General features: G+C 61.5%; 43 protein-coding genes, 2 tRNA genes and 1 pseudogene (2 of these 46 only partly in view). 21 read left to right on the forward strand and 25 right to left on the reverse strand.

Annotation, left to right across the window (positions count from 1 at the left end; translation table 11 throughout):
* The 6 genes in view from NTD80_RS28310 to rfbB are tightly spaced (at most 36 nt apart) and all read right to left on the reverse strand, a layout consistent with a single transcriptional unit that may run on beyond the window.
* A protein-coding gene (locus NTD80_RS28310) for a sigma-54-dependent transcriptional regulator (protein ID WP_065899621.1) crosses the window boundary here: on the reverse strand, positions 1-1,370 show its 5' portion. Its footprint begins 16 nt before the window's first position; 1,370 of the gene's 1,386 nt are visible here — the first part of the coding sequence; it begins with the start codon at positions 1,368-1,370; the stop codon falls past the left edge of the window.
* Positions 1,367-3,175 carry an ATP-binding protein gene (locus NTD80_RS28315; RefSeq protein WP_262135653.1) on the reverse strand — a complete coding sequence of 603 codons (1,809 nt, stop codon included), beginning with the start codon at positions 3,173-3,175 and terminating at the stop codon, positions 1,367-1,369. Before NTD80_RS28315 ends, NTD80_RS28310 begins: the two co-directional genes overlap by 4 nt.
* Before the next feature lie 36 nt (positions 3,176-3,211).
* Complete coding sequence (gene rfbD, locus NTD80_RS28320; RefSeq protein WP_262135654.1) at positions 3,212-4,093, reverse strand: dTDP-4-dehydrorhamnose reductase; 882 nt, start codon at positions 4,091-4,093, stop codon at positions 3,212-3,214.
* Positions 4,090-4,635, reverse strand: a complete 546-nt coding sequence (rfbC, locus tag NTD80_RS28325; protein WP_201143340.1) for a dTDP-4-dehydrorhamnose 3,5-epimerase — start codon at positions 4,633-4,635, stop codon at positions 4,090-4,092. The genes rfbD and rfbC overlap by 4 nt, the downstream gene beginning before the upstream one ends.
* A complete protein-coding gene (gene rfbA, locus NTD80_RS28330; protein ID WP_201143341.1) occupies positions 4,616-5,509 on the reverse strand; it encodes a glucose-1-phosphate thymidylyltransferase RfbA in 894 nt (297 codons plus the stop codon). The genes rfbC and rfbA overlap by 20 nt, the downstream gene beginning before the upstream one ends.
* Positions 5,506-6,588, reverse strand: coding sequence for a dTDP-glucose 4,6-dehydratase (gene rfbB, locus NTD80_RS28335; RefSeq protein WP_262135655.1), 1,083 nt, complete (start codon positions 6,586-6,588; stop codon positions 5,506-5,508). Before rfbB ends, rfbA begins: the two co-directional genes overlap by 4 nt.
* Before the next feature lie 152 nt (positions 6,589-6,740).
* Here rfbB and NTD80_RS28340 point away from each other — a divergent pair, with 152 nt between their 5' ends.
* From NTD80_RS28340 to NTD80_RS28350, 3 genes are all read left to right on the forward strand, one after another.
* Complete coding sequence (locus NTD80_RS28340; RefSeq protein WP_262135656.1) at positions 6,741-9,650, forward strand: aminotransferase; 2,910 nt, start codon at positions 6,741-6,743, stop codon at positions 9,648-9,650.
* A 121-nt stretch (positions 9,651-9,771) separates the two neighbouring features.
* The gene (gene aguA / locus NTD80_RS28345; RefSeq protein ID WP_262135657.1) at positions 9,772-10,908 is read left to right on the forward strand and encodes an agmatine deiminase; all 1,137 of its coding nucleotides are present in this window, start codon (positions 9,772-9,774) and stop codon (positions 10,906-10,908) included.
* A gap of 205 nt (positions 10,909-11,113) precedes the next feature.
* A complete protein-coding gene (locus tag NTD80_RS28350) occupies positions 11,114-11,332 on the forward strand; it encodes a hypothetical protein (protein WP_065899629.1) in 219 nt (72 codons plus the stop codon).
* 92 nt (positions 11,333-11,424) lie between these two features.
* On the opposite strand, the gene NTD80_RS28355 is transcribed toward NTD80_RS28350, so the two are convergent.
* Positions 11,425-13,512 carry a TonB-dependent receptor gene (locus NTD80_RS28355; RefSeq protein ID WP_262135658.1) on the reverse strand — a complete coding sequence of 696 codons (2,088 nt, stop codon included), beginning with the start codon at positions 13,510-13,512 and terminating at the stop codon, positions 11,425-11,427.
* Positions 13,513-13,920: 408 nt separating this feature from the next.
* Between NTD80_RS28355 and NTD80_RS28360 the strand changes: the two genes are divergently transcribed.
* Positions 13,921-15,237 (forward strand): OprD family porin, encoded by a 1,317-nt coding sequence (locus tag NTD80_RS28360; RefSeq protein ID WP_065899631.1) that lies wholly within the window; start codon positions 13,921-13,923, stop codon positions 15,235-15,237.
* Positions 15,238-15,296: 59 nt separating this feature from the next.
* On the opposite strand, the gene NTD80_RS28365 is transcribed toward NTD80_RS28360, so the two are convergent.
* Positions 15,297-17,438: a M48 family metallopeptidase gene (locus tag NTD80_RS28365; protein ID WP_262135659.1), complete on the reverse strand. Its 2,142-nt coding sequence runs from the start codon at positions 17,436-17,438 to the stop codon at positions 15,297-15,299.
* Between the two features lie 199 nt (positions 17,439-17,637).
* Between NTD80_RS28365 and NTD80_RS28370 the strand changes: the two genes are divergently transcribed.
* Positions 17,638-17,853 (forward strand): tautomerase family protein, encoded by a 216-nt coding sequence (locus tag NTD80_RS28370; protein ID WP_065899633.1) that lies wholly within the window; start codon positions 17,638-17,640, stop codon positions 17,851-17,853.
* The gene (locus NTD80_RS28375) at positions 17,850-18,551 is read left to right on the forward strand and encodes an SDR family NAD(P)-dependent oxidoreductase (RefSeq protein ID WP_262135660.1); all 702 of its coding nucleotides are present in this window, start codon (positions 17,850-17,852) and stop codon (positions 18,549-18,551) included. The genes NTD80_RS28370 and NTD80_RS28375 overlap by 4 nt, the downstream gene beginning before the upstream one ends.
* Before the next feature lie 124 nt (positions 18,552-18,675).
* Here NTD80_RS28375 and NTD80_RS28380 read toward each other — a convergent pair whose 3' ends face one another.
* Both NTD80_RS28380 and NTD80_RS28385 read right to left on the reverse strand, forming a co-directional pair.
* Positions 18,676-19,623 (reverse strand): FecR domain-containing protein, encoded by a 948-nt coding sequence (locus NTD80_RS28380; protein WP_262135661.1) that lies wholly within the window; start codon positions 19,621-19,623, stop codon positions 18,676-18,678.
* A complete protein-coding gene (locus tag NTD80_RS28385; protein ID WP_065899638.1) occupies positions 19,623-20,123 on the reverse strand; it encodes a sigma-70 family RNA polymerase sigma factor in 501 nt (166 codons plus the stop codon). Before NTD80_RS28385 ends, NTD80_RS28380 begins: the two co-directional genes overlap by 1 nt.
* Before the next feature lie 493 nt (positions 20,124-20,616).
* Here NTD80_RS28385 and NTD80_RS28390 point away from each other — a divergent pair, with 493 nt between their 5' ends.
* The 8 genes from NTD80_RS28390 to pelG all read left to right on the forward strand — a co-directional run bounded on the left by NTD80_RS28390 (position 20,617) and on the right by pelG (position 33,778).
* Positions 20,617-21,549, forward strand: coding sequence for an NAD-dependent epimerase/dehydratase family protein (locus NTD80_RS28390; RefSeq protein ID WP_262135662.1), 933 nt, complete (start codon positions 20,617-20,619; stop codon positions 21,547-21,549).
* A gap of 63 nt (positions 21,550-21,612) precedes the next feature.
* Complete coding sequence (locus NTD80_RS28395) at positions 21,613-24,426, forward strand: bifunctional glycoside hydrolase 114/ polysaccharide deacetylase family protein (RefSeq protein ID WP_262135663.1); 2,814 nt, start codon at positions 21,613-21,615, stop codon at positions 24,424-24,426.
* On the forward strand, positions 24,404-28,012 hold the full coding sequence (locus NTD80_RS28400) for a tetratricopeptide repeat protein (protein WP_262135664.1): 3,609 nt from the start codon (positions 24,404-24,406) through the stop codon (positions 28,010-28,012). The genes NTD80_RS28395 and NTD80_RS28400 overlap by 23 nt, the downstream gene beginning before the upstream one ends.
* A gap of 26 nt (positions 28,013-28,038) precedes the next feature.
* On the forward strand, positions 28,039-28,557 hold the full coding sequence (locus tag NTD80_RS28405; RefSeq protein ID WP_065899648.1) for a penicillin-binding protein activator LpoB: 519 nt from the start codon (positions 28,039-28,041) through the stop codon (positions 28,555-28,557).
* A 5-nt stretch (positions 28,558-28,562) separates the two neighbouring features.
* Positions 28,563-29,930, forward strand: coding sequence for a PelD GGDEF domain-containing protein (locus NTD80_RS28410; protein WP_065899653.1), 1,368 nt, complete (start codon positions 28,563-28,565; stop codon positions 29,928-29,930).
* On the forward strand, positions 29,908-30,903 hold the full coding sequence (locus tag NTD80_RS28415) for a HEAT repeat domain-containing protein (protein WP_065899654.1): 996 nt from the start codon (positions 29,908-29,910) through the stop codon (positions 30,901-30,903). Before NTD80_RS28410 ends, NTD80_RS28415 begins: the two co-directional genes overlap by 23 nt.
* On the forward strand, positions 30,893-32,407 hold the full coding sequence (pelF, locus tag NTD80_RS28420) for a GT4 family glycosyltransferase PelF (protein WP_065899655.1): 1,515 nt from the start codon (positions 30,893-30,895) through the stop codon (positions 32,405-32,407). The genes NTD80_RS28415 and pelF overlap by 11 nt, the downstream gene beginning before the upstream one ends.
* Positions 32,408-33,778, forward strand: coding sequence for an exopolysaccharide Pel transporter PelG (pelG, locus tag NTD80_RS28425; protein ID WP_065899656.1), 1,371 nt, complete (start codon positions 32,408-32,410; stop codon positions 33,776-33,778). It abuts the gene before it with no gap.
* Between the two features lie 162 nt (positions 33,779-33,940).
* Here the strand turns inward: pelG and NTD80_RS28430 are convergent, their stop codons facing one another.
* The 3 genes and pseudogenes from NTD80_RS28430 to NTD80_RS28440 form a co-directional block, all read right to left on the reverse strand.
* Positions 33,941-36,250, reverse strand: coding sequence for a TonB-dependent siderophore receptor (locus tag NTD80_RS28430; RefSeq protein WP_262135665.1), 2,310 nt, complete (start codon positions 36,248-36,250; stop codon positions 33,941-33,943).
* Between the two features lie 211 nt (positions 36,251-36,461).
* Positions 36,462-36,654 (reverse strand): annotated as a pseudogene (locus NTD80_RS28435) (iron dicitrate transport regulator FecR); the annotation flags it as partial.
* Positions 36,655-36,914: 260 nt separating this feature from the next.
* A tRNA-Thr gene (locus NTD80_RS28440) sits at positions 36,915-36,990 on the reverse strand.
* 418 nt (positions 36,991-37,408) lie between these two features.
* On the opposite strand from NTD80_RS28440, the gene bcsQ reads away from it, so the two are divergent.
* Entirely contained in the window at positions 37,409-38,344 is a 936-nt protein-coding gene (gene bcsQ / locus NTD80_RS28445; RefSeq protein WP_262135666.1) for a cellulose biosynthesis protein BcsQ, read from the forward strand.
* A gap of 241 nt (positions 38,345-38,585) precedes the next feature.
* Here the strand turns inward: bcsQ and NTD80_RS28450 are convergent, their stop codons facing one another.
* The 5 genes from NTD80_RS28450 to NTD80_RS28470 form a co-directional block, all read right to left on the reverse strand.
* On the reverse strand, positions 38,586-39,773 hold the full coding sequence (locus tag NTD80_RS28450) for an SAM-dependent methyltransferase (protein WP_262135667.1): 1,188 nt from the start codon (positions 39,771-39,773) through the stop codon (positions 38,586-38,588).
* Positions 39,754-40,443, reverse strand: a complete 690-nt coding sequence (locus tag NTD80_RS28455; protein ID WP_058422651.1) for an ABC transporter permease — start codon at positions 40,441-40,443, stop codon at positions 39,754-39,756. Before NTD80_RS28455 ends, NTD80_RS28450 begins: the two co-directional genes overlap by 20 nt.
* Positions 40,444-40,481: 38 nt before the next feature.
* Positions 40,482-41,177, reverse strand: a complete 696-nt coding sequence (locus tag NTD80_RS28460) for an ABC transporter permease (RefSeq protein WP_053253867.1) — start codon at positions 41,175-41,177, stop codon at positions 40,482-40,484.
* Between the two features lie 74 nt (positions 41,178-41,251).
* Positions 41,252-42,004: an ABC transporter substrate-binding protein gene (locus NTD80_RS28465; RefSeq protein WP_065899767.1), complete on the reverse strand. Its 753-nt coding sequence runs from the start codon at positions 42,002-42,004 to the stop codon at positions 41,252-41,254.
* Positions 42,005-42,017: 13 nt separating this feature from the next.
* Entirely contained in the window at positions 42,018-42,791 is a 774-nt protein-coding gene (locus tag NTD80_RS28470) for an ABC transporter ATP-binding protein (protein ID WP_017138656.1), read from the reverse strand.
* A gap of 554 nt (positions 42,792-43,345) precedes the next feature.
* Between NTD80_RS28470 and gabP the strand changes: the two genes are divergently transcribed.
* Positions 43,346-44,737 (forward strand): GABA permease, encoded by a 1,392-nt coding sequence (gabP, locus tag NTD80_RS28475; protein ID WP_065899768.1) that lies wholly within the window; start codon positions 43,346-43,348, stop codon positions 44,735-44,737.
* Positions 44,738-44,819: 82 nt separating this feature from the next.
* Here gabP and NTD80_RS28480 read toward each other — a convergent pair whose 3' ends face one another.
* Together NTD80_RS28480 and NTD80_RS28485 are read right to left on the reverse strand one after the other, a co-directional pair.
* A complete protein-coding gene (locus NTD80_RS28480; protein WP_065899769.1) occupies positions 44,820-45,227 on the reverse strand; it encodes a hypothetical protein in 408 nt (135 codons plus the stop codon).
* Positions 45,228-45,231: 4 nt separating this feature from the next.
* On the reverse strand, positions 45,232-46,179 hold the full coding sequence (locus NTD80_RS28485) for an alpha/beta fold hydrolase (protein ID WP_262135668.1): 948 nt from the start codon (positions 46,177-46,179) through the stop codon (positions 45,232-45,234).
* A 170-nt stretch (positions 46,180-46,349) separates the two neighbouring features.
* Here NTD80_RS28485 and NTD80_RS28490 point away from each other — a divergent pair, with 170 nt between their 5' ends.
* Both NTD80_RS28490 and NTD80_RS28495 read left to right on the forward strand, forming a co-directional pair.
* On the forward strand, positions 46,350-47,315 hold the full coding sequence (locus tag NTD80_RS28490) for an arsenic resistance protein (RefSeq protein WP_262135669.1): 966 nt from the start codon (positions 46,350-46,352) through the stop codon (positions 47,313-47,315).
* Between the two features lie 87 nt (positions 47,316-47,402).
* Entirely contained in the window at positions 47,403-49,007 is a 1,605-nt protein-coding gene (locus NTD80_RS28495) for an ArnT family glycosyltransferase (protein ID WP_262135670.1), read from the forward strand.
* A gap of 138 nt (positions 49,008-49,145) precedes the next feature.
* Here the strand turns inward: NTD80_RS28495 and NTD80_RS28500 are convergent, their stop codons facing one another.
* The 5 genes from NTD80_RS28500 to NTD80_RS28520 all read right to left on the reverse strand — a co-directional run bounded on the left by NTD80_RS28500 (position 49,146) and on the right by NTD80_RS28520 (position 54,515).
* A complete protein-coding gene (locus NTD80_RS28500; protein ID WP_262135671.1) occupies positions 49,146-50,306 on the reverse strand; it encodes a Fic family protein in 1,161 nt (386 codons plus the stop codon).
* Positions 50,307-50,792: 486 nt separating this feature from the next.
* A tRNA-Phe gene (locus NTD80_RS28505) sits at positions 50,793-50,868 on the reverse strand.
* A 103-nt stretch (positions 50,869-50,971) separates the two neighbouring features.
* Positions 50,972-51,244 (reverse strand): oxidative damage protection protein, encoded by a 273-nt coding sequence (locus NTD80_RS28510; protein WP_065899778.1) that lies wholly within the window; start codon positions 51,242-51,244, stop codon positions 50,972-50,974.
* On the reverse strand, positions 51,241-52,308 hold the full coding sequence (mutY, locus tag NTD80_RS28515; protein WP_262135672.1) for an A/G-specific adenine glycosylase: 1,068 nt from the start codon (positions 52,306-52,308) through the stop codon (positions 51,241-51,243). The genes NTD80_RS28510 and mutY overlap by 4 nt, the downstream gene beginning before the upstream one ends.
* Complete coding sequence (locus NTD80_RS28520; RefSeq protein ID WP_262135673.1) at positions 52,305-54,515, reverse strand: AsmA family protein; 2,211 nt, start codon at positions 54,513-54,515, stop codon at positions 52,305-52,307. The genes mutY and NTD80_RS28520 overlap by 4 nt, the downstream gene beginning before the upstream one ends.
* A 326-nt stretch (positions 54,516-54,841) precedes the next feature.
* Here NTD80_RS28520 and NTD80_RS28525 point away from each other — a divergent pair, with 326 nt between their 5' ends.
* The 3 genes from NTD80_RS28525 to hisH form a co-directional block, all read left to right on the forward strand.
* Positions 54,842-56,503: an OFA family MFS transporter gene (locus NTD80_RS28525; RefSeq protein WP_065899784.1), complete on the forward strand. Its 1,662-nt coding sequence runs from the start codon at positions 54,842-54,844 to the stop codon at positions 56,501-56,503.
* Between the two features lie 251 nt (positions 56,504-56,754).
* Positions 56,755-57,348 (forward strand): imidazoleglycerol-phosphate dehydratase HisB, encoded by a 594-nt coding sequence (hisB, locus tag NTD80_RS28530; RefSeq protein WP_017849940.1) that lies wholly within the window; start codon positions 56,755-56,757, stop codon positions 57,346-57,348.
* Positions 57,348-57,671: the 5' portion of an imidazole glycerol phosphate synthase subunit HisH gene (gene hisH, locus NTD80_RS28535; protein ID WP_145159878.1), read on the forward strand. It continues 315 nt past the right edge of the window; only the first 324 of its 639 coding nucleotides appear in the window; the start codon lies at positions 57,348-57,350; the stop codon falls past the right edge of the window. Before hisB ends, hisH begins: the two co-directional genes overlap by 1 nt.

A 57,671-nucleotide genomic window follows, 5' to 3' on the forward strand; every position in this document is an offset into this window, starting at 1 on the left:
CTGTGGTTGCCGCTGTCGGCGAAGTTCAGGCCGTGTTTACGCAGCTTGTCGTGCAGGGTCTTGCGCGGTACACCCAGGGCTTCGGCGAGGCTGCGCAGGGAGCTGTGGGGGCGTGTGAGTTCGGCTGCGATCAGGCTCTTCTCGAACTGTTCGACTTGTTCGCTCAAGCCTCCCGGAGTGGAGGTCAGTACGCCGGCCGCCGGATTGTCCGGCGTGTTGTCCAGCGCCAGCTCCAGGCCCAGGGCAAAGCGCTCGGCAGCGTTCTGCAGTTCGCGGACATTGCCCGGCCAGCTGTGGCGCAGCAGCAGCGCGCGTTGGCCCGGTTGCAGCTCGTGCAGCGGCAGGCCGTGGCGGCTGCTGGCTTCGTCGGCAAAGTGCTGGAACAGCATCAGCGCATCTTCGCCGCGCTCGCGCAGCGGCGGGATGCGCAACGGCGCGACGTTGAGGCGGTAGTACAAGTCGGCTCGGAAGCGGCCCTGGTCGGCGGACTGGCGCAGGTCTTCCTTGGTGGCGGCGATGATGCGGATATCCAGTGGAATCAGCTGATTGCCGCCCAGGCGCTCGACCACACGCTCCTGCAACAGGCGCAGCAGCTTGACCTGTACATCCAGGCTCATGCTTTCGATTTCGTCGAGGAACAGCGTGCCGCCGTTGGCGAATTCGAACTTGCCGATACGCCGCTTCTGCGCGCCGGTAAAGGCGCCCGGTTCATGGCCGAACAGCTCGCTTTCGACCACCGACTCAGCCAGGGCGCCGGCGTTGATCGCCACAAACGGCCCGCTGCGTCGGCTCGACAAGTCATGCAAGGCGCGCGCGACCACTTCCTTGCCGGCGCCGGTTTCACCGAGGATCAGCACATCGGCCTTGGTCGCCGCCAATGCGCCGATCTGCTCGCGCAGGCGCAGCATTTGCGGGGAGTGGCCGACCAGCCGCGTGCTCAGTTGCTGGCGATCACTCAGGGCCAGGCGCAGGCTGCGGTTGTCCAGTACCAGGCGGCGCAGCGCCAGGGCGCGGCGCACGCTGTCGAGCAGGGCGTCGCTGGCGAAGGGTTTTTCCAGGAAGTCATAGGCGCCGGCGCGCATGGCCTGCACCGCCAGCGGCACATCGCCGTGGCCGGTGATCAGCAATACCGGCAGCTCCGCGTCCTGGCCGTGCAGTTCGGCCAGCAGCTCCAGGCCATCCATGCCGGGCATGCGGATGTCGCTGACCACCACGCCCGGCCAATCGCGGGACAGGCGTGCGGTAAGGCCGGTGGCTTCGCCCAGCGTCAGGACTTTCAGCCCGGCCAGGTCCAGGGTCTGGCACAGGGCCTGACGCAAGTGTGGATCGTCGTCGATCAACACCACCTGAATCTGGTTATCGATACTCATACACTGCGGTCCTCGGACGGTTGCAGACTGACGCCCGGCGAGCCGGCACGCAATTTCAAGGTTAACAGCGCGCCGCCTTCCTTGTGGTTGGCGAACAACAGCTCGCCGCCAAAGGCACGCATCAGGGTGTCACAGATTGCCAGCCCCAGCCCCAGGCCTTGAGTGCGCGTCTTGGTGGTGTAGAACGGCTCGCTGGCGCGGCCCAAGGCTTCCATGCAAAAGCCCGGGCCGTTGTCGCGAATGTACAGGTTGACGCCCTGTTCGGTGGTTTGGGCACTCAGCCAGAGCTTGCGCGGCGGGCCTTTTTCGGTGAGGGCGTCGAGGGCATTGGCCAGCAGGTTGCCCAGTACCTGGCGCAAGCGGGTTTCGCCGGCCTGTACCCACAGGGTCGCTTCCGGCAAATCGCGGATCAACTCGACTTCCATCGACCGCCGCCGCTTGGCCAGCAAGGCCAGCGCGTCGTCCAGTGCCGGCTGCAGCGCCACGCTTTCCGGCGCATGGCGGTCGCGGCGGGCAAAGGCGCGCAGGTGCGCGATGATCGAGGCCATGCGCCCGGTCAGCTCGCTGATCAGCTTGAGGTTGCCCCGCGCATCACTGGTGCGCTCGTGGTCGAGCAGGATCTCGGCGTTTTCCGCGTAGCTGCGGATCGCCGCCAGGGGCTGATTGAGTTCGTGGCTGATGCTCGCCGACATGGTGCCCAAAGCCGACAGTTTGCCGGCCTGCACCAGGTCATCCTGGGCGCGCACCAGTTCCTGCTGGGCGTGTTCGCGTTCGAGCACTTCCTGCTTCAAGCGGCGGTTGAGGCCTTCGAGGTCGCTGGTCCGCTCGACCACGCGCATTTCCAGCTCACGACGGGCCTTGGCTTCGAAGGCAATGCGGTCCAGATAGTGGCGGCGGCGCTGCATCATCAGGCCGAGCAGCAGCATCAACACCAGCAGCGTGGCGCCCCCCACCGCAACCACTGTGCGCACCGGGCGGTTGATCAGCGAGCGCGGCGCCAGGATCTCCACGTTCCAGCCGGTCTCGGCGATGGCTGTGGATTGGCGCAGCCACGCCGTGGAACTCAGTGCCAATGGCTGCGGGTCGCGGGTCGGGTAGGGCTGGATGGCGATGATGGCCTGGCGTTCTTCGGGGGTCAGTGGCCGAGTGGCACGGAAGCGCCATTGCGGGCGCGAGGTCAGGATCACCACGCCATTGTGGTCGGTGACCAGCAGTTGTTCCGGGGTGTTGCCCCACAGGCTCTCGGTGTGGTCCAGGTCGACCTTGACCACCAGCACGCCGATGATGGTGGCGCCATCGCGCACGGCGGCGGCGAAAAAGTAACCGCGTTTGGCCGAGGTGGTGCCCAGCCCGAAGAAGCGCCCCAGGCGCCCGGCCATGGCTTCGCTGAAGTAGGGGCGGAAGGAGAAATTGCGGCCGACGAAACTGTCTTGTTTGTCCCAGTTGGACGCGGCGAGGGTCTTGCCGGTGGTGTCCATCAGGTACATCACTTCCACCCCGGCCTGGGCCGCGACGTCCTTGAGCAGCAGGTTGGCGTTGACCAGGTTGGTGCTCACCTGCGGCGCATCCAGGGCCGTGCGCAGGGCCGGCAAGTCACCGAGAATCTGCGGCAGCACTTCATAGCGATGCAGCGTGCCGAGCAGGTTGGCCACGTACAGGTCGAGGGTCTGGCGGTTCTGCCCGGCCAGTTCACTGCGGTAATAGCGCTCGGCCAAGTGCTCCAGCGGCCACAGCAGCGGCGCCAGGCACAACGCCAACAGGGCGAGGCTGCGCCAGCGGGGTCTTCGCGGAAGGGGTGGGTTCATGGGAGTCGTGCGCCTGTGGGTACAGGCGCATTATGCCTAGTGCTGCCTTGCAAGACACTCGCGCAATGCGTCTTGCCACTGTGGCTGGCTGACCTGCCATTGTTGCTGCAGGCGACTGCAATCCAGGCGTGAGTTGAGCGGGCGCTTGGCGGGCGTCGGGTAGGCGCTGGAGGGAATCGCTTCCAGCTCGGCACAGGCTGTGCCGCCGGCGCGCAGCTGCTCGGCGATCGCCGCGGCGAAGCCGAACCAAGAGGTCTCGCCCTGGGCGGTCAGGTGGTAGACACCCCATTCACCGGCCTTGCCGGCCTGCCAGCGGTCGATCAAGGCACGGGTGCTGTTGGCAATCGTGCTGGCCCAGGTCGGCGCGCCGATCTGGTCGGCGACGATACGCAGGTGCGGTTTTTCCTGCAGCAGGCGTTGCATGGTCAGCAGGAAATTCTTGCCGTGGTTGGAGTAGACCCAACTGGTGCGCAGGATCAGGTACTCGCCACCCACGGCGGCAATCGCCTGCTCACCCGCCAGCTTGCTCTGGCCGTAGACGCCCAGGGGGTTCGGTGTGTCGACTTCGGTGTAGGGCGCGGGTTTGTTGCCGTCAAACACGTAGTCGGTAGAGTAGTGGATCAACGGGATGCCCAGGGCCTCGGCTTCCTCGGCGAGGACGCCGGGGGCAATCGCGTTGATGGCGAAGGCAACGTCTGCTTCGCTTTCGGCTTGATCGACCGCAGTGTGGGCCGCGGCATTGATGATCAGGTCGGGGCGCTGGGCACGGACCTGCTGGCGGATCTGGTCGACGTCAGCCAGGTCGAGCTGATCGCGGCCCAGCACGATGAGTTCGCCGAGATCCTGCAGCCGCTGTTGCAGCGCCAGGGAGACTTGGCCGTGTTGGCCGGTGATGAGGATTTTTAAACGCGGGGTCATGGGAATAGATCCGCGTCTTTGAGGCTTTTACCGCTCTGGTCTTTGGCGGACAGGGTCGGAGCGCCGCTGAGTTGCCAGTCGATATTGAGTTCCGGATCGTCCCAGCGAATACAGCGTTCGGCTGAAGGCGTGTAGTAGTCGGTTGTCTTGTAGAGGAATTCGGCGTAGTCGCTGAGCACCACGAAGCCATGCGCGAACCCTGGCGGAATCCACAGCTGGCGGCTGTTATTGGCCGACAGCCTGACCCCCGCCCATTTGCCGAACGCGGGTGAGCTCTGGCGGATATCCACCGCCACATCCAACACCTCGCCCGCGGTCACACGCACCAATTTTCCCTGTGCGTGTTCGACTTGATAGTGCAGGCCACGCAACACGCCTCTCTGCGAACGTGAGTGGTTGTCCTGCACAAATTGCTGTTGTAGCCCGGTGGCTAGCGCAAAATCCCGGGCATTGAAACTCTCATAGAAAAAACCGCGTTCATCGCCAAAAACCTTCGGCTCGATGATCAAGACACCGGGCAACTCAGTGGCGGATACATTCATATGGATTATCCCCTGCGAGGGTAAACAAGTATTGACCATAGCCGGTCTTGCCAAAATATCTGGCTCTTTCCAGCAAATACTCACGATTAATCCAGCGGTTCTGGTAAGCAATTTCTTCCAGGCACGCCACTTTCAAGCCCTGGCGATGTTCAATGGTTTGCACGTAAAGCGAGGCTTCGAGCAAGCTGTCATGGGTGCCTGTATCCAGCCAGGCAAACCCTCGGCCGAAGCGTTCCACATGCAGGTCGCCGCGCTTGAGGTAGGCGTTGTTGACGTCAGTGATCTCCAGCTCGCCACGGTGTGAGGGTTTCACTGCCTTGGCGATCTCGATCACATCGTTGTCATAAAAATAAAGACCGGTCACCGCGTAAGGCGACTTCGGCTTGAGGGGCTTCTCTTCGATGGACAGCGCGCGGCCTTCTGTGTCGAAGTCGATCACGCCGAATCGCTCGGGATCTTTGACCCAATAGCCAAACACCGTAGCGCCGGACGGCCGTTTGGCCGCAGCACGCAACTGCTCGCCGAAATACTGGCCGTGGAAAATGTTGTCGCCCAGGATCAGGCAGACCGGATCATCACCGATAAACTCTTCACCAATGATAAACGCCTGGGCCAAGCCGTCCGGCGACGGTTGCTCCGCGTAGGTGAAGCGCACACCGAATTGGCTGCCATCGCCCAGCAAGTTGCGGTATTGCGGTAAATCCACAGGGGTGGAGATCACCAGAATGTCCCTGATCCCCGCCAGCATCAGTACCGAGATCGGGTAGTAGATCATCGGCTTGTCATACACCGGCAGCAGTTGCTTGGACACACCCAGGGTAATCGGGTGCAGGCGCGTTCCAGAGCCACCCGCCAATACGATTCCTTTCATCATGCAATCAGATCCTTCATGTTGGTATTGCCCAATCGTTCACCCTGATAACTGCCATCCTGGACCCTGTGGCACCACTCCAGATTGTCCAGGTACCACTGCACAGTTTTGCGCAGGCCGGTGTCGAAAGTTTCTTCGGGAACCCAGCCCAGTTCGCGTTCGATCTTGCGGGCGTCGATCGCATAGCGTTGATCATGGCCTGGACGATCTTTGACGAACGTGATCAGGTCGCTAAATTTTTCGACATTGGCAGGGCGCTGCGGTGCCAGCTCTTCCAGCAGTGCGCAGATACCTCGTACCACATCGATGTTTTTTTGCTCGTTATGGCCGCCAATATTGTAGGTTTCGCCGACTGCGCCCTCGGTTACCACTTTTAGCAAGGCGCGTGCATGGTCTTCGACGAACAGCCAGTCGCGCACCTGCAAACCATCACCATAGACGGGTAATGGCTTCCCTGCGAGGGCGTTGAGAATCACCAGCGGGATAAGCTTTTCGGGGAAGTGGAAGGGCCCATAATTGTTTGAACAATTGGTCAGCAACACCGGTAGGCCGTAGGTGCGGTGCCATGCGCGCACCAGGTGATCGGATGCCGCCTTGCTCGCCGAGTACGGCGAGCTGGGGGCGTAAGGCGTGGTTTCCGTGAACAGATCGTCCACGCCATGCAAGTCGCCGTACACCTCGTCGGTGGAAATGTGATGGAAACGAAAGACGCTCTGGGCAGGCTCGGCCAGCGTGAGCCAATACGCGCGCGCGGCCTCCAGCAGGCTGTAGGTGCCGACGATGTTGGTCTGGATAAAGTCCGACGGGCCGTCAATCGAACGGTCGACATGGGACTCCGCCGCCAGGTGCATGATCGCCTGGGGCTCAAAGCGCGCCAGTACCGCGCTGATAGCGGCTTGGTCGATGATGTCGGCCTGGACGAATTCGTAGCGGCTGTTCGATGCGATGCTGGTCAGCGACTCGAGATTGCCGGCGTAAGTGAGTTTGTCCAAGTTGAGCACTTCGTGCTCGGTATGTTGAATCAGGTGGCGGATCAGGGCAGAGCCGATAAATCCTGCACCGCCGGTGATGAGAATGCGCATGTCGTTGGGCCTTTTCCTTAGACGGACCTTGAGCGAATGAGCATAGCTTGAGTTGTGCGGGAGGACGGCGCAAGCGCGCTGTACCCAGGGGGTTGCTTAACTTACCCGAACAATGGCGATATACACCCCTGAAAAAAAACCGAGGCCACCCCATGTTGCTCGCCACGTTGATTCATCGCGCCAGTCTACCCTGCCCGCAAGTAGGCCCCGATCAGGCGGCGCAGTTGCTTGAGCAACATTACGGCCTCGCGGGCACATTGCAGTCACTGGGCAGCCAACAGGACCTCAACTACAAGGTCGACAGTCCGCGCGGGCGCTTTGTTCTGAAAATCTGCCGGGGCGACTACGCCGCTGTGGAGTTGCACGCCCAGCACGCGGCCTTCAACAGCTTGCAGGCGCAAGCCGGCCTGCGTGTACCCAAGGTCATCCAGGCCTTGAGCGGCGACGAATTGCTGAGCGTCAACCTCGACGGGCAAACCCTGCATGTGCGTTTGCTGGATTATATCGACGGGCAGCCGTTGACCCACCTGCCACACCTGGGGCGTGAGGTGATCGCGGGCTTCGGCGACCTGTGCGGCCGTATGAGCCTGGCCCTCGCGTCTTTTGCCCATCCGGGCCTGGAACGCACCCTGCAATGGGACCCGCGCCATGCACGGGAACTGATCACCCACCTGCTGGCCAGCCTGGAAAACCTGCCGCATCGCGCGGCCCTGGAGCAGGTGGCCGAGCAGGTCGAGCAACGCATCCGGCCCTTGGCCGAGCGCTTGCCGTGGCAAGCGGTGCACATGGATATCACCGACGACAACGTGGTCTGGCAGCGCGATGCCCAGCGCCTTTGGCAAGTCCAGGGCGTGATCGATTTCGGCGACCTGGTGCACACCTGGCGCATCGCCGACCTGTCCGTGACCTGCGCCGCCCTGTTGCACCATGCCGAGGGCGACCCGTTTGCGATCTTGCCGACGATCCGGGCTTGCCATGCCGTGACACCGCTGCAGCTCGAAGAATTGCAGGTGCTGTGGCCGTTGATCGTCGCCCGCGCGGCCGTGCTGGTACTCAGCAGCGAGCAGCAGCAACGCCTGGATCCGGATAACAGTTACCTGTTGAAAAACGCCGAGCACGAGTGGGAAATCTTCCATGTGGCGACATCGGTGCCGTTTGAGTTGATGGAAGCGGCGATTCTCAGCAGCGTCGGGCAGGCGCCTGCAGCGCTGGTCAGCCAAGGCTTCGCGCCATTGTTGCCAGGGCTGGTGGGGCGCGAATTTGCGCTGATCGACCTGGGCGTGCTCAGCGCGCATTTCGAGGCGGGCAACTGGGAACATGCCGGCGCCGATCAGCGTTTGCTGCAGGACGCGGCTGCGGTGCATGGCCTGGCGGCCAGTCGTTATGGGCAGTACCGTTTGTCACGGACTCAGCCCGACAGTGCCCATGAGCCGCAGACGTTCCCATTGCACGTCGAGCTGCACGTGCCCCAGGGTACCTCCGTCGAAGCGCCGTTTGCGGGCACTGTGCACCTGGGCGCCAACGGCGAACTGCGCGTGCACAGCGGTGAAGCCAATGTGCGGTTGTGGGGTGTCAAGGCATCGCTGCGGCCGGGCGCTGCGGTGCTCAAGGGCCAGGTTATCGGCGAAGTCGAAGGCCCGCTCACCGTGCAACTGTGCCGTACCGAGCTGCCGGCGCCGTTGTTCTGCACGCCCTCGCGCGCGCAGGCGTGGCAGGTGCTGTGCCCCTCGCCGGCCGCGCTGCTGGGGCTGGCTTGCGATGCCGAGCCCGAGCTGGACCCCGAGGCCCTGCTGGCGCGCCGCGATGCCAGCTTCGCCCGCTCGCAGAAACACTATTACGCCGATCCGCCGCGTATCGAGCGCGGCTGGCGCAACCACCTGATCGACATGCAGGGCCGCTCCTACCTGGACATGCTCAACAACGTGGCGGTGCTGGGCCATGGCCATCCGCGCATGGCCGAGGTGGCGGCGCGCCAGTGGTCGCTGCTCAACACCAACTCGCGCTTCCATTACGCGGCAATTGCCGAGTTTTCCGAGCGCTTGCTGGCGCTGGCGCCGGCGGGCATGGACCGGGTCTTCCTGGTCAACAGCGGTACCGAAGCCAACGACCTGGCGATCCGCCTGGCCTGGGCCTACAGCGGCGGGCGCGACATGCTCAGCGTGCTGGAGGCGTACCACGGCTGGTCGGTGGCAGCGGATGCGGTCTCGACTTCGATTGCCGACAACCCCCAGGCCTTGAGCAGTCGTCCGGAGTGGGTGCACCCGGTGACCGCGCCCAATACCTATCGCGGCGAGTTCCGCGGGCAGGACAGCGCGCCGGACTATGTACGAAGCGTGGAACACAACCTTGCGAAAATCGCCGCGAGCAAACGTCAATTGGCGGGTTTCATCTGCGAGCCGGTGTACGGCAATGCCGGTGGCATCTCGCTGCCGCCTGGCTATCTGCAGCAGGTGTATGCATTGGTGCGCGCTCAGGGCGGCGTGTGCATCGCCGATGAAGTGCAGGTCGGTTATGGCCGCATGGGCCACTTTTTCTGGGGCTTTGAAGAGCAGGGCGTGGTGCCGGACATCATCACCATGGCCAAAGGCATGGGCAATGGCCAGCCGCTGGGGGCGGTGATCACCCGCCGCGAAATCGCCGAAGCGCTGGAGGCTGAGGGCTATTTCTTCTCATCCTCCGGTGGCAGCCCGGTCAGTTGCCGCATCGGCATGGCAGTGCTGGATGTGATGGAGGAAGAAAAGCTGTGGGAAAACGCCCAAGTGGTCGGCGGGCATTTCAAGGCGCGTTTGGAAGCATTGATCGACCGCCACCCGTTGGTCGGCGCCGTTCACGGCTCGGGTTTCTACCTGGGCCTGGAGCTGGTGCGCGACCGCCACACCCTGGAACCCGCCACCGAAGAAACCGCGCTGCTCTGCGAGCGCCTGCGCGAGCTGGGGATTTTCATGCAGCCTACCGGTGATTACTTGAACATCCTCAAGATCAAGCCGCCGATGGTCACCTCCCGCCGCAGTGTGGATTTCTTCGTCGATATGCTGTCGAAGGTGCTGGATGAGCTTGTGTAGGTAGTCGATTGTTATCGGCTATTTATTGTCATATTTATCAACTATGATCGTTTATCGCTTTTAAGGCCGATTTTTATCCGTTATAAAGTCGGCCTTCACCCCATTCGGAGTCCTGAACGCCATGACCACCCTGCACAGCACACCCCGCGCCGATGGCTTCTACATGCCCGCCGAATGGGCGCCCCAGACCCAGACCTGGATGATCTGGCCAGAACGCCCGGACAACTGGCGCCTGGGCGGCAAGCCAGCGCAGGCGGCGCACGTCGCGGTAGCCAAGGCCATTGCGCGCTTTGAACCGGTGACCGTGGCGGTGTCCGCCGGCCAGTACGAAAACGCCCGCGCCCGCCTGGATGTGCCGAATATCCGCGTGGTGGAAATGTCCAGTGACGATGCCTGGGTACGTGACACCGGCCCGACCTTCGTGATCAACAACAGCGGCGAAGTGCGCGGCGTGAACTGGGACTTCAACGCCTGGGGCGGTTTTGACGGCGGCCTGTATTCGCCGTGGAACCGCGACTCGCAGGTAGGGGGCAAGATCCTCGAAATCGAGCGCGCGCCGCGCTACCGCACCGAGGGCTTTGTGCTCGAAGGCGGCTCGATCCACGTCGACGGCGAAGGCACCTTGATCACCACCGAGGAGTGCCTGCTCAACCGCAATCGCAACCCGCACCTGGACCGTGGCGAGATCGAAGCGGTGCTGAGCGCCAACCTGGCTGTGGATAAGATCATCTGGTTGCCGGACGGCCTGTTCAACGACGAAACCGATGGGCATGTGGATAACTTCTGCTGCTACGTGCGCCCGGGTGAAGTGCTGCTGGCCTGGACCGACGACCCGCAAGATCCGAACTACGCGCGCTGCCACGCCGCCCTCGACGTCCTGCAAAGCAGCACCGATGCTAAGGGACGCGCGTTCACAGTGCACAAAATGCCGATCCCGGGGCCGCTGTACGCCACCGAGGAAGAATGCGCCGGCGTGGACCCGGTGGACGGTACCCAGGAGCGCAACCCGAGCGTGCGGCTGGCGGGGTCCTACGTGAACTTCCTGATCGTCAACGGCGGCATTATCGCGCCGAGCTTCGACGATCCGCTGGACAGCCAGGCCAAGGCGATCCTGCAGCAGCTGTTCCCACAGCACGAAGTGGTGATGGTGCCGGGCCGTGAACTGTTACTGGGCGGCGGCAATATCCATTGCCTGACCCAACAACAGCCAGCCCCCGCACAAAAACTGAGTGCAGTTGTAACAGCGTTCGAGCGATGAGCGGGCGCTAGCCGGTTTCAGCGTTTTGAGCAAGCCCGCGGCCCAGCAAGGTCGCGGGCTTTTTTGTGTCCGCATGCCTATAAACACGGGACATTGGCATAGCTCTTGTATCGGTGTTGTCACAGTGGCCCAGGGTGATGACTGCGCAGTTCTGTCATAAACCTTGAGTAAGTTAGCCGCTCACGCAGTAGGAGAGAGCGCTGAAATGAATGCCGATATCAACCTGATGTACACGCGCACCTTCCACCCTTTGCGGGTCAACGGTGACGCGATCCATGCGCTGGCGCTCTGGTTGAAGGAAAACGGTTCGCGACAGATCCGGCAGCAGCCTGACTTGCGCAGCGTGATGAGTGAACGCTACCCGGCGGGGTTGTTCAGTGAGGAAGAAGTGCACGCGCTGTGTGAACTGATCGCACCCTTGTAGGAACCGGCCTGCCGGCGACGACGGCCTTGGGCCTGCGCTGATCTCGCCGACGCTATCGTCGGCAAGCCGGCTCCTACAGGTGGAGGGGGAATTTAGAAGCTGTAAGTGCCTGTGACCACCAGGCTGCGTGGCTCGCCTGGCTGGATCTGCGCCACGCTGGTCGCCGAGGCGTAGTAGGTTTTATCGGCGATGTTATTCAGCGCCGCGCGCAGGTCCCATTCCTTTTGACGGAACCCGGCCAATGCGTCCCAGCGACCATAACCTGGCATGACCACGGTGTTGAGGCTGTCGGCATAACGGTCGCCCACCAGGGTCAGCCCGGTTTCCGCGTACCAACCCATTTCCGGTTTCCAGGTGAGGAACAGGCTGGCATTGCGCTTGGCGACGTCGCTGACGCGCTTGCCTTCAAAGCCGTTGTTGTCCTTCACGACCGTGGCGTCTTGCAGGCCGATGCCGCCGCGCACCGACCAATTGCCGACAATCTTGCCAGTGGCGGTCAGCTCCACGCCACGCGAGCGCTGCAGGCCGCTGAGCAAGGTGATAGTGCGGTCCAGCGGGTCGCTGGTGCGGCGGTTGTAGAGTTCCAGTTCGTACACGGCGAGGGTGGTGCTGAGGCGGTCGTCGAGCCAGTCGCTCTTGACCCCGATTTCCTTCTGCTTGGTCAGTTCGGGGCTCAGGTCGTTGACGCTGCCGGCGGCGTTCGGGGTGATGCCGATCACGCCGCCGCCCGCCGGGGAAAAGGTTTTGCTCCACGAGGCGTAGAACGAGTGATGTTCCAGCGGCGTCCAGACCACACCGAAGCGCGGGCTGGTGCTGTGGCTTTCGACCGCTTGCCGGGTGTTGAGCAGCTTGTTCTTGGTGTCCACTTCAAATCGGTCGTAGCGCAGGCCAGCGAGCAATTGCCACTGATCATTCAGGCGCAGTTGGTCCTGTACGTATACGGCGCGGCTGTCGACTTCAGTGTGATTGTTGCTCGACACGCTCATTCGCCCGGTGTGGCTCAGGTGGCGATTCGGCTGGTTGAGGTCCAGGCTCGGCACGGCCTGCCCGCCACGGTTGACGGCCGTCGCGGTGTACAGCTTGGGATCGCGACGCTGGCTGCCCAGCTCAAGGCCGCTGAGCAGGCGATGCTCCAGGCCAAAGGTGCTGAAGCCACCTTCGAGCTCAAGGTTGTTGAAGATATTCAGGGTGGTCAGGTCCTGCTGCCAGCGCTGGCGTGTGACGCTGTGAGTCGCAGGCGCGTAGGCGGTCTGGTAAGTGTTGTCGAAATCGCTGTCGAGCTTGAACACGCCCAATGTCTGGCGCAGTTGCCAATTGTCATTGAGTTCGTAGGCCAGCTTGGAGCGCAGCGACTGGGTCTTGTCGTCGATGTAGTCGCGGCTGTCAAAGTAGGTGGTGCCACGGCTCACATCCGCGGGGCGGCCGTTGACGCCGGGGATGCCACGGTCCGGCGTGCGGTTGTAGCGGCTGTATTCGTATTGCACCAGCCAGTTCAGGTCCGGGGTCAGTTGCCAGCTCATGGACGGTGCGAACAACTGGCGATTGCCGCTGACGCCATCGCGAAAGCTGTTGTTGTCCTGGTTGCCCATGTTCAGGCGCAGGCTGAGGGTGTCGCTGGGGTCGGCACTGAGATCGGCATACAGGCTGCGTAAATCATTGCTGCCGCCCTGGGCCTCGATGCTCGAGGTGTGGCCGGCGATGGGCAGTTTGCTCACGCGGTTGACGATCCCTCCCTGACCGCCTCGCCCGTAAAGTACGGCCGCTGGCCCCTTGAGCACTTCGATGCGCTCGATGTTATGCAGGTCGCGCACGTATTGGCTGTCGTCGCGAATGCCATCCAGGTAAAAGTCATTGCTCGCGTCGAAGCCACGGATGCGCAAACTGTCGAAACGTGTGTCGGCGCCGCTGCTCACGTTGGGGATGCCGCTCAACGCCTGGCCGAGGTCATTGGTGCCGTAGGCGCGCAGGGTTTCGGTCTTTACCGAGTCGATCGCCTGGGGCACATAACGCACCGCAGTGGCGGTGCGGGTGGCGGTGGTGGTTTCCCTGACGCGGGGATCGTCTTCGTCGGCTTCGGCGCTGATCGAGGTTTCGGGCAGGGTGGTCGCCGCACAGGCAAAACCTGCAGACAGCAGAACAGAGAGCCCAAGGGTGAGGGGCATCAGGCGTGGGGCTGGCATGGGGAAATGTATCCGAATTGTTAGGGAGGAAGTTGCGCGTTAATGGTAATGCTTTGCATTTACGCGCGTTATCTATTCCCAAATGTATCGGCTTTGAAATATGTTACTAAATGTGTTTCAGAGGTCGCCAAAGGCGATTTTTTGTCGTTTCCAGAGCGGCAATAGGCCTTTGCTTAGAATTATTTCGCCTAAATACAGACGATTCACGAAATTGACACATAGTTCAACGCGCGACTAGGATTGCGCCCAACGCCTGTGGCTAACCGCCATGACTCATCCAATAAAAAAGGCCCGCGGCAGTTAAGTCGTCCGCGGGCTTTCTTTTTTCCTGGAAAAGTCGACACCAGAAAAGCGACACGGAGCCTGGTGTCACAGCGCGTACTCAACCAGTAATAAGGAATATAAGAAATGTTGAAGCAACGGATGGGTCTGATCGCTCTGGGGATTTTGAGCGCCACTCAGGCAATGGCCAACGACCAGGAGCAATCCAAGGGTTTTGTTGAAGACAGCCACCTGAACATCGCAGCACGTAACGCCTACATCAGCCGTGACTACAAGAACGGCAAGCAAGATAAAGCCGAGTGGGGCCAAGGCTTCATCGGTAAGTTGGAGTCCGGCTTCACCCAAGGCACCGTCGGTGTGGGTGTGGACGTCATCGGCCAATACGCTATCCGTCTGGACGGTGGTAAAGGTCGCGCCGGCGCGGGCGGCATCGACTTCTTCAAGCAGGGCAATGGCACCACCAACCCTGATGGCAGCAACAACCCGGGCTCGGCACCGCACGACCTGGCCAAAGGCGGCGCTGCCGTGAAGTTCCGCGTTTCCAACACCGTGCTCAAGTACGGTGATCAGTTCCCGGCCGTGCCTGTACTGCAGTACGACAACTCCCGTCTGTTGTCGGAAACCTACACCGGTACGTCGATCGTTTCCAAAGAGATCGCCGGTCTGCAACTGGACGCAGGTCACTTCACCAAGGAAGCGCGCAAGAGCATGGAAGGCACCGACAGCGGTCGCCTGAAGAGCATCGACTACATCGGTGGTAGCTACAAATTCACCGAAAGCCTGTCGGCTGCGCTCTACGCTTCCGACATGCAGGACGTGCTGAAGAAGCAATACGTCAACGTCAACTACGTGCTGGCCCTGCCAGAGAAGCAGTCGCTGACCTTTGACTTCAACGGCTACAAAACCAAGCTGGACAAGAGCTTCGCACTGGAAAACCAGAAAGACGAAGACGCCCGCGACAACAAAATCTGGAGCCTGGGCGCCACGTGGGCTGTCGGCCCGCACAGCTTCACTCTGGCTCACCAGCGCAGCACCGGCGACACCGGCTACCTGTATGGCGGCTACCGCAACGCTGGCGGCATCGGCGATGGCGGCAACACCATCCTGCTGGCCAACTCCTACTGGTCCGACTTCAACGGCAAGGACGAGCGTTCGTGGCAAGCAGCCTACGGTATCGACTTCGCTACCTTCGGCGTGCCTGGCCTGAGCTACAACGTTGCCTACGTGCGCGGTACCAACATTGACGACGGTTCCAACCGCGGCAATGGCACCGAGCGTGAAATCTTCAACCAGTTCAAATACGTCGTTCAGAGCGGCCCGGCCAAAGACCTGAGCCTGCGTGCGCGTGCGTCCTGGTTGCGTGTTTCCAGCAACGCCGACCAGTACAACGTAGGCGGTAACGAAATCCGTCTGTTCGCCGACTACCCGATCAACGTTTTCTAATTGATCTGGCGTCGCGCCTGATCCAAGGCGATAAAAACCCCGACTGGTTCGGGGTTTTTTTATGCCTGCGCAGAGTCCTCCCGGCTCTGCAGGACCTTGCGTGCAACAGACGCGTTGACGTAGTCGAGCATCAGCCTCAGGCCCTCGTAGGGTTCGATCTTCTGGTTGTCGATACACAGCTGCGCCATCTGCAGCAGCACTTGGCGTTTATTCTTGTTGATCCGCGCGCCGGGCACGCCAAACGCAGTCTTGCGCCGCTCAGGCAAGGGCGCATCCGGCTTCAACTCCAGCGTCACCCAGATGCCCTGCATGAACTGCAGCGAGACATCGGCGATGTGCTCGATCGGCAGCGGCTGCTTCAGGTTGGCGAAGACAAAATGCTCCGGCGTCAGGCGCAAGGCGACCTGCGCTGCGCGTTTGTACCGTCGCACGCCCAGCCCCAGGAATATCAGCGCGACGCTACCGACGGCGGCGCCCACGCCGATTGTCGACAACGGCGTGCTTTTCAGGCGCTCCGGGGCCAGCCAGGGGCGGGCCATTATCCACAGGGCGAACAGCACGAAGGGTATCGTCAATACCGCCATCAAGACGCCGCGCCATGCGCCGCCTTCATGCAGTGCGCGTTCGCCATCTGTCGAAACGACCAGGGTTTCCAGCAGTTGAGTGTGCACGGCGTTCTCGGCGACGGCCACCTCGAGCAGGTCACGTGACAGTTGCTCGCGCAGCGTCTGTGGCGCGCTGAAATAACCATCGATTTGCCCGTTCGCCGCGGCGGCGTCGACGGGGCGGGTGGCGGTGCGCAGCGCCTCGTCCAATGGCACCTCAAGCGCCTGCAGGCGTTCGCCATTGGACGGGTGGGAATCGGTCGGATGCGGCTGATGAATCTCCAGTGCTTCAGGCGGCAGATGCAATTCGCAACCGCTCAGCGCGGTGAGCACGGCGCGGGGCAAGTCTTCTTCTGATGCGGCGTCACATAACGTCAGCAGCGATTCCTCGACGTGGGCATGCAGCACCGACACCCGCAACAGCGCCGACGCCGCTGCACGATTGCCGGCCACGCGCGCACCGGCGGCATCCGCCAGCAGCTCGCGCTCGCGGCTCCAATGGTTCACCGCGTGATCAAAGTGCTGCATGAAAAACACGCCGAACAGAAATGATGGGCGCATCAGCCAGCCCTGGATCAGGTCGCTCGCCAGCAGGGTTTGCAGCAAAGCCTGCAGGCTGCGATTGACGCCGTCATAGATCGGCACAAAGCGCAGGCTGTAGTCGGTGTCTTCGCCGGCGAAGTGCGCCAGTTCATGGCCGATCACCGCGCCGATTTCGGCGCGACTCAGCAAGCCAAGGTGCAGCAGCGGCACGTGCAGGGTGCGCCCAGTCAAACGGGTCTGCGCCGGCAGCACACTGGCCTCGCTGGACGTCACATAAAAGCCCTGGGCCAGGCTCACGACGATATGGTCCGGCGCCAATGCACCCAGTGTGCTCGAAAGCTCATTCACCTGGCCCCACAAGGCCGGTGCCTGTTCGGGCGTCACCACAGCGCCGAAGATCTCCAGCGGTTCGGGCTTGAACATGCCCAGCATGTGCCGCAACTGTTTGAGCAACAGCCAGATCGAATACACGCAGAACGCCGCGACCACCCCCAGCACTGCCATCAGCTTGATTTCACCGCTGCCCAGCCGGCCGACATGCCACATCGCCAAACTTTCATAGCTCAAGGCGAGGGCGACCGTTGCTGCCATCGCCACCACATGGCTGACCAACACGTAGGGCAGCAAGCGGCTGCCGAGGGTGAACGCCTGCAAGAGTTTTTCCCGCGACTGCTGCGCCCGTTGCCCGGCCCACTGGGTGCCGAGCAGCGCCGCGAGGCCAATCAAGGCCGCCAGCAGCCCGAGGCCGATCACCCACGGTGCCAACGCCTGCAGTGCACGGTTGATGTGATGGGCGGTGGGCAGTTCGGCTTCGATCTTGTCCAGCCGCGAGAGCGCCAGTTGCACGCGGATTTTTTCTTTGCCGAGGTCGACGGTCGCGGCCGGGTCTTGCGCCGCCAGCGCCTGCAGTTGCTGCTTGGCGATCTCGACATTGAGGTGGTAGTCGATTACGGCGTTGCTGGTTTGGGCAGCGCGCTGGTGCTCCCAACCGCCGAGTGCGGCCAACAGCAGCGGGAAAATCACCAGCAGAAAGGTCAGCTTCAGGGCGTTCATGGGAGTCCGTTCTCAACGCGTGGGCTTCGGTTATACCGAAAAATACGCCAGCGAGGATAGAGCAATACGGCGCTGTTGATCCATTACACCGCGTCACTAATGAAGTACCCAGCCCCACCTTTATCCGCTCAAGGCGCACGCCTAAATTGGCCCCACTGCCAGCCCATCACCCCGATGGCCGGCGACTGGAGCCATTGCCATGCCCTTTGTCAGCCTGCGCATCACCCGAGACGGCGTTACCCCGGAGCAAAAAGCCCAGGTCATCGCCGAGTTCACCGAAACCCTCGAACGCGTCCTGCACAAACGCCCGGACCTGACCCACATCGTCATCGAAGAAATCGACACCGATAACTGGGGCTACGCCGGCATCACCACCACTGAGTACCGCAAATCCATTACCGGAGCATCATCATGAGTAAAGTCGTCATCGTTACCGGCGCTTCCCAAGGCATCGGCGCCGCCGTGGTCCAGGCCTACCGCGCCCTCGACTACCGCGTGGTCGCCACCTCGCGTTCGATCCAGCCGTCCACCGACCCGAACATCCTCACCGTCGCCGGTGACATCGGCGACTCCGACACCGCCCAGCGCGTCATCCGCGAAGCGCTGGCAGCCTTTGGGCGCATCGACAGCCTGGTCAACAACGCCGGTATCTTCATCGCCAAGCCTTTCACCACGTACACCCAAGAGGACTACGCCAACGTGCTCGCGGTGAACCTCAACGGCTTCTTCTACATCACCCAACTCGCCATTGCCGAGATGGAAAAACGCGGCGCCGGCCACATCGTCAGCGTCACCACCAGCCTGGTCGACCATGCCGTCGACGGCGTGCCTTCGGTGCTCGCCAGCCTCACCAAGGGCGGGCTGAATTCGGCGACCAAGTCGCTGGCGATTGAATACGCCAAGCGCGGGATTCGGGTCAACGCAGTGAGCCCGGGGATCATCAAGACGCCGATGCATGCCGAGCCCACCCACGCGGCACTCGGGAAGTTGCACCCGATGGGGCATATGGGCGAAGTGAGTGACATCGCCCAGGCGATTATTTATTTGGAGCAAGCGGCATTCGTGACCGGCGAGATTCTGCATGTGGACGGCGGCCAAAGTGCCGGGCACTGAGTGCGGGTGGCTTGAGTCAATGACGCCCGCCGACTAGTCTCGATGGCGGGCACCGCTGCACAAAAACCTTCCACCGACTGTTCGGGATGAGATCAAAATCGGCAAGGCTGCGCGCGAACAGTTTTCAGGCGGGTTCGATGCTGACCCAATAGCGGGTCAGGTAGCGCACCCTTACCGGCAGGGTTTTGCTCAGGTTCTCCAGCACGGTGTCGGTGTCGTCAATGCGGAACGCGCCGGAAATGCTCAGGTCCTGGACCTGCGGCGCGCAACGCAGCACGCCTGGGCGGTAACGACCCAACTCGGTGATGAAGTCGCCGAGGCGCCAATCGTCCACGCTCAACATGCCGCGAACCCATGCCGCCGAGCCAGGAGGCAGAGGACGCGCGTTTTCAAGCGCATCGTGATCGAACGTGACCTGTTGGCCGGCCTCCAGGCGCAACGCCTGTTCTGGTTGGCGGCGCGGGCGGACTTCAACGGCGGCCTCCAGCACACCGACGTGGGTGCTGTCTTCCAATTGGCGAACGCTGAACTGGGTGCCGAGCGCCTTGATCGTGCCGTCGCCGGTGCTGACGATGAGCGGGCGCCGGGCCGGGTCCTTGGCGGTCTGCACCAGGATTTCACCCTGGTACAGCTGGATCAGCCGCTGTTGGGCGTCGAAGCGGATATCCAGCGCCGTGCCGGTGTTCAACTCCAGTTGCGTGCCATCGTCGAGCCTCAGCGAGCGCCGTTCCCGGGTGTGGGTGCGGTGTTGTGCGAGCACCGCGCGATACGGCACCTGTTCCACCGCCAGCCACGAACAGCCACCTACCGCGAGCAGCATGCCGAGAATCTTCAACACAGCGCGACGTTGTTTCTGCGCCGCGCCCAGACCGGAAAGCGCCGCCTGGCGAGGCATCTTCGCCCACTGCTGCTGCAGCGCCTCGACCCGTGCCCACGCCGCCGCATGTTGCGGGCTCGCCTGCAACCAGGCCTGCCAGGCGTGAGTGCGCGCCTCGTCCGGCGTACCGTCATTGAGCTGCACGTACCAGGTGGCGGCGGCCTCCAGCGTCTTGAGGTCCGGCGGTGTAGCCATCAGGTTTCGACCAGCAACAGGCATTGGGTCATGGCGCGAACCAGGTGATTTTTCACCGTGGTGACCGACACCCCGAATCGCTCGCCAGCCGCTACGTAATTCAGACCTTCCAACTGCACCGCGAGAAAAATCTCGCGTGTGCGCGTGCCCAACTCATCCAGCAGCGTGTCGATGGACACCAGCATCTCAATGATCGACAAGCGCACCTCCGGCGACACCTCCACCGGCTCCGGCCGCAGCGCCAATGCCTGCAGGTAAGCCTGCTCGATGGCCCGGCGCCGGGATTTATCGATCAGCAACGAACGCGCAATCGCACTCAGATAGCCGCGCGGCTCACGGATGGGCGTAGTGTGGCGAGCCGTCATCACCCGTACGAACGTGTCCTGTGCCAAGTCGGACGCATCCGCAGCATTCCCCAGGCGCACCCGCAACCAGCCCTTCAGCCAACTGTTGTGTTCGCTGTACAGCTGGTGAAGTGTTGAAGGATCGAGGGTCGACATGAGCGTGCCACCGAAGTGTAAATGGTAATGGCTCTCATTATTGTGATGGCACGTTTATTAGGCAAGGCCTTTGAATGTTCTTTTAGTGCGCTCGGTACTATTAAAATGTCGGTCTTTTACAACTTTCCGTTCTTACATATCCGCACTTTCCAGCGACTGAACTCGTTAGCGAACGCCCTCCATGGCTCCATTTATGTCGTCAAATAAGTGACGTTTTTCCGCAAAAAATGCCGTTGGGCGGCAGATAAGACAAAGCGTTGACAGTTTGATATTCATCCAACATTATTCGCGACGGTTTTGATGGCTCTAAGCCATTAAAATGACATTAATGACGCGCGTTCGTCCCGCTGTGGTTTTTCAAGATAAAGGGATATGGCGGCTCGGATTCAAACGGTCCGGCGGCGTCGGCCAGAGTTAACTAATAAACGCTGTCACTTTATTTAGCAGGCTCGCTTCTACACGCCTGCGCTCGAGTCTTTAGGAAGAAAACTACATGGCTGTTGGACGAATTCTGGTTACGGGTGGTGCAGGTTTCATTGGTTCACATCTGGTAGATGCTTTGCTTGGCAAAGGCTACAGGATTCGCGTACTCGATAACCTCTCGACCGGCAAGGTGACGAACCTGCCCGTCGACAATGCCGACCTCGAACTGGTCGTCGGTGACGTGGCGGACAGCGCCGTCGTTGACCAGGCCATGCGCGACTGCAGCGCCGTCGTACACCTTGCCGCGGTGGCGTCGGTGCAGGCGTCGGTAGACGATCCTGTCGCCACTCACCAAGCCAACTTCGTCGGCACCCTCAATGTCTGCCAGAGCATGCTCAAGGCCGGCGTGAAGCGCGTGGTGTTCGCCTCCAGCGCCGCGACCTATGGCAACAACGGCGAAGGCACGGCCATCACCGAAGACACCCCGAAGTCGCCACTGACTCCTTATGCCAGCGACAAGTTGGCCAGTGAGTACTACCTGGACTTCTATCGCCGCGAGCACGGCCTGGAACCGGTGATCTTCCGTTTCTTCAATATCTTCGGCCCGCGCCAGGATCCTTCCTCGCCGTACTCCGGTGTGATCAGCATCTTCACCGAACGCGCGTTGGCCCGTAAGCCGATCACGGTCTTTGGTGACGGCGAGCAGACGCGCGACTTCGTCTATGTGCAGGACCTGGTCAGCATCCTGGTCCAGGCCGTGGAGACTCGCAAACCGGCCCCTGAAGCCATCAACGTCGGGCTTAACCGCGCGACCAGTCTCAATGACCTGATCGCCGAACTGGGCAAGGCCACGGGCACCCCGCTGAACGTGACTTACCAGGCGCCACGCCAAGGTGACATTCGCCATTCGCGCGCCAACAACACCCGTTTGCTGGAACGCTTTGCACTCCCGGAACCGACCTCCATCGGCCAGGGTTTGGCGCAGCTTTTGCGAAGTTTGTAACTCGCCGGTCAACCTGTCCGTCGTTAACGCAGTATTGGCTCAGTCATTTTTCAAGAGTGAATTATGGAAATCGTTTTCCGCAGGACGCGTGTCCGCGTGATCGCTGAGCGGCTATTAGCTGCTCTTGCCTTGTTCGTCGGCGGGCCAGCGGTCCAGGCTGCTGCGTTACCCCAGCCAGCCAGCGTGGCTTTCTGGTACGCCGACCAGCCGCCACTGCCAGAGTTGTCGCAATTCGACTGGGCCGTGGTCGAGCCAGGCCATATGACACCGGGCGATGTGAAAACCTTGCGGGCCCTGGGCAGCCAGCCGTTTGCCTACTTGTCCGTTGGGGAGTTCGACGGCAACAAGGCGGAAATCGAAAAGGCCGGGCTGACCAAAGCTGTTTCGCCGGTACGCAACAATGCCTGGGACAGCCAGGTCATGGACCTCACTTCACCCGCCTGGCGCGAGCATTTGTTTGGCCGTGCGAAGGCGTTGGAAGCCCAGGGTTATGCCGGTCTGTTTCTCGATACGCTCGACAGTTTCCAACTGGTGCCCGCAGCCTCCCGTGAAGCCCAGCGCGTTGGCCTGGCCAGCCTGCTGCGTGAATTGCACAAACGTCAGCCCAAGCTGAAGCTGTTCTTCAACCGTGGTTTCGAAGTACTGCCCGAGCTGGACGGCGTCGCCGCCGCCGTTGCGGTCGAGTCAATCCACGCCGGCTGGGATGCCGCCGCCAAGCGTTATCGCCCGGTATCGGAGTCCGACCGCGCGTGGCTGGAAACACACCTGCAACCGCTGCGTGCCAAAGGCGTCCCGTTGGTCGCGATCGACTACCTGCCGCCGGAGCGCCGCGAAGAAGCCCGCACGCTGGCCAAGCGTCTGCGCGACGAAGGCTTTATCCCGTACATCAGCACCCCGGACCTCAACACACTGGGCATCAGCAGTATCGAAGTGCAGCCGCGCCGTATCGCGTTGATCTACGATCCGCGTGAAGGCGCGATGGAAGACGCCGCCGGCCATACCAACCTTGGCGGTCTGCTCGAATACCTGGGCTACCGCGTCGACTACCTGCCGGCCGACAGCAATCTGCCGCTCTACAGCTACAGTGGCCTGTACGCCGGCGTGATCACTTGGATGACCAGCGGCCCGCCGCAGGATGCCCCGGCGTTCAACCGTTTCCTCAATGCGCGCCTCGACGAGCAGGTTCCCGTGGTGTTCTTCAGCGGGCTGCCGGTCGAAGACAAGCTGCTGCTCAAGCGCCTGGGCCTCAAGCGCGATGTGCCGCCGGCGACACAGATGTTGACCGTCACCCATCAGGACAAGGCCCTGCTCGGCGCTTTTGAAGCCCCTGTAGTACCGCGCTCCCGTGATCTGGCCGCAGTCTCGGTACTGCCCGGCGGCCCGACCCCGGCGCTGTCGTTGAAAGGCGTCGGCGGCGACGTATTCACCCCGGTAGTAGTGGGCAAATGGGGTGGCCTGGCCCTCGCGCCCTATATCCTGGAAATCAACAACGAGCGCAGCCGCTGGATTCTCGATCCCTTTGCGTTTCTCCAGGCCAGCCTGCGCCTGCCGAACCAGCCACGCCCGGACACCACCACCGAAAATGGCCGTCGCATCGCGACCGTGCACATTGATGGCGACGGCTTTCCTTCGCGTGCCGAAGTACGCGGCACGCCTTACGCCGGGCGTCACACCCTGGATGACTACATCAAGCCCAACCCGTTCCTGACTTCGGTGTCGATCATCGAAGGGGAAATTTCGCCGCGTGGCGCGTTCCCGTTCCTGGCACGCGAACTGGAGCCGATTGCGCGCGAGATCTTCGCCAACCCGAAAGTTGAAGTGGCCACCCACACCTTCAGCCACCCGTTTTTCATGCAGCCGAACAAAGCCAAGAAGCGCGAGAACTTCAACGCGGAATACGGCATGAACATGAAAATCGCCGGCTACGACAAAATTGATTTTCGCCGTGAAATCTTCGGCTCGCGCGACTACATCAACCAGAACCTGACCACCCCGCAAAAGCCGGTGAAGATGGTGTTCTGGCCAGGTGACGCGCTGCCATCGTCCGACACGATCAAACTGGCCTACGACGCTGGCTTGAAAAACGTCAACGGTGCCGAAACCATCATGACCAAGGCCAACCCGTCGCTCACGGGCCTCAACCCGCTGCTGCGACCGACCCCGGGCGGGCTGCAATACTACGCGCCGATCATCAACGAAAACCTCTACACCAACCTGTGGAAGGGGCCGTATTACGGTTTCCGCGAGTTGATCGAGACCTTCGAGCTCACCGACAGCCCCCGCCGCCTGCGCGGGCTGCATCTTTACTATCACTTCTACTCCAGCACCAAGCAGGCTTCGATCAAGGCCATGCATGAGATCTACGGCTACATGCGCGATCAGCAGCCGATGTCCTTGTGGATGAGCGATTACGTCGACCGCCTGCACGGCTTGTACCAGGCGAGCCTGGCGCGAACCGCTGACGGGGCCTGGCAGATCCGCGGGATGGACGCGCTGCGCACCGTGCGCCTTGACGCGCAAATGGGCTGGCCGGACCTGCTCCAATCCCAAGGCATCGCCGGTGTGCGCGACTTGCCGCAAGGGCGCTATGTGGCGCTGAGCAGCGACAAGGCCTTGCTGGTGCTGCGCCCGGATCGAGACCCCAGGCCCGCCCTGGAGGAGGCAAATCTGCCGTTGCTTGACTGGCGCTACGTCGATGCAAATCGCGTGAGCTTTGCGTTTGCCGGTCAGTTCGACCTGACCTTCTCCGTACGCTCGGCGACGGCTTGCCGCGTGGAAGTCGATGGACAGCGTTTCGCGGGCAAGGCGTCAGCCGGCCTCTGGACTTTTCAATTACCTATGAAGCAGGTGAGTAATGGTCAGCTCCTCTGCAACTAAAAATAGCCGCCTGCTCAATCCTTGGGCATTGGCGGTAGTCGCGGTCGCCGTGGGCGGCCTGCTGTGGGCCACGTTCCAGCGCGAAGAAGTCTTCCAGCCGGATGGGCGCCAGCCGGACGCAGTGTCGGCCAACTACGCCGAGCTGCTGCTGACGGCCCACCCGGATGACGACCACCTGCGCCTGCAGTTGGTTGATTTGCTGATTCGCCTCGGTGACTACACCAAGGCGCGCCAGCACCTGGAGGCCTGGCCCAAGCCGCAGCCGGAAACCCAGGCGTACTATCGCCTGGAACTGGATGCTCTGGTCGCGGCCAGCAGCAACGACCTGATTGCGCAGCAGGCGCTGGTCGAGCGCCTGGAAACATTCGATCACCGCAAACTTGCGGTGCCACAGCTGCAGAACCTGGCGAAGCTGGCGCTGACATTGCAGGCACCGGCATTTGCTGCCAGCGTGTTCGAAGAGATCGCCGCGCGCGATCCGGCGCAGCGCAGTGAATCACTCAAAGCCGCTGCGCAGTGGTTCATGGCCGGTGAAAAACCCGCGCGTGCCGCGCAGATCTACCTGCAACTCAAACGCGATGCCCAGCAACCGGCCGAGCGACGTGAGTACGCACAACTGGCGTTCAACAGCCTGTTGTCGGCAGGGCAAGATGAGCAAGCCGCACAGGTGCTCTCCGATGAGTTGCCCGACCTCACCAACCCGCAGACCGATCCGGCATGGCTGGAGCAGGGCGTCGATGTCGCCGTGGCGACCAAGCATTACGACCTTGCCCAGCGCGTGCTCCAACAGTGGCGCGTGCTGCAGCCGGACAACCCGAAAATTGCACTGAAAGAATTCCACGTGCGCCTGGCCATCAATGACCTGGCCGGTGCCTGGGAAACCGGCCAGCAATTGACCGTCGATTACCCGGATGACACCGAGCTGCTCGAGCAAATGGCCCGCCTCGGTGAGTGGCGCGGCGATAACGAAGCGGCCCTGGACTACTGGGTTCGCCTGCTCAAGCTCAAGGAAGACCCGGCCACCCGCGAACACGCCTGGCGCCTGGCCAGCCAACAGTTCGACTTTGACCGCTCGATCCCGTTGCTTGCCGAGATCATGCAACAGCGCGCACTCACCGATATCGAGCTGGATGCGTTGATCTACGGTCACGAATCGCGCGGTACACCGGCCGAGGCCGAAGCCTGGTTGCGTACTTACCTGCGCAAATACCCTTCGCACCGCCTGGCCTGGACCCGCTTGCTGCAAAACCTGGAGAACACCGGGCAGTTCGCCGCCAAAGGCAAGCTCTACAAGGACTACGCCAAACGCTACAAGCTGACCACGGCCGAACAGGTCGACTGGGCCAGCACCCACATGAAGCTGTTCGAAGAGCAGGCTGCGTGGGACGTGGTCAAGGTGGATGATCCCTCCATTCAGGATCCGGAGTACTGGCACACACGTGCCGCACTGGCTTGGGACCTGGAGCGCGATGAGGATTTGCGTGTGTCGCTGGAGCGCCTGCTCGCCATCAACGGCAAGTTGGTCAGCGGCGACGAGAGTCAGTTGATCTCCCTGTACCGCGTCAGCAACCCCCAGCGCGCGCTGGAGTTGATGGTTGCCAGCTGGCACCGCGCCCAGGATCCTCAACGCCTGGTCGAAGCCCTGCAGCTCGCCCAGGAATTGCAGGACTGGGACCAAGTGATCGCCTTGCTGGATGACGCCCGCAAATACCCGCAGGCCTACGAGCAAGCCCAGGTCCTGGCCGTGCGTGGCGCGCTGGCTATCGAGCAGGGCGACACGGCCGAGGCCGAGCGCCTGTACCTGCTCGGCCTGTCAAACTACCCGGATGACAACCTGTTCCGCGAGCGCCTGACCTGGTTGTATGTCGACCAGGCCGACACCGCCAAGCTCAAGCCACTGCTCACCAAGTGGCGTGCCTATGCGCGTGAAGACCGCTTGCTGTGGCTGCCGTTTGCAAGCGCCAGCCAGTTGCTGGGGCGCGACACCGAGGCCTTGGCGTGGTACCGCATGTACCTCAAGCTCACCCCGAACGACTGGCTGGTGCAAGCGGCCTATGCCGATGCACTGGACACCGCCGGTTACCAGGACGCCGCCCAGCGCCTGCGCTTGAAGCTGCTGCGTAACCCTGAGGCCGACAACCTGCAACCTTCGTCCCAGCGCTATGCGATCTGGCTGCGGTTGATGTCCAGCAGCTACTCGCCTCGCAAGGCGCAGCAGGAATTGTTGAAGTGGAAGGACGGTTCGCCGTCGATGAAGCAGATGTGGTTCGAACGTCTGCTGGCCCGCCTGGACGCGACCAACCAGGAAGCGCAGAAAGACCAGTGGTTGGAGTGGGCACGCAGCCAAGGCTTGAAAGTCGATCGCTACGAGCAGATCCAGGAAGCCCTGCGCAGCCGCAACAAGGCCCAGGTTGAAACCCTGCTGGCCAGCAGCGACTTGAACCCGGCCCAGCGCTCCCAAGCGCTGAGCCGTCTGGGGCGCACCAACGAAGCCCTGGAGACGAGCCTGTCTGCCCTCGGCGACGACCAGCCGTCTTCAGTGAACGAGCAACTGCGTCGCCAGGCCGTGGAAATTCACGAAAGCACCCCGCAAGGCGCGTTGCTGTCCTATCAGAAGCAGGATTTCGGTGGCCTGTCGTTTGACTCGCCGCGCCTGGAAATCGCGCATAACCTGGGCGACAACTGGTACGCCGACCTTGAAGCCGAGCACGGTAACTACAAGGGCGACGACATCATCTCGTCCCGTATCGGTGATGAGAGCAATGCGGCCCTGACCCTGGTTCGCTCGGTGGAAAACGGCAGTTGGAAGCTCTTCGCCGACACCAGCCAGCGCAAGGACGATGACCGTAACGGCCTGGGCCTGTCACGCATGTGGCAATTGGGTAACAGCCACCAGATCGAGACCGGCCTGGACTGGCATCGCAAGAGTGACGACAGCGGCCTGATGCGTGCTTTCGGCCAGCAGGACCGCGCCTGGGTGGGTGGCCGTCACGGCCTGACCGCACGCGATCAGTTGAGCTGGGAAGTGGCGCAGCGGTCGTTCTCGACCCGCGCGGGTGACTCGCTGGGGACTGGTCAGGCGTTGAAGCTGGAACTCAACCACACGCTGGAATTCGCCGGGCCTAACTGGACGGTGCGCAGCGGCCTGGATTATCAGAAAAACAACGTGAAGGATCGCAACCTGGACTACCTGTCCAGCCGCAATGGCGGCGCCGTCAAGATCACGCCTCAGTCGACCGATCCTGACACCGGCCAGCTTGATCCTCTCGATGTCGACACCGTGACCGGCGCCGACCTGCTGCAAAGCCGCTATGGCCAGCTCTACGTCGGCACTTCGTGGCGTCGTGGCATACCCGGCGCACTGGTGCGCAGCAAGCCGCAGTACACCTGGCTGGTGGACATGACGGCGGGCTGGCAATGGACCGATCAGACTTTCAACTACGGCATCAACACGGGCATCGGGTTTGAAGTGCTGGGTGATGACGAACTGGCCCTGACCTTCGGTTACCAATCTGCCCCACAGGGCGGGGATGGCAAGTCCGGCGGCACACTGGGCATGAGCTACGGCGTGCGTTTCGGGCGCTGATTACAGAATCTACGGGAGAAAAACCTATGCAAGCAATTCGTACACTGAGCCTGGCCCTGACAGTACTGTTCGTCGCCGGTTGCTCGAGCTTCACCAGTGAAAACAGCCCGAACCTGTCGCGCAGTGCGAAATGGGGCATCGTGCCGATGGTCAACTATTCCCAGACCCCGCAAGCCGGTGAGCGCAGCGAGCAGATCCTGCTCAGCGTCCTCAGCAGTCACGGTCTGCAGCCTCGCGTTTACCCGACCACTACCCAGGGCGAACAAGCGCTGATGGATGACAACGAGCGCCTCACCGGCGCCCTCGAGTGGGCCCGCGACCAGAAGCTCGACTACGTCGTTGCAGGCAGCGTCGAAGAGTGGCAATACAAGAACGGCCTGGACGGCGAGCCAGCGGTCGGCATCAGCCTGCGCGTGCTGGACGCCAAGGACGGTACCGTGCTCTGGAGCAAGAGCGGCGCGCGCGCCGGCTGGTCCCGTGAAAGCCTGGCGGGCAATGCTCAGACGGTAATCGACAAACTTGTTGGCGCCCTTCGGTTCGAGTGAACGCAATGAATTCTCCACACATGGATTACAGCCTGGCGCCCCGCGCCAGCGGGCCGGTGTCTTGGCTGGAAACGCTGATAGTGACGGGTGCCGCGATTGGCCTCGGCCTCTGGCTGACTCCCGAAGACCCGTTGCAGATGCACGGTGGTTTCCCTTGGGTAATCCTGGCGCCGCTGCTGTTAGGTGTGCGTTACGGTTTTGTACGCGGCTTGTTCAGCGCAGGTCTGCTGGTGGTGGCGTTGTTTGTGCTGCGCTACACCGGGCATGCAGGCTACACCGAGCTTGAGCCGTCGTTTATCGTCGGCGTGCTGGTGTGCGGGATGCTCGTGGGTGAAGTTCGCGACCTGTGGGTGCGCCGCCTGGAGCGTCTGCAGATGGCCAACGAGTACCGTCAGTACCGTCTTGATGAGTTCACCCGCGCTCACCAGATCCTGCGGGTTTCCCATGACTTGCTGGAGCAGCGCGTCGCTGGCAGCGATCAGAGCCTGCGCAGTTCGTTGCTGGGCCTGCGCGAGAAGCTGCGCAGCATGCCGATCGAAGGCGATGCCTTGAGCGACCTGGCCGAGCCGATCGTGGCGATGCTGGGCCAGTACGGTGCCCTGCGCGTTGCCGGGCTATACCGTGTCGATGAAAGCGAAAAAAATGTGCTGCCCGAGGCCTTGGCCATGATCGGCGTGATGGGCCCGTTGGGCACCGACGACGGTCTGATCACCCTGTGCCTGGAACGTGGCGAGCTGGTCAGCGTGCGTCAGGACCTGATCGACTCCGGCAACTCCGCGCAGTTCTCATCGCTGCAGGCATGCATCCCGCTGATCGACGCCGAAGGTCGCCTGCTGGCGATCCTGGCGGTCCGGCAGATGCCGTTCTTCGCGTTCCAGGACCGCACGCTGAGCCTCCTGTCGTTGCTCGCCGGCCACATCGCCGACCTGTTGCGCCGCGATCCGCAAGTGCTGCGCCTGCCCGATGCCGACGCGCAGCAGTTCACCTTGCAGCTCAAGCGCTCGCTGGTGGATGCGGAGCAGCACACGTTGCCGGCCGGCCTGTTCGCGTTTGAAATGACGCGCCCCAACGACGAGTTGACGCGTTTGATGGAGCGCAGCCAGCGTGGTCTCGACCTGCACCTGCCGGTTCGCAACAACCGCGATCATCCTTTGCTGTTGGTCCTGTTGCCGCTGACCAGCCCGGAAGGCACCCAAGGCTACCTGGCGCGTATCGGCCTGTTGTTGCACGAGCACTTCGGCATCGACACCGATTTTGACAGCCTGGGTGTGCGGGTAATGCCTTTCAACCTGGAGCCTGGCTGTGACCGCAACGGGCTGCGTAACTTTCTTCACAACGAGTGTGGCCTGAATGATCAGCAAGTGGCTGTTTAGCGGAGCCTTGTTGTTAGAGGCGGGCAGCTGGGCCAGTTTGTGGCTCAATGCGCCGGAGTTGCATCAACTGCTGGTGTTTATCTTCAGCCACGGCCTCGCCTGCCTGATGCTGTGCGCTGCCGTGTGGCGGATGCTGCCGGCGCGCTACCGTGCACCGCTTCCCTGGAGCCCGCTGTTCATTTTCTGCCTGGCATTCTTCGTGCCGGTCATCGGTACCCTGGGCGTAGTAGCGGCAATCTTCCCGGCGCTGTACCTGCCGCGCAAACGCGACCGCCAGGCCTGGCAGGCTGTCGGCATCCCGGGCCTGCCGTTCCGTGCGCAGGCGCAGACACGCACGCCGATTTTTGCCGATGGCGGCCTGCAGGATGTGTTGCGTCACGCGCCCGATCCGGACCAGCGCCTGGCGGCCTTGCTGGCGACGCGGCGCATGCCCGGCAAGGACGCGGTGCCCATCCTCAAATTGGCCCTGGGCGATCCGAGTGACGATGTGCGCCTGCTGGCGTACTCGATGCTCGACAAGCAGGAAAGCGACATCAACCTGCACATCCAGATGGCCCTGGAGCAATTGGCCGGCGTAAGCCCACGCATGGCAGGCCCGGTGCACAGCATGCTGGCGCGCTGGTATTGGGAGCTGGCCTACCTCGGCCTGGCCCAGGGCAGTGTGCTCGAACACGTCCTCAATCAAGCCAGCGAACACGCCGAGCAAGGTTTGGCCGCGGGCGAGGGCGGCGAGCTGCTGCTGTTGGCGGGACGTATTGCGTTGGAGCGCGGCGAGAACGAGCGGGCTGAAGCGCTGTTGCACGAGGCCGAGCGAAATGGCCTGGGCGCCGCGCAATTGCTGCCGTTTCATGCTGAGCTGGCGTTCGAAGCCGGTCGTTATCACGAAATCCCTGGGTTGCTCGCCAGCCTTCCCGAGAAAACCCGCCAGCGTCCACCGTTCGCTGAGCTGGTGAGGAGCTGGAATGAATCATAAGGAAGCGACACCCACCGCTGATATCTGTCTGTTGCTGGAAGGCACCTGGCCGTACGTGCGCGGCGGGGTATCGAGCTGGATTCACCAGATGATCCTGGGCCTGCCGGAGCTGACCTTTTCGGTCATGTTCATCGGCGGCCAGCGCTCGGCGTACTCCTCGCGACGCTATGAAGTGCCGACAAACGTGGTGCACATCGAAGAAGTGTTCCTTGAGGATGCAACCCATCCCGCCAACCAGCGCGGTAAGCCGCGCGAGGCCGACCCGCAGCAGTTGGCCGACCTGTATCGCTTCTTGCACCACCCGGACGCGCCCCCGCGCGAGCTGGGCGAGCGCATGCTCAATTGCATCGCCGAAGGGCACATGACCCTCGACGATGTACTGCGCAGCCGCGCCAGTTGGGAGACCCTCAGCGAAGGCTATCGCCAGCATTGCGCCGACCCCTCCTTCGTCAATTATTTCTGGACCCTGCGCTCCCTGCAGTCGCCGTTGCTGATGCTCGCCGAAGCTTCCCGCAAGATGCCGCGTGCACGGGTGCTGCACTCGATCTCCACCGGTTACGCGGGGCTCCTGGGCTGCATCCTCAAGCATCGCTGGGGATGTCCTTACCTGCTCAGCGAGCACGGTATCTACACCAAGGAGCGCAAGATCGACCTGGCCCAGGCCACGTGGATCGCCGAAAGCTCCGGGCAGGCGCTCAACCGTAGCCTCGATGGCGGCTCGGGGTATATCCGCACGCTGTGGGTGCGCTATTTCGAACGTATCGGCCAGTTGGCCTACAACAGCGCCGACAACATCATTGCCTTGTACGACGGCAACCGTCAGCGCCAGATCAAGGACGGCGCCGACCCGAGCCGCACGCAGTTGATCGCCAATGGCATCGACCTGTCGCAGTGGGCAAAGGCCTTGGAATCCCGCGAGCCGGGCATTGCGCCGGTGGTGGGGCTGATTGGGCGGGTAGTCCCGATCAAGGACGTCAAGACCTTCCTGCGGGCCATGCGCGGTGTGATCAGCGCCATGCCACAGGCCGAGGGCTGGATTGTCGGCCCTGAAGAGGAAGACCCCGAGTACGTCAGCGAATGCCGCAGTTTGATGGCCAGTCTGGGGCTTGAAGGCAAGGTGCACTTCCTGGGCTTCCAGCGCATCCAGGACATTCTGCCCAAACTGGGCCTGATGGTGCTGACCTCGATCAGCGAGGCCCAGCCGTTGGTGATCCTCGAAGCCTGGGCCGCCGGTACACCGGTGATCAGCAGCGACGTCGGTTCGTGTCGAGAATTGATCGAAGGCGGCAGCGCCGAAGACCGCGACCTTGGCCTCGCCGGCAAAGTGGTGGCGATCGCCGACCCACAAGCCACCTCGGCGGCGATCCTCGAACTGCTGCGCAGCCCGGAACGCTGGAAGGCCGCACAGGCCAGCGGGCTCTTGCGGGTCCACCGTTACTACACCGAAGCCTTGATGCTGCAGCGCTACCGCGACCTGTACCAGGCAGCCATGGAGAACAATTAAATGGCCGGTATTGGCTTCGAACTGCGCAAGATTCTTTCGCGCGACTCATACACCGCAACCCTGCACGCCTACGTGTATGCAGGCTTGATCAGCTCCGGGCCGTGGGTGTTGTCGATCATCAGCGTGATGCTGGTGGGGATCATCAGCCTCGGCCTGTTGTTGCCCAACTCACTGGTCGGGCAGTTCCTGGTGACGGTGACCTACCTGATGGCCAGCTCGCTGATCCTCACGGGTGGGCTGCAGTTGTTCTTCACCCGCTTTGTGTCCGACCAATTGTTCGAGCAACGCTACGAGCAAATCCTGCCGAACCTGTTGGGCATCCTGTTGATGGTCACCGTCGGCGCCGGCGTACTGGGTGTCATCGTGCTGGCGCTGCTGTTCGATCAGCCCCTGATCTACCGCGTGCTGGTACTGTCGAACTTCGTGGTGCTGTGCAACCTGTGGCTGGTGATCATCTTCCTCTCGGGGATGAAAAAATATAACCGCATCCTGCTGGTGATGGTGGTGGGTTACGCGCTGATGGTGGCGAGTGCCTGGCTGCTGAGCTTCCTGAAGATGCCCGGCCTGTTGCTGGCGTTGTTGATCGGGCACGGCAGCCTGCTGTTCCTGTACCTCTACGACATCCTGCGCGAATACCGTGCCGAGAAAATGATTGCCTTCGATTTCCTCAATCGTCGCAACGTGTTCCTCAGCCTGCTGGTCACCGGGTTCTTCTACAACTTCGGCATCTGGGTCGACAAGATCCTGTTCTGGTTCAACCCCGGCACTTCCAACGCCGTCATCGGCCCGCTGCGCGCCTCGATCCTGTATGACATGCCGATTTTCATCGCGTACCTGGCGATCATCCCTGGCATGGCGGTTTTCCTGGTGCGCATCGAAACCGACTTCGCCGAATGGTACGACCGGCTGTTCCGCGCCATCCGCGACGGCGAGACCTTGCAGCACATCGGTTCGCTGAAAACCGAAATGACCCTGTCCATTCGCCAGGGCCTGCTGGAAATCTGCAAGGTCCAGGGCCTCACCGTGGTCCTGCTGTTCCTCTTCGCGCCGCGCTTGCTCGAGTGGATCGGCATCTCCAGCTACTACCTGCCACTGTTCTACATCGACCTGATCGGTGTGAGCATCCAGGTGGTGTTCATGGCGCTGCTCAACGTGTTCTTCTACCTCGACAAACGTCGCGTGGTACTGGAACTGTGCGTACTGTTCGCCGTGTTGAACGCCGGCCTGACCCTCCTCAGCATGCACCTGGGCCCGAGCTTCTTCGGCTACGGATTCACGCTGTCGTTGCTGGTGTGTGTCCTGCTGGGGCTGGCGCGCCTGTCGTCGGCGCTGGAAGACCTGGAATATGAGACGTTCATGCTGGCGCGTTAAGCGCTTTTGCGGGTGATAAAAAGGGCACTTGGCGGTTAGGTAAGTGCCCTTTTTTGTTGCCTGCGGCTTATTGCTCGGCGTTGCCGGGGTGGACAGCGCCTGAGGGCATGTTGCGGCGCACTCCTGCCCAGGCAGGATGTAGTCATTCTCAGACGATGTAGCTTACATGCTCCACTTCATGGTCACGGCCACGTTACGCGGGTCGCCGAAGATATTTGCGCCCGCCGGGTTACTGATGCTCTGGTAGTAGTGCTTGTCGAACACATTGTTCAGGTTGGCTTGGACCTTGAGGTTTTTGTTCACGTTGTAGCCGGTCATCAGGTCGACGATGCTGTAGCCGCCCTGCGATACGCCGTAGGTTGTGTATGTGCTGCTCTGGCTACGGAATGAACCGCCGATCGACCATTTTTCGAGGTCGCCCGGCAATTGATAGGTGGTGGACAGCTTGAGCAGGTTGTATGGCGTATCGCTGTCGAAGCGACCGCTGCCGCCCTTGACGTTCTTGGCGCCGGCGTAGGTGTAGCCGGCGGAGGCCTGCCAGCCACGGGCAAGCATGCCTTGCAGTTCAAGGTCGACGCCTTTGGTTTCCACTTCACCGGAGGCCACGGAGCAGGAAGCAACACCCGGTGCACAGGCATCAAGCCCTTGGGCGAGATTTTCCTGGTTCAACTGGAAGTAGGCCAGGCTAGCGTTCAGCGCCCCGTCAAAGTACTCGCCCTTGATCCCAACTTCACGGTTGGTACCCGTGACCGGCGGCAGAAGGCTGCCCTGGAAGTCCACGTTGGCTTGCGGCTGGAAGATTCTGGTCCAGCTGGTGTACACCGAGTAGATATCGTTTATGTCGTAGATCAGGCCGGCATAGGGGGTGTATTCGCGCGTAGCCTTGTAGTCGGCGCCGAACGTGTAATCGCCGGAAATAGTGTTCTGTTCGTATTCATACCAATCCAGGCGTGAACCGAGGATCAATTTCAGGTCGTCGCGCAGATGGAAGCGCACGGTGGCGTAGGTGCTGTATTGATCGACCTTGCCCTTACGAGACCAGTTGTAGTTGATGGCCGGTTTTTCTACGCCGTGATAGTCGAAGTTTGATGGGTCGAGCACGATGTTTGGGTCATTGAGGAAACCACCGCCGGGGCCATCGTCGGTTTTATCATTGCGATAGCTGCCACCGAGCACCAGTTCGTGAGTCGCGCCAAACAGGGTGAAGGGTCCGGAAACGTAGCCGTCGACGCTTTTTTGTGTGTGCTGGTAGGTGTAGCGGCCCACGTTCAGGTTCAACTGATCTGCACTGGGGTCCAGTCGATAGAAACTGGTGCCCAGCATGTCCAGGTCGCCTCGCAGCCACGTGGTATTCAGGCGCAGTTTCCAGTCGTTGTCGAAGCGGTGCTCAATTTCGGCAAATGCGCTGGTGTTTTTCTTGTTCCAGTAGGTCCAGTTCGGGCTCATGCGCGTCGAGCGGGATATCGGCAGGAGCGTACCATTGGCCCTGGTCGGGATGCCCGACCAGTCGGCTCCCGGGTTGTCTTCACGGTTGTAGTACGCACCGAGGGTCAGGGTCGTGGCTTCGCTCAGGTCAAATTCGGTGATGCCGTACAACAACTGGCGCTTGCTGCTGTAGCCATCGGTAAAGCTGTCTTTGTCCTGGAAGGCACCGACCACGCGGCCTCTGATCGAACCGACAGAATTGAGTGCGCTGCTGGCATCGATTTCGGTGCGGTAGTTGTCCCACGAGCCGGCGCCCAAAGTGACTGAAACTTGCGGCTCGACGGTGGGGCGCTTGCGGATCAGGTTGAGGGTGCCGGAGGGGTTGCCGGCACCGAGCATCAGGCCCGACGCACCGCGCACGACTTCAACCCGGTCGAACATCGCCAGGGTCGACGTGCCAAGGGTGTCGCTGTCATACGCGACTGGCAGTCCGTCAATCATGATGTTGTCGATGGCGGAACCGCGGGAATAGAACTCTGGGCGCTCGCCGCCGGTTTTGCGCATGGTCAGGCCTGGGGTGTGAGTCGAAATGTCCTCCAGAGACTGCATGTTCTGGTCATCCATGCGTTGGCGAGTGATTACCGTGACCGACTGCGGCGTCTCGCGCATGGAGGTGGCCAGTTTGGTCGCGGTACTCATGGAGCCGGTGGTGTACGATCCGCTCCCCTCTGTCGTCGCTCCCTGCGATTGGCCCGTGACACTCGTCGCGCCAAGCACCACCGTGGTTCCGTTATTGGCAGGGATCAACACGTAGCCACCATTGCTCTGACGCTGCGCTTGTAACCCGCTGTTCGCCAGCAAGCGCATCAGTCCCTCCTCGACGCTGTACACGCCAGTCAGGCCCGCCGTAGTCAGGCGGCGGGTTTGCTCGGTATCAAATGAAATAGTCACGCCCGCCTGCACTCCGAACTGGGTCAGGGCAGTACCAAGCAGGCCTGAGGCGATCTGGTAGGACGTCTGGCTTTGCGCCAAAACTGGCGTGGACATTAGCGCCAGCCCCGACAGACTCGCGAGGCTCAGTCCAAAGAGGGCCAAGCGAACCGGGCGGGTCATTGAAGTCTTCGCATAGAGGGGAAGCAGGGGCATTCGTTGATCCTTCCGTTGTCATGGCAGAAAGTCGCCGTCATCGCGGCTTGTGTCATTGACGGATGAGAATCAAAATCAGCAAGGTGACTCGTTAAACATTTTCCAATCGAACTCATGCCGGTTCGATGCTAGCCCAATAGCGCGTCAGGTAGTGCACTCTCACCGGTAAGGTCTGGCTTAGGTTTTCCAGCACGGTATCCGTATCATCGATGCGGAACGTGCCTGAGATGCTCAGCTCCTGAACCGATACAGCGCAGTACGCCAGGGCGATAGCGTCCCAGCTCTTCGATGAAAGCGCCCAGCCTCGCAGGCGACTCCAGTAGTGAGATTTAACGGATGGATTAAATGCGCCTGACTGGAAGCTGTAACGATGTTCATGCCTGTTGTTGCTCGATTGCTTGAGATCGCTATCGCGAGCAAGCCCAGCTCCTACGGAGTGAAGTAGGTCCGGGGGCTTGTTGTTCTTGTGTTGGATGACGCCTTCCCAGCTTTCGGCAGCTCCTACAAAAATTTAGCGCGCACAAAAAAGGCCCACCTTTTGGTGAGCCTTTTCTGGTACTGCGTATGGTGCCGGCACCAGGAGTCGAACCCGGGACCTACTGATTACAAGTCAGTTGCTCTACCAACTGAGCTATACCGGCGTGTTAGGGCGACGATTATAGCGATTAGAGGGGTTCTGTAAACCCCTGAATTCTGACTATTTTTGCGCAATTGCAGTTTTTTTGCCTGGCTGGTTATTTTGCCCACTGCAATGGCTTCTATTTGCACAGTCAGCAAGGAATTACCTATGCCCCCGCACTGGAATTTGGTTATGGGGACCGTCCTCGCCTAATGCAGCGAATCGATTGAAAACCCCTATGACAGGCGCGTTGATGGTCATTAAATTGACGACTTGCCGTTTGTCTAAAAAATAGCCAGCCGCGACATCAAAATAATGACACTTTTATGCGCTTGAAGCAGACTGCACGGACTAGGGCGACCAGAAAAAGACCTGCGGTAAGCAGTCGTATCAGCTGACCTTTTCACGTCTTTGAACTTCGCCGTGACGAGGAACGCGCTATGAGTTTTACCGATGGTCTTCTTGCCCTGCTTGGCAAAGATGTCAGTCGCGACGCCCGTGGGCTGAATGCGCGGCTGCACTTTTTCGGCAGCATCCCTGTGGATGATGGCACCCCGTTTCCCCCTCAGACTCCCAGCGCCAATGAGCATTGCCTGCCGGTGGACAAGGCCGAGCGGCGTCCGTGTGTGGTGGCGTTGGTGTCGGTCAATGGCGGCGTGGGGCGAAGCACCCTGGCCACGGCGTTGAGCAGCGGTTTGCAGCGCCTGGGTGAGTCAGTGGTGGCGGTGGATCTGGACCCCCAGGATGCATTGCGATTGCACTTCGGTGTCAGCCGCGCCTCGCCCGGGATTGGTCGCGCCAGCCTGCGCAACGCACGTTGGGAAACCCTCCAGCAACCGGGCTTTGTCGGCAGTCGCGTGATCACCTTTGGCGATACCGATATTCGCCAGCAGGACGACCTCCAGCGCTGGCTCAAACATGAGCCGCAATGGCTGGCGCAGCGCCTGGCAGCCCTGGAGCTGAGTGCCCGCGACGCGGTGATCATCGATACTCCTGCCGGCAATAACGTCTATTTTCATCAAGCCTTGAGTGTCGCCGACGTGGTATTGGTGATTACCCAGGCCGATGCCGCTTCCTTGGGCACCCTGGATCAACTCGATGCCTTGATGGCGCCGCACCTCGAGCGCGAGCGGCGACCTCATGTTCACTTTGTGATCAATCAGCTCGATGAGGACAATGCCTTCAGCCTGGATATGGTTGAGGCATTCAGGCAGCGCCTCGGCACGAAGGAGCCATTGGAGGTGCACCACGATTTAGCAATCAGTGAGGCACTGGCGTTTGGCACGGATCCCTTGGACAGCCAGGCGTTGAGTCTTGCGGGTGACGATATCGATGCGCTCTGCCGGCTGCTGATCGCACGCAGAAAACACCTGTGAATAGCGGTTTATACGCGTAACAGCAGATGCTTATGCACAATCGGTTGGACTGAGTTGTCACGAAACAGCCATTTTGTGGAGCCGTTCTCATCACGCCGCAACTGCCTGTTTTACGTGCGTTTTATTTTGTGAACAAAAAATGACCAGCGCGGCTTTCGGCCTGTAGCGCAGATGGCTACGGGCTCCGTAAAGAATTCATCAACAGAGTTATCCACAGGTTGGGGTGCGACAATTTCGCCCCTTAATCGCGCTCGGCGAGCACCATCAAGTTGCGCGGCGTCAGGGTCGGTTCGCAGAAGCTGCCTACTTCGACCGTGTAGCCGTTTTCACTCAGAAACAATGCCCGATCCAGCACCAGCCAGACCTCCAGCGGGCGCCGAAACAGACCACGTACCAATTCCAGGTTCCTGACCTCGGCCAGACGGCGCCAGCCGTATGCCTCCAACGCCACCCAATCCTGCTCACCTGTGGATAACCCTTTGCGGTTTGCCAGCTCCCGGCAGTAGTCAGCGAAGGGTTTGTCCAGCCAACTGGCGGGCAGGGACGGCGTGGGCAGGTAGTCGTCGTGGCCTCGTAGCTCGCGTTGCAAGTGATCGAACCCCAGGCGTCGGGCCATGGACGTGTCCCGCTGCAAGCGCACGCGTTTGCCAGCGGTAACGGTTTCGCTCAGCGGCAGGCCAAGGTCGTCGATCGACAGCTGCAGGCACGATGCACGGCCTGCGGTGGACAGCGGTTGGTAGGTGGCGGCATTGATGCGGTTGTAGCAACACGGCGCCAGCGCCAGCTGTTTGCAGCCGGCGGCGCTGGCCAGATGCAGCAGGCGCACATGCAGGTCGCCACAGGCGTGCAGGGCGACGGGTGTGTGTTCGGGGCCGATAGCCACGTCGGCCATCACATCTTGCAGGCAATGGGTGACCGGCAAGCCGTGATGCTCGCTCAGGGCTTGGCCGGCGGCGATCAGTGCCGGGTCGTATTCCAGGCAGGTCAATGTTTGGCCTGTTTGCAGCAAGCGACGACCCAGGTGGCCCTTGCCTGCACACCAGTCCAGCCAGTGCCGGGGTGTTTGTGCAAACGGCAGCGCCGCGCCGAAGGCTTCGATTTGTTCCCACTTGCGGCCCGGCACGTCGACGTTCAAGCGATGGCGGGCGGGGTGCAGGGGCTGCGTCGGCAACTTATCCACAGCGCTGAGTTGCAGGGCTTGCTCGGCGAGCTGTGGAAAAGGCGCAGGCGCGGCCAGGTCGTGGGGATGGTTGTGACTGGCGTCGGCATCGGCCAGCGAGCGTTGACGCAGCCACTCGGCGAGGTCGGGATGCCGGGTTTCCCAGGCTAGCTGGCGATGCGTGAAGGGCCGTGGTTTCCACAGCCCCTGGTGCTCGATCAGAAACGCATCCAGCGCCGCAAAGCGTGTCTCAACGTCCCTGGCAAGCATCGACGCGCAGCCAGCGTTCGAGCAGCTTGAAGCCCCGTACCAGGATGTAGGCCATCAGCAGGTAGAACAGGCCGGCAGCGAAGAAGATTTCCACCGGCAAGTACGTGCGGGCAATGATGGTGCGCGCCATGCCGGTCAGTTCCAGCAGGGTCACGGTGCTGGCCAGCGCGCTGGCCTTGAGCATCAGGATCACTTCGTTGCTGTAGGCCGGCAGGCCGATGCGCGAGGCGCGGGGCAGGATGATGTAGAACAGCGTCTTCGGCTTGGACATGCCCAGGGCGCGCGCGGCTTCGATCTCGCCGGGCGGGATGGCCTGGATTGCGCCGCGCAGGATCTCGGCGATATAGGCGGCGGTGTGCAGGGTCATGGTCGCCGTGGCGCACCAGAACGGATCGCGCAGGTACGGCCACATGAAGCTGTTGCGCACCGCGTCGAACTGCGCCAGGCCGTAGTAGACCAGAAACAGTTGCACCAGCAGTGGCGTGCCACGGAAGAAGAAAATATAGGCGTAGGGCAGGGCGCTGACATACCAGCGACGCGAGGAACGGGCGATCCCCAGGGGGATCGCCAGCAGCAGGCCCGCGATCACGGCAATGGCCACCAGTTCCAGGGTCAGGGTCGCGCCCTGGGCCAATTTGGGCAGCCACTTGATGATCACGGCCCAGTTCAGGCCCAGGTCGAAATGCGCCAGCCAGCTGTAGTCGCCGCTCATTGGGTGCTCCTTGCAAAGCCGCGGGCGGCGCGTTTTTCCAGGAAGTGCATGCCGGTCATGGCCAGGACGGTGAGGCCCAGGTACATGAAGGCGGCCACCATGAAGAAGGTGAACGGCTGCTTGGTCACGGTCACGCCGATCTGCGCGTGGCGCATGATTTCTTCAAGGCCGATCACCGACACCAGCGCGGTGTCCTTCATCAGGATCATGAACAGGTTGCCCAGGCCCGGCAAAGCGATGCGCCACATCTGCGGCATGATCAGGCGAGTGAAGATGCGAAACTTCGACAGGCCCAATGCCACACCGGCTTCGCGGTGGCCCTTGGGAATGGCGAGGATCGCACCACGGAATACTTCCGTGGCGTAGGCACCAAAGCACAGGCCCAGGGCAATGACCCCGGCAGCAAAGGCACTTAAAGAAAGGTCGGGGTTGCCAAAGAACTCCCCCAGGGCACGCATCAGGTTGACCGTGCCGAAATAAATCAGCAGTACCCACAGCAACTCGGGAATACCGCGAACGATGGTCGAGTAAGCACCGCCAAGCCATTGCAGCGGCTTGTACGGGGACGTCTTGGCCAAGGCGCCGGCGAGGCCGAGCACCAGCCCCAGGCACAGGGCCGTGAGCGCCAGTTTGACGGTCATCAGCGCGCCAGCGGCGAGCGCCGGGCCGAATCCGTAGAGATCGAAATTCATGGTGTTTTCATATCGCGGCAGGCATTGCTGAAAGCCGGCGCGCCCGAGGGGGCGCGCCGGTCAGGCCGTTCAGATCATTCGATGCTGAACGGGAAGTACTTGTCGTTGATCTTCTTGTAGGTACCGTCAGCCTTGATCTCGGCCAGGGCTTTGTTCAGGCGCTCGCGCAGCGGGTCGCCCTTGCGTACGGCGATACCGATCTTGTCGCTTTCTACCACCGGGTCGCCCTTGAATTCATAGGCGGAACCGTCTTTGCTCTTGAGCCATTCGTACTGCACGTACTTGTCGGCGAGCATCCCGTCGAGGCGGCCGGACGTCAGGTCGAGGTAGGCGTTTTCCTGGGTGTCATAGAGCTTGGCGGTGGTTTCCGGCAGTTTGTCTTCCAGGTAGGTACCGGCCAACGTCGCGCGTTGTGCACCGATGACCTTGCCCTTCAGGTAAGCGGCGTCGGTCTTGAAGTCCGTCGTGGCTTTAGGGGCGATGAACTGCAGCTTGTTGGAGTAGTACGGGTCGGTGAAGTCGACGGCCTGCTTGCGCTCATCGGTGATCGACAGCGAGGACACCAGGAAGTCGAACTTCTTGGCGTTCAGGGCCGGGATGATGCCGTCCCAGTCGGACACATACACTTCGCACTTTTCGACTTTCATCTTGGCGCACAGGGCGTCGCCGATGTCCTTGTCGAAGCCGACCACGTTACCGCTGGCGTCTTTATTGTTGAACGGCGGGTAGGCCGCTTCGATCCCCATTTTCAAGGTTTCTGCCATGGCCGTGGCGCTGAACGCCATCGAGACGGCCGCGGCCAGAAGGAATTTTTTATAGTTCTGCATGCATGTTGCTCCGTTAGCGGTTGCTGGACATGAATTGTTTGCAGCGCGCCGAAAGCGGGTTTTCAAATACCTGCTGTGGCGATCCTTGCTCTTCGACCAGGCCCTGGTGCAGGAACACCACTTCACTGGACACCTGGCGGGCGAAGCCCATCTCATGGGTGACCAGCAGCATGGTGCGGCCTTCTTCGGCCAGCGCGCGGATCACATTAAGTACTTCCTGGACCATTTCCGGGTCAAGCGCGGATGTAGGCTCATCGAACAGGATGACTTTGGGCTGCATCGCCAGGGTGCGCGCGATGGCCGCCCGTTGTTGCTGGCCGCCGGACAATTGCGCGGGGTAGGCGTGGCGCTTGTCGCTGATGCCGACCTTGGCCAGCAAGGCTTCGGCGACTTCGATCGCCTCGGCCTTGCTCTGGCCGAGCACACGGCGGGGTGCCTCGATGATGTTGTCGAGGATGCTCATGTGCGGCCACAGGTTAAAGTTTTGAAACACAAAACCGATTTCGCTGCGCAGGCGATTGATCTGCTTGCCGTCGGCGGCCATCAGCTCGCCGTTTTTCGCGGCTTTGAGCTTGAGCTCTTCGCCGGCGACCAGGATTTGGCCCTGGTGCGGGTTTTCCAGCAGGTTGATGCAACGCAGGAACGTGGACTTGCCGGAACCGGAGGAACCCAGGATCGAGATCACGTCGCCGTCGCGAGCGGTCAGCGAGATACCTTTAAGTACCTCCAGCTCACCATAGCGTTTATGCAAGTTGCGGATTTCAAGCGCGGGCGCGGCCTCGGCCATGTGCGGTCCTCATTGTGTTCATTGCGTTCCTGCTGTTGGGCCGCCTTCCTGGCGAGGCGCCAAGCTAGCATAGCGCCTTGATGGCAGCCAACAGCGCGGCCGGCGGTAAACAGGCGGTGTGCGGCAGGGTGTCGCATCGGCACAGCAGCGTGTCGCGCCATCAACAACCGAACAACCGTTTGAACCTGTAAAACCGCAGGCTTCGCGTAAAAAAGGGCGCGATGGTGCCAGCTTTGGGCGGGTGTTGGAAGGGTTAACCGGGCAAACGGTGCTTATCAGCCCTTTTATGGAGCGTCACGTACTTTTTGTGTGTGTTTTTGGTGCGCTGGGTGGCCTTGGAAGTGAGTCGCACGGTAACGCTATAGCGGAATGCCATTGTTCTCAATGACTTGCGATTGCTGTCGAATCATCCTACAGCCCGCGCCAATCGCGCCCTTGTAACATTTTGGCGCAAATCTTGCGTAAAAAATAAAGAACGCCCTGTTGGTTTCTTTTCACGAGAAAGATTTCAGGCCGGGCGGACCGTTTTCGCAATTCCTCGTAAAGGTGTGTCAATGAGTAGTACGCAAAGCTCCAATGACCTCGAACAGGGGCTCAAACCGCGTCACGTCACCATGCTGTCGATTGCCGGCGTCATCGGTGCCGGTTTGTTTGTCGGCTCCGGCCACGCGATTGCTGCCGCCGGCCCTGCCGTACTGCTGGCCTACGCCGCTGCGGGGACGCTGGTGGTATTGGTGATGCGCATGCTCGCCGAAATGGCCGTAGCCTCGCCTGACACCGGTTCGTTCTCCACCTACGCCGACCGCGCGATCGGCCATTGGGCCGGTTTCACCATCGGCTGGTTGTACTGGTGGTTCTGGGTATTGGTCATCCCCTTGGAGGCCAACGCCGCAGCGACCATCCTGCATGCATGGTTCCCGGATGTGGCCATCTGGGCCTTTACGCTGATCATCACTTTGCTGCTGACGGCGACCAACCTGTTCAGCGTGAAGAACTACGGTGAGTTCGAGTTCTGGTTTGCGTTGATTAAAGTCGTGGCGATCGTGGGCTTTGTGATCCTCGGCCTCGCGGCGATTTTCGGCTTCCTGCCGACCAGCCAGGTCAGCGGCGTTTCGCACCTGTTCGACACCCAAGGCTTTATGCCTAACGGCATGGGCGCTGTCTTGGCTGCGATCCTGACCACCATGTTCTCCTTCATGGGCACCGAGATCGTCACCATCGCCGCCGCCGAATCGAAGAACCCAGGCCAGCAAATCACCAAGGCCACCAACTCGGTCATTTGGCGGATTGGTTTGTTCTACCTGTTGTCGATCTTCATCGTAGTGTCGCTGGTGCCATGGAACGATCCGACCCTGGCCGCCGTAGGTTCCTACCAGACCGTGCTGGAACGCATGGGCATCCCGAATGCCAAGCTGATCGTCGACCTGGTGGTCCTGGTCGCTGTGACCAGTTGCCTGAACTCGGCGTTGTACACCGCTTCGCGCATGCTGTTCTCGCTAGGTCGTCGCGGTGATGCACCGGCAGTCGCCAAGCGCACCAACAAGAGCGGCACGCCTTACTGGGCAGTGTTGCTGTCGACCGGCGCGGCGTTCCTGGCAGTGTTTGCCAACTACGTGGCCCCGGCGGCGGTGTTCGAGTTCCTGCTGGCCAGTTCCGGTGCCATCGCGTTGCTGGTGTACCTGGTGATTGCGGTATCGCAACTGCGCATGCGCCAGAAGCGCACGGCGGCGGGCGAGAAGATTGTGTTCAAGATGTGGCTGTTCCCAGGCCTGACCTACGCAGTGATGGTCTTCATCGTGGGCACGCTGACCATCATGCTGTTCCAGGAAGCGCACCGGGTCGAGATCATCGCGACCGGTATCCTCAGCTTGCTGGTGGTCGTGGCGGGGCTGTTTGTGTCGAGCCGTCGCAAGGCCCAGCGGGTAGGCGCTGCAGCACTTAGCTAGGTTGCACCAATGCCTGTAAGAGCCGGCTTGCCGGCGATGGCGTCTTCAAGGGCCCCATCGCCGGCAAGCCGGCTTTACAAAGTCAGAGTTGGGTCAGTGCCTGCGAGGCCGCGAGGTAATCCGCCTGGAACTGCGGCGATTCGATCCACGCCAGCGCAGCCGCTTCATCATCGGTGTCCGTGGCCCACTGCCGATATTCGATCAGTGCCGCCAGGATGAAGTCGGTGGCTTCCTCTTCGCCTTCCTGCTCCAGCACCAGCGCCAGCAACGGGTGCGCCAGGAACACTGCACACAATGCCTGCTGGCTGATCTCGCCGGCTGTGCGCATCTCGACGAACAGCTCAGTCAAATCCACCGATTCAAGGTCAATGCGGCTGTCATCGCCGGCAAACGCATCCGGCTTGCTCGCGACGGCGCGCTGGGTACGGTTCTGCTTGGCCTTGGCCTTTGCCCGTTGGGCGCGTTTTTGCTGCTTGTTTGGCGAGGCCATGGGCTCAACGTCCTGAGGATCTGGGATGAGTATTGAAGCGCAGGTTGGGGGGAATCCCAAGGGTATCTGCGGTTAATTCGCCGTTTTGCAGCCACGCCAATGCAATCGGCCACAGCCGATCCTGATACTCGCTGCGAAAGAACGCGAAATGTCCGACCTGTTTTTCGCCGATATCTTCAGGCGCAATCCGCAGGTGAGTGCGTTCGCTGCCGTCGAAGTAGTCCAGTAATCGCTCAATCGCCGGCACTGTGCCAAACGGATCATCGGTGATGCTGATCGCCAGGATCTGCGCGCTCACACGACTGAACGGCAAGCCCGCCAGCGCGCGACCGCTGGGCCGCGTTTCGTACCTGGGCGTCGGCGTGCTCCAGTCGCGTACCACGCCTGCCGGCGTGTCCTCCAGCCAGCCCAGCCGCTTGCCCGGGAAGTACCCGCACAGCGCGGTGACCAGCGGCATCACTACATGCCACTTGGCAAACATCCGCCAGCGCCCGCTCGCCTGGTAGTCGCGCCAGTAGGCGAACTGCGCGCCCACCGTGACGATCCGCCGGATCGCGGCCCCTGAGGCGGCGAGCCCTGCCGCACAACCGCCGAAGCTGTGGCCGACCACATCAATCGGCTGGCCCGGAAACTCCCGCTGCACCCGCTGCAGGATCGCCTCGAAATCCAGCGCGCCCCAATCCGACCACGAGGCCTTGAAGCCGCGCAATGAACCGCTGCGGGATTCGCCGATGCCTCGGTAGTCGTAGGTAATCACGTCGAAGCCGTGGGCGAACAGGTAATCGGCGAAGCGTGAGTAATGGCGGCAGCGCACCGAGGTGGCGGCGTTGATGATCACGGCGGGGCGCGCCAGGTCGGTTCGGACGTGGCGCCAGGTGAAGCCGCCGAGAAGGTGGCCGTCGGCAGCGGGCTCGCGGAATGCTTCTGGGGCAGGTCGGGTGGGCAGGTTCATAGGTCGACTCGATCCTTGCGCTTCGATGTAGGCTGGAAGGCCCATGCGCTTTTATAGTCAGCCGAAATTAACAAATTTCGCCCGGCACAGGCGCAGGAATTATTGCGATGCTCGACCTTATCCCCCGGGGTGCTTAGGCTTACGAACTTTTGATCAACCGGAGTCAGTCCATGACCCGCGACACCCTCGAGCACAACCAGATCCCGGTCTACTTCGTCGCCGTCATTCTGGCCGTCGCCTTCGGCCTGCTTGCGCCGTCCTGGGAGCATGGGCTGGGTGCGCTGGTCACGCCTGCCATCGCGGTCTTGATGTACGCCATGTTCCTGCAAATCCCTTTTCTGGATCTGCGTCAGGGCCTGGGCAACAGGCGCTTCCTCGGGGCGTTGCTGCTGGCCAATTTCATCCTGGTGCCGTTGCTGGTGTGGGCGTTGACGCGTGGCCTGGTGGAGCGCCCGGCGTTGCTGGTGGGCGCCTTGCTGGTGTTGCTCACGCCGTGTATCGACTACGTGGTGGTGTTCACCCACATCGGCAAAGGTGATGCGCGACTGATGCTGGCGGCGACGCCGGTGCTGTTGCTGCTGCAGTTGCTGCTGTTGCCGCTGTACCTGGGTTTCATGCTGGGCGCGCAGTCCGAGGTCGTGGTGGCGGCGGAGCCGTTTATCGAGGCGTTCCTGTGGTTGATTGTGCTGCCGATGGTGCTCGCGGTGATCACGACGTCGCTGGCGCGCAAGTCGGCGCTCATCAATGCCTGGAACAGCGCCTGGGCGTGGCTGCCGGTGCCGGCGATGGCAGCGGTGCTGTTGGTGGTGATCGGTTCGCAAATCACCTCGGTGGTGCGCGACATCAACCTGCTGCTGCCGGTGATCCCGGTGTATGTCGGCTTCCTGGTGCTGGCGCCGCTGATGGGCGCGCTGGCGGCGCGGCTGTTCGCGCTGCCGGCGGCAACGGCACGGGCGGTGACCTTCAGCGCGTCAACGCGTAATTCGCTGGTGGTGCTGCCCCTGGCGCTGGCCTTGCCGGAAGACGTGCGAGGGCTGGCGGCGACGGCGGTCATCCTGCAAACCCTGGTCGAACTGGTGGGTGAGCTGATTTACGTTAGGCTGATTCCCAAAGCGGTGTGGCCCGCAGGTCGGTAAAAGCGCAAATGTTCAGGTTTGTTCAGGCGCTATTCAGGGGCTCGCTCGGCAACATAGGTTGGCGCTCCCTACCTGACAGGTCTACTGATGGATCATCGCAACCGTTTTCGCATGGAATCCCTGGGCATTTTCCTGCTTGCCTTGTTGCTGTTTACCCTGGGCATCTGGGATCAGCAGCCGCAAGGATTTGACGGGCGTTGGGCGCTTTTCCTGCAGGAAATGTTTCGCCATGGCGCGAGTCTTTTCCCCACCACCTACGGGCAGCCCTACGCGGACTATCCCGGCACCGCGACGTTCTTCAGTTTTGTCTTCGCCCGGTTGTTCGGCGCGCCTAACCATCTGGCGAATATCCTGCCGACCGCGCTAGCCTCGGCCGGGGTGGTGGCGCTGATCTATCGCCTGCTGGTGCCGTACGGTCGCAGTTGGGCGCTGCTTACCGTGCTGTTGACCCTGCTGACGACCCAGTTGCTGGAGAAGTCGCGCTCGGTGTGCCTGGACCAAATGGTCGCGCTGTTGTGCCTGGGCAGTTTCTACTTGCTGCACAGCGGCGAGCGCCTCGGCTCGCGGTGGCGGCAACTCGCCGTGTTCCCGTTGTTCGTCCTCGGCTTTGCGATTCGCGGCCCGCTGGGCTTGATCGAAGTCTGCGGCGTGGTGTGCGTGTACTGGGCACTGGCCCGGCCTGGAGCGCGGGTCAGGCAGGTGTTGATTCACGGCATCGTCGGCCTGGTGTTGCTGGCGGCCTGCTGGTGGCTGCTGGTGAAACTCGCGCGCTTGAGTGGCGGCGATCCGTTTGCCGATGAGGTGTTCAAGATGCAGGTGGGCGGGCGCCTCGATGAAACCGGTGAGCCGTTCTATTTTTACTTCCAGCTGAGCTTGTACCGCTATTTCCCCGTGGTGCCCCTGGCGCTGGCCACACTGGTTGCCCTGCGCCAGCGCTGGGCGCAGCGCTTCGACGATGATGTGCAATTGGTCGTGCGGCTCGGCGCCTGCGGCTTGATGATCCTGCTCGGGTTGTCGGTGCCGCACTTCAAGCGCGCTTATTACATCCTGCCGATGGTGCCGATGTTTGCCGCTGTCGCGGCCTATGGGCTGCTCCAGGCGCAAGGATGGCTGATTGGCGTGCGCCGATGCTACGAGGGGCTCGTCGCGGCGCTGCCGGCGTTGTGCGTGGTTGTCGTGTTTGTCTGTCGGCATAGTTGGCAGAAACACGGTTACTGGCCGGGCGTCTCGCTGCCGTTGTTGATCGGTGGCTTGGTGATCCTGCAAGTCGCGGCCCTGCTTGCCTGGCGGCGAGCAGGGCGGCTGGTGTGGCTCAGCGTGTTCGCACTCGCGGCGCAGTGGCTGGTGCTGGTGACGGTAGTGGAGCCCGCCAAGGACCTGCAGTTCGACACCCGCCAGTTTGTCAGCCAGGTGGAAGCCCTGCGCGTGGCGCAACCGGGGCCGCTGGTATTTGTGAATCTCGGCCGGGACACCTGGGCAGTGCGCTACATGATGAACCTGGAGCATGACGAGCAGCCGTTGTTTGTCAGTAGCGCCGACGCTGCGCGGCTGGACACTCTGCCCCGCCCGGCGTGGGTCATTGTGGCGCGCAAGGAAACCGCGCTGCTCAAGGGCACGCCCCTGGAGCATCTGGCGCCAAGCTTTGAGGGGCGCTTGAACGACAATCCCCTGATGGTGTTTTTGTTGGAGTGAGTCAGTGACGGGCTATCCGCCTGCCGGTCACGTGAGGGGGCTGATCGGATGCACGAGCATGGCTCCCAGCCATCCGACCAAGAGCGGGTGGGTGGTGACGCTGATGTGGAATGGGGGCTCGGCGAGTAGCGACTTCGGTCATATATAGGGCTTATCCAGTTGCTCGGGGATGAAGCCTTCGTCGCGCAGAGATTTGATCACGCCCCTGATCAGATAGTTGTTGGAGAACCCGATGGTATATTGCCGCGCGCCTGGGTTTATGGGGCGCAGCATGCCTTGATCGACCAGTTTTTTTATCTGGTAGGTCCTTTGCGGGCTGGACAGTTTCGGGAGGGTCTCGGCGATGTCGCTCGACTTGACCACTTTCAGTTGTATGGTTGTACTCAGGATTCTCTCCTCGAGGGGGGTGATCCATCCGCGTTCCTTTGCCATTGAAACGGTGGGAGCGAGGATGTGCTTGGTCAGGTAGCCGTAGTCGGTGAGCCTGCTGACTTTTTCCAGTTCGTCCCTGATACCCGCGAGGACATACGTGCACCAGGCCTCAAGGCCGTCTTTGGTGCCTGTGTCTGCGGTGGAAAGCATCGCGTAATACTTTTCCCGATCGATGCAGAACACGGCCGTCGGGTTGAGTACTCGCCCTCCTGCGCTGACATTGAAACCGTACTTCATCAGCAGTGCGTAGGTTAGAAGGCGCACGACGCGGCCATTCCCGTTGCCGAAGGGGTGAATCCAGCCGAATCGATGATGAGCCAGTGCTACCTTCATCAGGTCATATTTGGGCGCATCTTGTTTATTGATGAAGGCGACCAGCTCTTGCATGTACCCCGGCACCATGACGGCATCCGGTGGAAGGTGATCTGACTGGGCAATCCGCACCCCCGCCTCACGGTACGCGCCTGGTGTGCGATCACCTTCACGTTGTAGTCCTTGAACCGTGATCGAGTGAAGTTCTCGGATGGCGAATTCGGTCAGGTCGGCACCTGGCTGTACGATGCTTTCGACGTAGTCCATGGCCTTTTCGATGTTTGCGATTTCACGCAACTGGTCGGAGCCTTCAGCTGTTCCATCAACTTTGCTTTCGATGTAATCGGCCAATGTGGTGTGGTTACCCTCAATACGAGCGGAACCCAAGCTTTCCAACGTGTGGAAGAGGTCTTTCAACTGAAAGAACACCGCAGGCGGTGTATCGCCGCCGAGTTGCAGGCGCCTCAGGTGTTCCAGTTCGCCCAGTACGTCAACCAGGCCCGAGTCGAACGAGGGATTCAAAAGCTCCAGATCGTGGTGAAGAAACTCGGCCATTTCAAAAAAATCTCTAATTGGATTTTGATTATCTCAAAAATAGGATGCCTTGGTGCCCGCAGATTAGGCTTTGAGGACCTCAATAGGTCCTGCGTTATCTCAAAATAGCAGTTCAGGTAAGTGAAAAATATCGGAAATGAAGTGGTGTTCAGCTTCGTCGCATTTTCGGATGTGGAAGCGTGCTTGAGATGAAAAGGTCGATTCTCATGGTAATCATGAGCATAGCCTCCGAACTGGGCCTTTTTGCGCTGTCGTGGAATCTGCAGGGGTGAACTCAAGTGCAGGTCGCAGGCCGCGGTCGGAAGAGGTCTGGATGACGGTGGTAAAGCGGCCCCCTTGCAGGGCGCATCAGGTCGGTGTCTCGCCAGCGAATGTGTTTGGGCTTATTGGGGGGGGGCGCTTAGAAATCGCAGGCAACAAAAAACCCGCACTAGGCGGGTTTCTTGTGTGTTTCAGATGATATTTGCACCACCTGAAACTTAATAGTGGTGCCCAGAGACGGAATCGAACCGCCGACACGGGGATTTTCAATCCCCTGCTCTACCGACTGAGCTATCTGGGCAACGGGGCGCATTAAACGGGTTTTTCAGGGGGTCGTCAAGCAAGTTTTCAAAAAATATTTAATTATTACCGTCGCTTACGTGCCGACCCCGGTTTTTGATCAATTATTGAGCAGGCGGCACGTAGCCGTCGGCCTTGGCGTAATCCTCGCCGGAAAAGAACTTGTCCATTTCGCCTGACAGGTATTTACGATCTTCGGCGTTCATCATGTTCAGGCGTTTTTCATTGATCAGCAGCGTCTGGTGTTTCAGCCAGTCGCCCCATGCCTGGGCGGAGATGTGATCGAAAATGTCCTGGCCTTTCGCACCTGGGTACGGAGGGCGTTCCAGGCCGGGCAATTGTTCTTTGTACTTGCGGCACATTACGGTGCGGGTCATGACGACACTCCTGCATTCAATACGTCGGCCGCGCGCTTCAGCAGTTTCTTGACCGGGGCGGCAAGGCCCAGGCGCGGCGGGGTGGCGAGGTTATACCAGAGCCAGTCGGCCTCGGCCACGTGATGGGCGGATTCCTCGACCTGGACCAGCCAGGGTTCGATGGCCAGCTGGAAGTGGCTGAAGGTGTGGATCAGCCCCGGCAGTTCCTGCTGTTTGCCCAGTGCCAGCGCGTGCTGGTGGGCGAGGTGTTCCAGGTCGGTGAGGTCGTCCAGCTCCGGCAAGCTCCACAAACCGCCCCACAGGCCGGTGGATGGGCGCCGGTAAAGCAGGATTTCGCCTTCGGCATTGGCCAGCAAGGGCATCAGCGTGCGCTTCTGCGGGATGCTCTTGCGCGGCTTGGGGATCGGGTAGCGCGTCTCCAGGCCGAGCATATGGGCTTCGCAGCCTTTTTCCAGAGGGCACAGCAGGCAACTGGGCTTGCTGCGGGTGCAGAGGGTGGCGCCCATGTCCATCATCGCCTGGGTGTAGGCGTTGACGCGGTCATGCGGAGTGAAGCGTTCTGCGGTGGCCCACAGCTGCTTCGCCACCTTGGGCTCGCCTGGATAGCCTTCCTGCGCGGTAAAGCGTGCCAGCACGCGCTTGACGTTGCCGTCGAGGATCGGCGCGCGCAGGCCCATGCTCAGGCTGGCAATTGCGCCGGCGGTGGACAGGCCGATACCCGGCAGTTCGGTGAGCTTTTCGACAGCCCGGGGAAACTCGCCGCCGTACTCGGCCACGACGATCTTCGCGGTCTTTTGCAGGTTGCGCGCCCGGGTGTAGTACCCCAGGCCGGTCCACAGGTGCAGCACTTCATCTTCCGGCGCGGCAGCCAGGGCCTCGACCGTTGGCAACGAGGCCATGAAGCGGTCGAAATAGTTGAGCACGGTGCTCACCTGGGTCTGCTGCAGCATGATCTCCGAGACCCACACCCGGTAAGGCGTGATGCCCTGTTGCCAGGGCAGGTCATGGCGACCGTGGCGGTCGTACCAGTTGAGTACGGCCTCTGAAAACTGCTCGTTTCTCATCGTTTGAACAGGCCTTTCAACGCGTCTTTCAACTGCGGGTTTACCTTGTCGAGTTTCTCTTCCAGCTTCTCGCTGAGCTTGTTGCCGGCTGCCTTGATCGCGACCTGGCTCAGGCCGTCCTTGTCCAGGCGGCAGGCCTTGGCGCCCAGTTCCAGCGGGCCACGGCAACGCAGCGGTACTTCGATGTTCTGGAAGTTGGAGCCGACCTGGCAGGCCGGGTCCGGCGTATCGCGCTGGTCGCCTTCGACGATGATGCCGACGCGGTAATCCATGCCGAGTACGCGCAAGTCGACGTCGCCGTTGCCGTTGACCGTCAACCCTGGAATGCGCACTTTCAGGTCGGGGTTGCTGGCCATGCCGTTACGGAATGTCAGGTTGCCGCGCAGCTCCTGGAAGGGCGTGTCCTTGCCCTGGGGCGTGCTGCTCAGGGTCTTGCGGTTGAGCAGGGCGATGCCGGTGCACAGTTGCTGTTCGAGGTTGGCGTTGAGCAGCACGCCGTTGTTGATCACAAAGCTGGCGGTACCGTTGAGGCTGTCGATCAGCGCCTTCTGGCTGTTGCCACGGCCGTTGAGGTTGCTGTCGAGAGTGATCTGGCCCTTGACCGGCGGGTTCTGCCCCTGGGCCTGCAGGATGCGTTCAACCGGCACCTGCTTGATATGCGTTTGCAGCGCGAGGACCGGGATGTCCTGGCGCACGTCGAGGTTGCCGTTGGCCTGGAACGTGCCGTTGTAGAGACCGCCGCTGAGGGTGTCCAGCTTGAGTTGGCCGTCGACGCCGGAGGCTTTCAGTGCCGCGTTCTGGATCGGCAGCTTGCTCAGCGTCAGCTGGCCGAAGGCGAGGTCGGCGTCTATGTCCAGGGTGCGCAGGTGCGTCAGCGGCAGCAGCTTGTCGGTGCTCCAGGCGCCTTTGGTGGGCGCGTCCGGCAGCGGTGTAGTGCCACCGGCGGCCATGGCCCCGGCTTCGCTGTTCTGCACTTCGGCCTGGCGGGCGGCGCTCGCGCCTTTGGCGGAATCGGACTTGGCCGGCAGGTAGTTGTCAGCGTTGAAGGTGTCGCCCTTGAGCTGAACCCGCAGCGACTGCTTGGCGAAATCGTCCACGGCAACGCGGCCGGTGAAGGTGCTGCCGTCGAGTTTCAGGTTCAGGTCTTCCAGCGCCACGCTGTTTGGCGTGCCCTTGAGGCGGCTGACCAGCTCGACCTTGCTCAGGCTGCCGTCCGCCATCGGCGGCAACGGGTGGCCGACGCTGTCGAGGAACTTGGCCAGGTCAAACTGGGCAATGGACAGCGCGCCGCTGAATTGCGGGGTCTTGTCCAGGTCATTGACCTTCAGCTCGCCCAAGGCGCGCAGCTGGTTGGCCGACAGCTTCAGGTTGGTCCACTCGGCGATATTCGCCGCCTGGTCCACCAGCAACTGGCCCTGGGTGGAGAAGGTCACTGTCTTGCCTTGCAGCGGCTCGCCCGTGGCTTCTCCGGTGATTTTCATGTCCTCGAACTGGTAGCGCTTGAGGGCGCGCTGGATGCGCAGGTTGCCGTTGAGCTCGGTCTTGACGCGCATCACCGGCTGGTTGCTGCCGAAGAAGGCGGTGAGCTTCACCGGAATGCTCGCGCCTTCGTGCACGGCACCGGCGCTCAATTGGATGCTTTCGGCGCTGAACTGCTTGCCGGTCTGTTCATCGTTGTATTCGACGCGGGCGTTGTTGACCGTCAGGCTGTCGATATCCAGGCGGATCGGCTTTGACGGTTTTTCCGGCTCGGTCTCGGCAGGTTGCTCGGTCGGTGCGGGTGCGCCGGTGCTGGCCGACGACACGTTCTTGCCGATGTCTTCCCAGTTGCCGTGGCCTTGCTTGTCGCGGGTCAGGCGCAGATTGAGGCCTTCGACACGCACGTCGCTCATCTGGACTTCGCGGCGCAGCAGCGGCAGCACGCGCACCGACAGGCCCAGCATCTGCAGGTCTGCGAACGGCTGAGTCGGGTTGGTCAGGGTCGCGACGCTGGCTTCGTGCAGTTCAAGGCCGAGCCAGGGGAACAAACTCCAGCCGATATCGCCATTGAGCGTCAGCTCGATGTGGGCCTTGTCGCGGGCTATCTGGCGAATCTCGTCTTTATAGTCGTTGGGATCGAAGAGATGGGTCAGGGCAAAGCCCAGAGCCACAATGATCAGCAACAGCCCGAGAAGTACCAGACCCAGGATTTTGCCGAACGCTTTCATGGGCGAGTCCTTGTATGTCGATTTCAAAATTTAGCCGCAGAGTATAACGCCCGACGGCCCGCGTCAGTTCGCGGATCGTTACATTGTATCCAGGGGCGCGGGAACGGGTTTCTGGCGTCAAACAAAACAGATTTCCTGAAAAAGGTGATATCAGTTTGGTTTTTCTGTCATCCACAGGTGCTAATCTGCGCAGGTTCGTCTGCCTTCTGCGACACAACGTCGCGCTTAAAAGGAGCTTTACTCAACAACAACGGCCAACGCTTTGCGTGCAAGGCCGAGGGAGAGAGCGCCTGACGGACACATACTAACAACTGGGGGAAACACCAATGAGCACTAGCACTGCAGCAGGTCATACTGCCGCACAGCCTGCGTTCCTGTCCAAGGAGCGCATTATCGCCAAGCCCGGGTTCAACCGCTGGCTGGTTCCACCGGCCGCCCTGGCCATCCACTTGTGCATCGGCATGGCCTACGGTTTCTCGGTGTTCTGGCTGCCACTGTCCAAGGCACTGGGCATCACCAAACCGGTCGCCTGTGCGCCGGACATGGGGTTCATCGCCCAAGTCTTCTCGTCCCAATGCGACTGGCCCATCTCCATGCTGGGCTGGATCTACACCCTGTTCTTCATTTTCCTGGGCTGCTCGGCAGCGATCTGGGGCGGCTGGCTGGAACATGCCGGGCCTCGTAAAGCCGGGGTTGTATCGGCCCTGTGCTGGTGTGGCGGCCTGTTGATCTCGGCGCTGGGTATCTATACCCACCAGATCTGGCTGATGTGGATCGGCTCCGGGGTCATTGGCGGTATCGGCCTGGGCCTGGGCTATATCTCGCCGGTGTCGACCCTGATCAAGTGGTTCCCGGACAAGCGCGGCATGGCCACCGGCATGGCGATCATGGGCTTCGGCGGCGGCGCAATGGTTGGCGCTCCCCTGGCGGCAGCGCTGATGGGCCACTTTGCCACGCCGACCAGCGTGGGCGTGTGGCAGAGCTTTGTGGTCATGGCGGCGATTTACTTCGTGTTCATGATCGCCGGCGCGCTGCTGTACCGCGTTCCGCCGACCGGCTGGAAGCCTGAGGGCTGGACCGCGCCAGCGAAAAAAGCCAGCAACGCGATGATCACCCACCGTCACGTGCACGTGAATGTGGCGTGGAAAACCCCGCAATTTCGCCTGGTGTGGCTGGTGCTGTGCCTGAACGTGTCCGCAGGTATCGGCATCCTCGGCATGGCTTCGCCACTGCTGCAGGAAGTCTTCGGCGGCAAGTTGCTGGGTGTGGACGTGCCATTCGGCCAGCTTGATGCCGGTCAGTTGGCTTCAATTGCGGCAATTGCCGCGGGCTTCACCGGTCTGTTGAGCCTGTTCAACATCGGTGGTCGGTTCTTCTGGGCGTCGTTCTCCGACTACCTGGGGCGTAAAAACACCTACTTCGTGTTCTTCGCCCTGGGCTTTGCCCTGTACGCGCTGATCCCGAACCTGGGGCACCTGGGCAACGTGGCGCTGTTCGTGGCCGCGTTCTGCATCATCCTGTCGATGTACGGCGGTGGTTTTGCGACCGTCCCGGCTTACCTGGCCGACCTGTTCGGCACCCAGATGGTCGGCGCGATCCACGGTCGCCTGCTGACCGCCTGGGCCGCTGCGGGCGTACTCGGCCCGGTGTTGGTGAACTACCTGCGTGAGTACCAGTTGAGCATCGGCGTGGATCGCGCTGCGGCCTACGACATCACCTTGTACATCCTCGCGGGGCTGCTGGTGCTGGGTTTCCTCTGCAACCTGCTGGTGCGTCCGGTGGCCGACAAGTACTTCATGACCGATGCCGAACTGGCCGCCGAACAGGCGCTGGGTCATGACAAAGGTACCGATGCCTCTACGTCGCTGGAGTGGAAGGCGTCTGCGGGCAGCAAGCCGTTGGCGATCGCCGCCTGGCTGGTGGTGGGTATTCCGTTGGCGTGGGGTGTGTGGGTGACCCTGCAGAAGACCGCGGTACTGTTCCACTAACACCGCAAAAATTTTGTGGGCGCGGTTCCTGTGGGAGCCGGGCTTGCCCGCGATGGCATCACCTCGGTGCAACTGAAAAGCCGAGGTGTCTGCATCGCAGGCAAGCCAGCTCCCACAAAAGCTGGTTCTTACCTGTATGCACATGTCTATCGTCGACACTCCATCAGTCTTATCCCCTCCGATGTTTCTGTTTAGCGCCCGCGCCCCTATAATGGCTGCCTTTTTCGCCCAATGATTTTGCGGAGCTGGTGATGGCCGAACGTAAGGCGTCCGTCGAGCGCGACACTCTGGAAACCCAGATCAAAGCCTCGATCAACCTGGATGGCACCGGAAAGGCCCGATTTGATATCGGTGTACCTTTTCTTGAGCACATGCTGGACCAGATCGCCCGTCACGGGCTGATCGACCTGGATATCGTCAGCAAGGGCGACCTGCATATCGACGACCACCATACGGTGGAAGACGTAGGCATCACCCTGGGCCAGGCATTTGCCAAGGCCATCGGCGACAAGAAAGGCATCCGTCGCTACGGCCACGCCTATGTCCCGCTGGACGAAGCGTTGTCGCGCGTGGTCATCGACTTCTCCGGCCGCCCTGGCCTGCAGATGCATGTGCCCTATACCCGCGCCACCGTAGGCGGGTTTGACGTTGACCTGTTCCAGGAATTCTTCCAGGGCTTCGTCAACCACGCACTGGTCAGCCTGCACATCGACAACCTGCGCGGCACCAACACCCACCACCAGATCGAAACCGTGTTCAAGGCTTTCGGCCGCGCGCTGCGCATGGCTGTCGAGCTTGATGAACGCATGGCCGGGCAAATGCCATCGACCAAGGGCGTCCTGTAATGCAGACGGTCGCGGTTATCGATTACGGCATGGGTAACCTGCACTCGGTGGCCAAGGCCCTCGAGCACGTCGGTGCCGGCAAGGTGCTGATCACCAGCGATGCCAACGTGATTCGCGAAGCCGATCGCGTGGTGTTCCCGGGCGTCGGCGCGATTCGCGATTGCATGGCCGAGATCCGTCGCCTGGGCTTTGACAGCCTGGTGCGCGAAGTCAGCCAGGATCGCCCGTTCCTCGGCATCTGCGTGGGCATGCAAGCCTTGCTCGACAGCAGTGAGGAGAACGACGGCGTCGACTGCATCGGCCTGTTCCCAGGCCAGGTGAAG

The organism is Pseudomonas sp. 13B_2.1_Bac1 (genome assembly GCF_025466155.1).
Lineage (GTDB): Bacteria > Pseudomonadota > Gammaproteobacteria > Pseudomonadales > Pseudomonadaceae > Aquipseudomonas > Aquipseudomonas aylmerensis.

Bases quoted from the DNA above. Each gene is read 5' to 3' on its own strand.
- NTD80_RS28430 (WP_262135665.1), bottom strand. From the start codon at position 36,250: ATGTCCACGCCAGTTTTGGCGCAAAGCCAGACGTCCTACCAGATCGCC.
- rfbD (WP_262135654.1), bottom strand. From the start codon at position 4,093: ATGACCCCGCGTTTAAAAATCCTCATCACCGGCCAACACGGCCAAGTC.
- NTD80_RS28470 (WP_017138656.1), bottom strand. From the start codon at position 42,791: ATGGCCGAGGCCGCGCCCGCGCTTGAAATCCGCAACTTGCATAAACGC.
- NTD80_RS28405 (WP_065899648.1), top strand. From the start codon at position 28,039: ATGCAAGCAATTCGTACACTGAGCCTGGCCCTGACAGTACTGTTCGTC.
- mutY (WP_262135672.1), bottom strand. From the start codon at position 52,308: ATGAGAAACGAGCAGTTTTCAGAGGCCGTACTCAACTGGTACGACCGC.
- NTD80_RS28525 (WP_065899784.1), top strand. From the start codon at position 54,842: ATGAGCACTAGCACTGCAGCAGGTCATACTGCCGCACAGCCTGCGTTC.
- NTD80_RS28520 (WP_262135673.1), bottom strand. From the start codon at position 54,515: ATGAAAGCGTTCGGCAAAATCCTGGGTCTGGTACTTCTCGGGCTGTTG.
- bcsQ (WP_262135666.1), top strand. From the start codon at position 37,409: ATGAGTTTTACCGATGGTCTTCTTGCCCTGCTTGGCAAAGATGTCAGT.
- rfbC (WP_201143340.1), bottom strand. From the start codon at position 4,635: ATGAATGTATCCGCCACTGAGTTGCCCGGTGTCTTGATCATCGAGCCG.
- rfbA (WP_201143341.1), bottom strand. From the start codon at position 5,509: ATGATGAAAGGAATCGTATTGGCGGGTGGCTCTGGAACGCGCCTGCAC.
- NTD80_RS28500 (WP_262135671.1), bottom strand. From the start codon at position 50,306: ATGGCCGAGTTTCTTCACCACGATCTGGAGCTTTTGAATCCCTCGTTC.
- NTD80_RS28485 (WP_262135668.1), bottom strand. From the start codon at position 46,179: ATGAACCTGCCCACCCGACCTGCCCCAGAAGCATTCCGCGAGCCCGCT.
- NTD80_RS28450 (WP_262135667.1), bottom strand. From the start codon at position 39,773: ATGCTTGCCAGGGACGTTGAGACACGCTTTGCGGCGCTGGATGCGTTT.
- hisB (WP_017849940.1), top strand. From the start codon at position 56,755: ATGGCCGAACGTAAGGCGTCCGTCGAGCGCGACACTCTGGAAACCCAG.
- NTD80_RS28380 (WP_262135661.1), bottom strand. From the start codon at position 19,623: ATGGCTACACCGCCGGACCTCAAGACGCTGGAGGCCGCCGCCACCTGG.
- NTD80_RS28395 (WP_262135663.1), top strand. From the start codon at position 21,613: ATGGAAATCGTTTTCCGCAGGACGCGTGTCCGCGTGATCGCTGAGCGG.
- gabP (WP_065899768.1), top strand. From the start codon at position 43,346: ATGAGTAGTACGCAAAGCTCCAATGACCTCGAACAGGGGCTCAAACCG.
- NTD80_RS28415 (WP_065899654.1), top strand. From the start codon at position 29,908: ATGATCAGCAAGTGGCTGTTTAGCGGAGCCTTGTTGTTAGAGGCGGGC.
- NTD80_RS28510 (WP_065899778.1), bottom strand. From the start codon at position 51,244: ATGACCCGCACCGTAATGTGCCGCAAGTACAAAGAACAATTGCCCGGC.
- NTD80_RS28460 (WP_053253867.1), bottom strand. From the start codon at position 41,177: ATGAATTTCGATCTCTACGGATTCGGCCCGGCGCTCGCCGCTGGCGCG.
- NTD80_RS28490 (WP_262135669.1), top strand. From the start codon at position 46,350: ATGACCCGCGACACCCTCGAGCACAACCAGATCCCGGTCTACTTCGTC.
- NTD80_RS28410 (WP_065899653.1), top strand. From the start codon at position 28,563: ATGAATTCTCCACACATGGATTACAGCCTGGCGCCCCGCGCCAGCGGG.
- aguA (WP_262135657.1), top strand. From the start codon at position 9,772: ATGACCACCCTGCACAGCACACCCCGCGCCGATGGCTTCTACATGCCC.
- NTD80_RS28375 (WP_262135660.1), top strand. From the start codon at position 17,850: ATGAGTAAAGTCGTCATCGTTACCGGCGCTTCCCAAGGCATCGGCGCC.
- NTD80_RS28495 (WP_262135670.1), top strand. From the start codon at position 47,403: ATGGATCATCGCAACCGTTTTCGCATGGAATCCCTGGGCATTTTCCTG.
- NTD80_RS28390 (WP_262135662.1), top strand. From the start codon at position 20,617: ATGGCTGTTGGACGAATTCTGGTTACGGGTGGTGCAGGTTTCATTGGT.
- NTD80_RS28365 (WP_262135659.1), bottom strand. From the start codon at position 17,438: ATGAACGCCCTGAAGCTGACCTTTCTGCTGGTGATTTTCCCGCTGCTG.
- NTD80_RS28400 (WP_262135664.1), top strand. From the start codon at position 24,404: ATGGTCAGCTCCTCTGCAACTAAAAATAGCCGCCTGCTCAATCCTTGG.
- NTD80_RS28385 (WP_065899638.1), bottom strand. From the start codon at position 20,123: ATGTCGACCCTCGATCCTTCAACACTTCACCAGCTGTACAGCGAACAC.
- NTD80_RS28360 (WP_065899631.1), top strand. From the start codon at position 13,921: ATGTTGAAGCAACGGATGGGTCTGATCGCTCTGGGGATTTTGAGCGCC.
- pelF (WP_065899655.1), top strand. From the start codon at position 30,893: ATGAATCATAAGGAAGCGACACCCACCGCTGATATCTGTCTGTTGCTG.
- NTD80_RS28355 (WP_262135658.1), bottom strand. From the start codon at position 13,512: ATGCCAGCCCCACGCCTGATGCCCCTCACCCTTGGGCTCTCTGTTCTG.
- rfbB (WP_262135655.1), bottom strand. From the start codon at position 6,588: ATGCGCATTCTCATCACCGGCGGTGCAGGATTTATCGGCTCTGCCCTG.
- pelG (WP_065899656.1), top strand. From the start codon at position 32,408: ATGGCCGGTATTGGCTTCGAACTGCGCAAGATTCTTTCGCGCGACTCA.
- NTD80_RS28340 (WP_262135656.1), top strand. From the start codon at position 6,741: ATGTTGCTCGCCACGTTGATTCATCGCGCCAGTCTACCCTGCCCGCAA.
- NTD80_RS28465 (WP_065899767.1), bottom strand. From the start codon at position 42,004: ATGCAGAACTATAAAAAATTCCTTCTGGCCGCGGCCGTCTCGATGGCG.
- NTD80_RS28315 (WP_262135653.1), bottom strand. From the start codon at position 3,175: ATGAACCCACCCCTTCCGCGAAGACCCCGCTGGCGCAGCCTCGCCCTG.
- NTD80_RS28480 (WP_065899769.1), bottom strand. From the start codon at position 45,227: ATGGCCTCGCCAAACAAGCAGCAAAAACGCGCCCAACGGGCAAAGGCC.
- NTD80_RS28350 (WP_065899629.1), top strand. From the start codon at position 11,114: ATGAATGCCGATATCAACCTGATGTACACGCGCACCTTCCACCCTTTG.
- NTD80_RS28370 (WP_065899633.1), top strand. From the start codon at position 17,638: ATGCCCTTTGTCAGCCTGCGCATCACCCGAGACGGCGTTACCCCGGAG.